Here is a 57671-nt window from a genome sequence, read left to right as displayed (position 1 = left end):
ATGATCGACTGGACAGAGATCTTCTCCCCGAATGCCACCTTTGCCGTGCACTTTAATGGCGTGAACGATGAGATCCGCAACAGCCAGTACGGTGCCCTGCGCGTTAAAGACGCCATTGTGGACTGCTTCACGCGTAAAAATAAGGAACGCCCAAACGTCGATCGTGAAAATCCCGATCTGCGGATCAACGTCTGGCTCAACGGCGACACCGCCAGTATCTCTCTGGATCTGAGCGGCGCGGGTCTGCACCTGCGTGGTTATCGCGATCGTACCGGTATGGCGCCCATCAAAGAGACTCTCGCCGCCGCCATCGTGATGCGTTCCGGCTGGCAGCCAGGCACACCGCTGCTCGACCCGATGTGTGGCTCCGGTACGCTGCTGATTGAGGCCGCTATGCTGGCCACCGACCGCGCACCGGGCCTGCACCGCGGCCATTGGGGCTTCAGCGGCTGGGCGCAGCACGATGAGGCGCTGTGGAAAGAGGTCAAAGACGAAGCGCAGACCCGTGCACGTAAAGGTCTGGCGGAGTACACCTCCCATTTCTACGGCTCTGACAGCGACTCACGCGTCATTGAGCGTGCGCGCAGCAACGCCCGCCGTGCCGGTATCGGCGAGCTGGTCACCTTCGAGGTGAAAGACGTCGCGAACCTGACCAATCCGCTGCCAAAAGGCCCATACGGTACCGTTATCAGCAACCCGCCTTACGGCGAGCGTCTTGATAGCGAACCGGCGCTGATTGCCCTGCACAGCCTGCTGGGCCGTAATATGAAAAATGACTTTGGCGGCTGGAACCTGTCGCTGTTTAGCGCCTCGCCAGAACTGCTGAGCTGTCTGCAACTGCGTGCCGAACGCCAGTTTAAGGCGAAAAACGGTCCGCTGGACTGCGTGCAGAAAAACTACCATCTGGCCGAGAAAGCGGCGGACAGTAAACCATCGGGTGTGGCGGAAGATTACGCTAACCGCCTGCGTAAGAATCTGAAGAAATTCGAAAAATGGGCGAAACAGGAAGGTATCGAATGTTATCGCCTGTATGATGCCGATCTGCCGGAGTACAACGTGGCGGTTGACCGTTACGCTGACTGGGTTGTGGTGCAGGAATATGCGCCGCCAAAAACGATTGATGCACAAAAAGCGCGTCAGCGTATGCTGGACGTGATTGCGGCAACAATTTCGGTGCTGGGCATTGCGCCTAACAAACTGGTGCTGAAAACCCGTGAGCGTCAGAAAGGCAAAAATCAGTATCAGAAAATGGGTGAGAAGGGTGACTTTATCGAGGTGGGCGAATACAACGCGCGCCTGTGGGTTAACCTGACCGATTATCTGGATACCGGTCTGTTCCTTGACCACCGTATCGCCCGCCGCATGCTGTGCCAGATGAGCAAGGGTAAAGACTTCCTGAACCTGTTCTCCTATACCGGCAGCGCCAGTGTGCATGCTGGCCTTGGCGGCGCGCGCAGTACCACCACGGTGGATATGTCCCGTACTTACCTGGAATGGGCAGAACGTAACCTGCGCCTGAACGGTCTCACCGGGCGTCAGCATCGTCTGATGCAGGCTGACGTGCTGGGCTGGCTACGCGAAACGGACGAACAATTTGATCTGATCTTCATCGATCCCCCAACGTTCTCTAACTCCAAGCGTATGGAAGATAGCTTTGACGTTCAACGCGATCACCTGCGCCTGATGACCGACCTGAAACGCCTGCTGCGTAAGGGCGGTACCATTATGTTCTCGAATAACAAACGCGGCTTCCGCATGGATCATGAGGGGCTGGCTGCTCTGGGACTGAAAGCACAAGAAATTAGCCAAAAAACGCTGTCCCAGGACTTTGCCCGTAATCGTCAGATCCATAACTGCTGGTTGATCTCCGCGGTCTGAAAGGAATAATACATGTCTTTAATTAGTATGCACGGCGCGTGGCTCTCTTTCAGCGACTCGCCGCTTCTCGACAATGCAGAACTGCACATCGAGGACAACGAGCGCGTCTGTCTGGTCGGCCGTAACGGCGCGGGTAAATCCACGCTGATGAAAATCCTCAACCGCGAACAGGGCCTGGACGACGGGCGTATTGTTTACGAGCAGGATCTTATCGTCTCTCGCCTGCAGCAGGATCCGCCGCGTCACGTGACCGGCAGCGTTTACGATTTTGTTGCCGAAGGTATCTCTGAGCAGGCTGAATACCTGAAGCGTTATCACGAGATTTCTCACCTGGTGATGACCGACCCGAGCGACAAGAATCTTAACGAACTGGCGAAAGTGCAGGAGATGCTCGATCACCACGGCCTGTGGCAGCTCGAAAACCGCATCAATGAAGTGCTGGCACAGCTCGGACTGGAACCGGACATGGAGCTGTCGGCGCTTTCTGGCGGCTGGCTGCGTAAGGCTGCGCTTGGCCGCGCGCTGGTCAGCGGGCCGAAAGTACTGCTGCTGGATGAACCGACGAACCACCTGGATATCGAAGCGATAGACTGGCTGGAAGGGTTCCTCAAAACCTTCAACGGGACCATTATCTTTATCTCCCACGACCGTTCGTTTATCCGCAATATGGCCACGCGTATTGTCGATCTCGATCGCGGCAAGCTGGTGACCTACCCTGGCGATTACGATACCTATCTGCTGGAGAAAGAAGAAAACCTGCGTGTGGAAGAGTTGCAGAACGCTGAATTCGACCGCAAGCTGGCGCAGGAAGAGGTCTGGATCCGTCAGGGCATCAAAGCCCGTCGTACCCGTAACGAAGGCCGCGTTCGCGCGCTGAAAGCGATGCGTCGTGAACGCAGCGAGCGCCGCGAAGTGATGGGCAGCGCCAGAATGCAGGTTGAAGAGGCTTCCCGTTCCGGCAAAATTGTCTTCGAAATGGAAAACGTCAACTATCAGGTTGATGGCAAAGTGCTGGTGAAAGACTTCTCCGCACAGGTTCAGCGTGGGGATAAAATCGCGCTGATCGGGCCGAATGGCTGTGGTAAAACCACGCTGTTGAAGCTGATGCTGGATCAGCTGAAGCCTGACAGCGGCCGCATTCACTGCGGTACTAAGCTCGAAGTGGCTTACTTCGACCAGCACCGTGCGGAGTTGGATCCGGACAGAACGGTGATGGATAACCTGGCGGAAGGTAAACAAGAGGTGATGGTTAACGGTAAGCCGCGTCATGTGCTGGGCTACCTGCAGGACTTCCTGTTCCATCCGAAACGCGCGCTGACGCCGGTACGCGCGTTGTCAGGCGGTGAGCGAAATCGTCTGCTGCTGGCACGTCTGTTCCTGAAGCCAAGTAACCTGCTGATCCTCGATGAACCAACAAACGACCTGGACGTGGAAACGCTCGAACTGCTGGAAGAGCTGATCGACGGCTATCAGGGAACCGTGATGCTGGTAAGCCACGACCGTCAGTTCGTCGATAACACCGTGACCGAGTGCTGGATCTTCGAAGGTGAAGGGCGAATCGGACAGTATGTGGGCGGCTATCACGATGCGAAAGGACAGCAGTCGCAGTCTCAGGCGCTAAAACAGGCTAAATCCAGAACCAGTTCCGAACCTGCTGTAACAAAAGCAGAAACTGTCAAGAAAACCTCGGTTAAACTAAGCTATAACCTGCAGCGCGAACTGGAAGGACTCCCTCAGCGTCTTGAAGAGCTGGAAGCCGCACTTGAAGATCTGCAGGCGCAGGTCGCTGATGCGTCATTCTTTACCCAATCGCATGACTATACTCAAAAAGTACTGGCAGAACTGTCCGCGGCTGAAAAAGCCCTGGAAGAAGCATTTGAGCGCTGGGAGTACCTTGAGTCTCTGAAGAACGGCGCATAAACAGGGATACAATATGTGTGACCAGCACCATGCCGACAGGCATATATTATGCTCTCAATGCGATATGCTCGTGGCGTTGCCAGAGCTTGGTCACGGACATAAAGCCCTGTGTCCCCGTTGCGGTACGACGTTGACAACCGAGTGGGACGCACCAAGGCAGCGTCCCACTGCTTATGCGCTGGCAGCGTTGTTCATGCTGCTGCTTTCCAATCTCTTCCCCTTCATTTATATGAAGGTGGGAGGGATGACCAGCCAGGTCGATTTGCTTGAAATTCCGGGGGTTATGTTCTCGGAAGACTATGCCAGCCTCGGCACCTTTTTCCTCCTGTTCGTACAGATCGTCCCGGCTTTTTGCCTGGTCGTCATTCTGTTGCTGGTGAACCGCGTCGCGATGCCCCTCGCGCTTAAAATCTGGCTCGCGCGTATCCTGTTCCAGTTAAAAAGCTGGGGTATGGCCGAAATCTTTCTGGCGGGAATCCTGGTCAGTTTCGTCAAACTGATGGCGTATGGCGATGTGGGTATCGGCAGCAGTTTTGTTCCCTGGTGTCTGTACTGCGTTCTGCAACTGCGCGCCTTCCAGTGTGTGGACAGACGTTGGGCGTGGGACGATATCGCGCCGGCACCGACGCTGGTGCAGACGGTAAAGGTGGGGGTGCCAGGCATTCGTCAGGGGCTTCGTTCTTGTCCATGCTGCACCGCTGTGCTGCCAGCCGATCTGGATGTGTGCCCGCGCTGCGAAACAAAAGGATATGTGCGACGTAAAAATAGCCTGCAGTGGACAATGGCGCTGCTGGTGACTTCCATCATGTTGTACCTGCCGGCCAATATCCTGCCGATTATGATCACCGATTTGCTCGGTGACAAAATGCCCTCGACAATCCTTGCCGGGGTAATACTGCTGTGGGGTGAAGGCTCCTATCCCGTTGCGGGGGTGATCTTTATTGCCAGTATTATGGTACCTACGTTAAAAATGATCGCCATTGCCTGGCTCTGCTGGGATGCGAAAGGCCATGGCAAACGCGACAGCGAACGCATGCACCTGATTTATGAAGTCGTCGAGTTTGTTGGACGCTGGTCAATGATTGATGTGTTTGTTATTGCCGTTCTCTCTGCACTGGTGCGGATGGGCGGATTGATGAGTATTTATCCCGCGATGGGGGCATTAATGTTTGCGCTGGTCGTTATTATGACCATGTTCGCGGCCATGACCTTCGACCCTCGTTTATCGTGGGATCGTGAGCCTGAATCAAGCCATGAGGAACAGTAAGAGCATGGAAAATAAGAGTGGAGAGGCGAAAGTGCAGAAGGTCAAAAACTGGTCGCCGGTGTGGATTTTCCCCATCGTGACCGCGCTGATCGGTGCATGGATCCTGTTTTATCATTACAGCCATCAGGGACCGGAAGTGACGCTCATCACCACCAATGCCGAGGGGATTGAGGGCGGTAAAACGACCATCAAAAGCCGTAGCGTCGATGTGGGCGTGGTTGAAAGCGCAACCCTGACCGACGATTTAACCCATGTGGAAATCAAGGCACGCCTGAACGCGGGCATGGAAAAACTGCTGCACGGTGATTCTGCTTTCTGGGTGGTCAAGCCGCAGGTAGGACGTGAAGGGATCAGCGGCTTAGGTACGCTGCTCTCCGGCGCCTACATTGAGCTACAGCCGGGTAAAAAAGGAAGCCAGCCGGCGCAATACCAGCTGCTTGACTCACCACCGCTTGCGCCGCCAGATGCGAAAGGCATCCGCGTGATCCTGGACAGTAAAAAAGCGGGCCAGTTAACGGCGGGCGATCCCGTGCTGTTCCGCGGTTATCGCGTGGGATCGGTTGAAACAAGTACCTTTGATCCGCAAAAGCGCACCATCAGCTATCAGCTGTTCATCAACGCGCCAAACGATCGGCTGGTCACCAGCAACGTCCGTTTCTGGAAGGACAGCGGGATCGCGGTTGATCTAACGTCAGCGGGAATGCGCGTGGAGATGGGCTCCCTGACCACGCTGTTTGGTGGCGGTGTAAGCTTTGATGTGCCGGAAGGGCAAGATTTGGGACAGCCGGTTGCAGAGAAAACGGCGTTCAGGCTCTTTGACGATCAACGCAGCATTCAGGACGCACTCTATACCGATCACATCGACTTCCTGATGTTCTTTAAAGATTCCGTCCGCGGCCTTCAGCCGGGCGCGCCTGTTGAATTCCGCGGCATTCGCCTGGGTACGGTGGGGCAAGTTCCGTTCTTTGTACCGGGTCTGCAGCAGGTACTGGATGACGATTACCGCATTCCGGTGCTGATTCGCATTGAGCCGGAACGTCTGCTCAACCAGATTGGCGAGAATCAGGATATTGGTACGCATATTACCGAACTGATGAACCGGGGTCTGCGTGGGTCGCTGAAGACGGGCAACCTGGTGACCGGTGCGCTGTATGTGGATATGGACTTCTATCCAAAAGCCCCGCCGATTACCGGTATCCGGGAGTTCGGTGGTTATAAGATCATCCCGACGGTGAGCAGCGGCCTGGCACAGATCCAGCAGCGTCTGATGGAGACACTGGATAAGATTAACAATCTGCCACTGAATCCGATGATTGAAGCCGCGACCAGTTCGCTCAGCGAAAGTCAGGCAACGATGCGTCGCCTGCAAACCACGCTGGATAACATCAACAAGATCACCGCAAGCCAGAGTATGCAGCAGCTGCCGCAGGATATGCAGAAAACGCTGCGTGAGCTTAACCGCAGTATGCAGGGCTTCCAGCCTGGCTCGGCGGCGTACAACAAGATGGTGGCAGATATGCAACGTCTTGATCAGGTCTTGCGTGAACTGCAGCCGGTTCTGAAAACGCTCAATGAGAAGAGCAACGCGCTGGTGTTCGAAGCGAAAGATAAAAAGGATCCTGAGCCTAAGAGGGCAAAAGAATGAATAAATGGCTATTAATGGTTGGCGCTCTGCTGTTAACGGCGTGCAGTTCAGGCGTGGAGAACAAGAGCTACTATCAGTTGCCTCTTGCAGCGCAAAACGGGGTACAAAGTACCGCCAGTCAGGGAAACCGTCTGCTGTGGGTTGAGCAGGTTGCCGTGCCGGATTATCTGGCAGGCAACGGCGTGGTCTACCAGACCAGCGACGTAAAATACGTGATTGCGACAAACAACCTGTGGGCCAGCCCGCTGGATCAGCAGCTGCGCAACACGCTGGTGGCCAATCTGGGCAGCCAGCTTCCGGGTTGGGTTGTCGCTTCGCAGCCGCTGGGTAACGACCAGGATACGCTGAACGTCACGGTTACGGGTTTCCATGGCCGTTATGACGGTGCGGTGGTGATTAGCGGAGAGTGGTTGCTGAACCATCAGGGCCAGATGATTAAGCGTCCTTTCCATCTTGAGCTGAAACAGCAGAAAGATGGCTACGATGAAATGGTGAAAGTGCTGGCCCAGGGGTGGGCGCAAGAGTCGGCCAGCATCGCCAGGGAGATTTCCCGGCTTCCATAAGTAAAATTCATCGGTAAAAACCGCAGTCGGCCTGTTGCTGATTGCGGTTTTTTTTTCAGTTTCTCTTCAGACCGTTACTTGTGCCGGGTCACAATTTTTGTACAAATGATCTTCCAGGTAGCTCACAAATATGACACCCGTATGAATTTTGAACATTGACGCTGCGACTAATTCGGGGTATTCGTTATCTGTGCCTGCGCAAGTTTGTGCAGACACTGTTTTCTTTCCACCAGACAAAAGAATGAGGGAAACGAGGCATGAAGAGACAGAAACGAGATCGCCTGGAACGGGCTCATCAACGTGGTTATCAGGCCGGCATCGCTGGACGATCTAAAGAAATGTGTCCTTATCAGACGATAAATCAAAGGTCACAATGGCTTGGAGGCTGGCGAGAAGCCATCGGCGACAGGGCACTCATAGCCTGATAACGTCTCTTTCAAAAAAAGAAACCTCCGCACTGCGGAGGTTTCGCCTTTATGGGGTCGCTCAACGCGAAATCAGAACGCGGAAGTGTCCTGGAACAGACCCACTTTCAGGTCGTTTGCGGTATAAATCTGACGACCGTCTACCAGCACTTCGCCATCTGCCAGGCCCATAATCAGGCGGCGGTTAACGATGCGTTTGAAGTGAATACGATAGGTCACTTTCTTCGCAGTAGGCAGAACCTGTCCGGTGAATTTCACTTCGCCCACACCCAGCGCACGGCCTTTACCTTCACCACCCAGCCAGCCCAGATAGAAGCCAACCAGCTGCCACATTGCATCCAGACCCAGACACCCAGGCATTACCGGATCGCCAATAAAGTGGCAACCGAAGAACCACAGGTCCGGGTTGATATCGAGTTCTGCTTCTACGTAACCCTTATCGAAGTTGCCGCCGGTTTCGGTCATTTTCACGACACGGTCCATCATCAGCATGTTCGGGGCCGGTAACTGTGGGCCGTTAGCGCCAAACAGTTCACCGCGACCAGAGGCAAGAAGGTCTTCTTTTGTATAGGATTCGCGTTTATCTACCATGTTCTCAGTAAGCCTTATTTTAGTGAAGGACGCAGGATAGCTAACACGTGTACGCTGAACAAGTCCGATCAGTTTGAACTAAACCAGCCTAACCAGCGTAACGGCCAGGGATAACGATGACGAGCATCCTGCTGCGTCGCCTGAGCAATGCGCTCCTGGATAGTCTGCATCAGGGTTGTTTGCCCTTCGCCGTCCCATACCAGGTTTGTCAGTAAGGGTAGTGCATCATCAATGCCTTCGATGGCCCAGATGGTGAATTGTTCCTGTTCCACGGCATCCAGAATGTCCTGGCTGAGGCTCAAATGGCGCGCGTTAGGGGCAGGAATAATCACCCCCTGTTTGCCGTTTAACCCACGCTGCTGACAAATCGAGAAGAAGCCTTCAATCTTTTCGTTCAGACCACCCACTGGCTGCGCACGACCAAACTGATCGACCGAGCCGGTGATCGCGATGTTCTGATTAACTGGCACTTCTGCCAGGGCGCTGATTAAGGCGCACAGCTCAGCCATAGAGGCGCTATCACCGTCGACTTCACTGTATGATTGCTCAAACGTCAGCGAGGCAGAGAAGGGGATTTGCTGCTCAAGCTGCAGCTCTGACATCAGGAACGCCTGCATGATCATCATGCCTTTAGCGTGAATGTTGCCGCCCAACTCGGCTTTACGTTCAATATCAGTGAACTCACCGTCACCGACATGCACAACGCAGCTGATACGGGAAGGCTCCCCGAAAGCGCGCGGGTGGCCGGGGAATTCAATCACCGACAGGGCATTGATCTGCCCGATACGTTCGCCTTCGGTCTCAACCAGAATTTGTTCCAGCAGAATTTCATCCTGCATACGGTCAGCAAGATAGCCTTCACGCCACTCACGCTGCGCCAGCATCTGGGTAAGCTGCTCACCGGTGAATGCGCCGTTACCGCTGACGACACCCACTTCACGTAACTGCTTGCCGATCCAGAGCGGGCAGAGCGGCAGCGTCTCCTGGTCACCGGTGTAGCGAACCGCTTCGCGGATCAAACCAGGCCAGGCGTCGGCGGCCGGCGTTGGCAGTGCGAAACGTTCCGCAACGCTCAACACCCACTGGCACCACTGTGCCATATCATCGGCATCGGTAATCTGGATGTTATCTTCGTATTCGCTGTAGACCGCCTGCTCAGCCAGTTCGGGCTCCATCTCCTGGAAGTCAGCCAGCGATTCACGATCACCCGTCAGCACCACGGTCAGCGACAGCGGCATTGAAGGAACTGAGACAGGCAGGGGACGAGACTCGTCGTAGCCAACCCAGTCAAAACGCTGCTGATTAACCACCGTTTTCAGGCGCATCCACAGCAGAGGTTGTGAGAGAAGGGTGCGCAACGAGATGATCAGTACGCCGCCATTCGCGCGGTGCACCAGCCCAGGTTGCAGCGAGAGCTCACCGTTAAACTGGCGCAGACAACCAAAGAGTTGTTCAGCCTCGACCCAGTTAGCGGTAATCACTTCACCCCTGGCAGCAAAGCGGTCGTCGGGCTGCTCTGCCGGTTCGAATGTGACATCATGTCCCGCGATACGATATTGGCCGCCAAAGACGGCGTTCGCTTGCGGTCGCAACTGGCGCATGGCATCACCCAGAAGCGTCAGATATTCCGCTTCTTCCGGGGCCTTGAGCATCATGAAGGGTGATGTTGCCCAGGGGCTTAACACCTGCTCCAGCGCATAATGCAAACGGGGTTGCGTATCGCTAAGGATGAATTCGTGTTCTTTTGCGAGATCGGGTTGTGCAAACAGTTCCTGATAGCTCTCGGTATCCGGAACGAGGTCACGCCATGCAAGTTTCGTAATGGTCAAAGTTGATGTTTTTTAGTTAGATGTAAAAGCGTGGAGTATACCGTAAGCGGGGGGCTCTACCCAAGCAGGATTGGGCATTTCGGCAGGGTGATTGGCTGCATTCACTCACAGGATATGATTTCTTTTCAGCAGATTGCCAAAAAACTGATATTCTGAACAGAGTTACGTGGTAACACTGAGATCGCAATGAAATATCAACAACTGGAAAATCTCGAAAGCGGCTGGAAATGGAAGTACCTGGTCAAAAAGCACCGTGAAGGGGAGCTGATCACCTGCTACATCGAAGCCAGCGCAGCGCAAGAAGCCGTGGATATTTTGCTGACCCTCGAAAATGAACCGGTACAGGTTAACGGCTGGATTGAGAAACACATTAATCCTGCGTTGTTAAACCGGATGAAGCAAACTATTCGTGCGCGTCGCAAGCGGCATTTTAATGCGGAGCATCAGCACACTCGCAAAAAATCCATCGACCTGGAGTTTATGGTCTGGCAACGTCTGGCAGGGCTTGCGCAACGGCGTGGGAAAACGCTGTCAGAAACGATAGTGCAGTTGATTGAAGATGCCGAGCATAAAGAGAAGTACGCCAACCAGATGTCGACGCTGAAGAATGATCTTCAGGCTCTGTTGGGTAAGAAATAGATTTTTGTTTTCTTCAGATTCAGATAATAAAAAACCCCGCAATGCGGGGTTTTTTTATAAGACGATAACTTATGCCGCTGGCTGAGTTACAACGTCTTTGATGCCTTTAACTTCGATCTCTACGCGACGATCTGGAGCCAGGCAGTCGATCAGTGCAGCGCGAGCTTTAACGTTGTCACAGGTGTTGCCAGTAACTGGGTTAGCTTCGCCCATACCACGTGGGGAGATCTTGTTAGCTGGGATACCTTTAGAGATCAGGTAATCAACAACAGACTGAGCACGTTTCTCAGACAGTTTCTGGTTGTAAGCGTCAGAACCGATACGGTCGGTGAAGCCCAGAACCACTACAGAACCGTCTTTAGGATCCAGGTTGCTCAGCTGGGTGTACAGCTGATCCAGTGCCTGCTGACCTTCTGGTTTCAGGGTAGCTTTGTTGAAGTTGAACAGAACGTCAGACTTCAGAGTGAAGTGCTTGGTCTGTACTTCTGGAGCTGGAGCCGGCGCTGGAGCAACGATTGGCGCTGCATCTTCCTGCTGGCCGAAACGGTAGGAAACACCTACGCTCAGCATGCCGTTGTCCGGACGAACACCAACGGTGTTGCCGTCGCCGATGTTGTTAACCCACTGGTATTCCAGACGGGTAGCGATATCACGGGTCATAGCCCACTCAACGCCACCAGCGAATACTGGGGAAACACCGGTGTCATGGTCGTCGCCAGCGATGCTGTTGCTGGAGTCAGCGCGCCATACCATGCCGCCCAGACGAGTGTACACGTCCAGATCGTCAGTTACTGGGTAACCCAGTTTAGCGGTCAGCTGTACGCCCTGAGCTTTAAAAGCGCCGTTTACGTTGTCGCCTTTGTATGGCATACGACCTAACCAGTCGTAACCCATTTCAAAACCAACATACGGGTTAACCTGATAGCCACCGAACGCACCTGCACCAAGCTGGCTCTCGTGAGTAGGGCCATCGTTGTTCAGGCTGCTGTTGTACCAGCCGGTGTCATGGAACTGAGACCAGCCCAGTTTACCACCTGCATACCAGGTATTATCTTTCGGAGCGGCCTGCGCTACGGTAGCGAAGCCAGCCAGTGCCACTGCAATCGCGATAGCTGTCTTTTTCATTTTTTGCGCCTCGTTATCATCCAAAATTCGCCATGAAGGTCTCAATAGAGATTCACGGTTAAATCCTTCACCGGGGGGCGTGGTCAAATATAAATCTACCGATATCTTCGGCTTAGGCCGAGCACCCCTGGCGATGTAAAGTCTACAACGTAGCTGAAAACTTACAAGTGTGAAGTCCGTCAGGCATATGAAAAAAAAAGTTCCGTATACCGATTATTTAACATTTTTCGAACGAGTTTTGTGCAATAAAATTAAGGAGAACCGCACCAGACAAGCCTTGCCGCAGTTTTGGCGCCTGGAACTAAAATCGCATCTTGTGGTCAAAAAAAATTCCAGGAATAATCTTAATTTTCCTCAATGATACAAATTTGAGTGAATTTTTAGGCCAGAAAGTTGTCCTCTGCGATAAGAATCTGGTCGAACCGGGCGCATGATCAACCCGATCGCACTACCTTCTTCAGCCGCTTCCGTCAGCCGAAAATGATCCTCATCGGTCAATTCGTCGGATAACCATCCAATCACCACGCTGTAATTCCCCGTACGTAACGCCCGGATCATCGATTCCACGGTATCGCAGGGAGAGAGCTGGTTAATTTGCATGACCTTTGTCAGCGGCAGGCCCGCGGACTGCACCCATTCACGGCTCAGTTTTTGTTGAGGCGTCAGCCAAAGCTGCCAGCGCGACTGCTGACCAAGCTGTTGTAATAACGGCAACAGCAGAAGTTGAGTGAGCAGGGGCTGGTCTTCACGATAAACCACTTCACTGATAAGCCCTGTCGAAACACGCCCGGTGGAATTCTGCGTGACATTGCCAGCGGAAGAAGAGAGAGAGGTTGAGCGATTTGCATAGCCTGAAGTGTACATATTCATTCCAGCCCTGTAGTTACTGTATGGATATACAGTAACCCCTGTATGCATAAAGATCAACCTCATTTTCGGAAAGCGACTCGCAAAATTCATTCATTATTGATGTGCCTGGAAAAATCATCTTGCTCAACGACGATAAGTTGCCTATTTTCCTGCTAACGGATCCGCTAGTAAGAAATTTCGTTGTTACTTTATGATTTTGAAGGGAAATATCATGAAAAAGATATCTTATGAACGGATTTATAAATCCCAAGAATACCTTTCACCCTTAGGTGAAATCCACCATCGTGCGCTGTTCGGTGGGTATACCCTGGCCGTAGATGATGCCGTCTTCGCTATGGTCTCCGACGGGGAGCTGTATCTCCGGGCCTGTGAGGAAAGTGCAAAATACTGTGTAAAAAATGCCTCATCATTCTTAACCCTGATGAAACGGGGTCGCCCAGTGCTGCTCAATTATTATCGTGTCGATGACGGACTGTGGCAGGACAGAGAACGGCTGCTTCAGCTCTCCTCGTTCGCGCTCAATGCGGCACGAAAAGAGCGTTCGCAGCGTGATCGGCGAAACCGCCTCAAGGACTTGCCCAATCTCACCTTTCAGCTTGAAGTGCTGCTCTTTGAAGCCGGAATCACTGATGAAGAGACGCTGCGGGAGCTGGGTGCCCGTGCGAGCTGGCTAAAGATGCGGGCGAAAAATAAAGCGCTCAGCATTAAAGTGCTCTTCGCACTGGAAGGGGCCATCGCCGGACTTCATGAAGCGGCACTCCCGGCGGGAATTCGCCGGGAGTTAACGGAGTGGTTTAATGCGCTGCCTGAGCCACAGGAGAATCACTCCTCCAGGTAGCGATCTGCAGTTGCAGTCGGCAAATTTCTGGCAGCAGAGCGATAAGGAGGCCAATCTGCTGAAGAACCAGCGGTGCTTTGCTGTCGCTTCCCGGGTCAATATGCGTTATACGCTGAGCCAGTTCATCCAGCGCGTGTTGAACGCGAGGCTCATCGGCTGGTCGGTGATGAAGCGCGTCATCGACATAGCATACGGCATCATCCAGCAGGGCGAGGATGGCCGGGTGAGTCAATTTCTCACGGTGGGCACCCAGCGTCGAAATATAGCTGGTGAAGGTATGGTTCAGGCAGAGCAGGCGGAAAGCCGTTTCCCGAATTTCTGCCGTGGCGCGAGGCTCCGTGGACATGTTAGAGACCACCGAAGCCAGTTCAGCATCACAGTTATGCGCATCGCGACGCGCGATACGATAAGCCAGACGGTTATCGCGACCCTGATGATACTGCTCAAGGATGGCATCAAGGTATCGACAGTTCGCATTCATCGCCCTGTCTACCACACGCGGTAAATTACGGAACCGCCAGTCCGGCCAGATAAAACTGACCGCCGCCCAGGCGATAGCGCAGCCAATCAGCGTATCTATCACGCGGGGCAGGGCCACTTCAAATCCTTCACCCAGCAGGTTAAAGCAGAGTAGCACCAGCAGCGTGATGAACATTGTGGCATGCGCATACTGCACATTACGAAAGGCGAAGAACAATACACCGGTGATCACGATCAGGATCAGCTGGCCTTCGACAGAGGGCACGAAATAGAGCACCGGCAGCCCAATAGCGACGCCCACCAGCGTACCAATAATACGTAGCGCAAGGCGGTGGCGGGTGGCGTTATAGTTTGGCTGGCAAACAAACAGGCTGGTCAGCAGGATCCAGTAACCGTGATGTAAGCCGGTTATCTGAATGATGGCATAACCCACGCACAGCACCAGTGACATCCTCACCGCATGGCGAAACAGTGCCGATTCCGGCGTAAAGTTGCGGCTCAGTCGCAGCCACATATCGCTGAAGCTATGCACGCTGTCATCAGCAAGCTGATTCTCCACATCTTTATCGGGGAGCGCCATCGCCTGCTCGGATTCAATGGTAGCCAGCTGAGCATCTATCGCCCGCAGGTTATTCAGCAAAAATCCCAGTGCTTTAATATGTTCCGGCGATGTTCCACTGGCCTGAACGCGATCGAGCGCCGCATCAAGATGGCTAAATACGCGTTCGAAGCGCGGGTCATGTTGATAGGGCGTACGCAGCAAAATGGAGCGTGCCAGCTGCTGGCACGCCTGAGACTGCATCGACAGCAGGCGCTGGAAGCGGAACATCACGTCGCTGTAGCGGAACTTCTCGCGCAGGGCAGCATACTGAACGTGCGAGGAGCTGGCACGCTCATGAATATCCTGCGCCGCGAAATAGTAGTGCAAGGTTCTTCGCGTTCCGCGCTGACCGCGATCGCCCCGCAGACGGGTAAGCAGTGAGGCTTTCGTCTGGTTAAGCGTGGCGACCAGTTGACCGTTGGCCAGAGCCAAATCGTAAAGCGGAGACTGGCTCTCCTCCTCGATATCCGGATCGAAGAGCCGGGATTTTAGCTCAAGATAGTGGGCCAGTTGCTCAAAGCTGCGGGCAAGATTGTCCTGAAGAGGGCGAACCGGAAAAATAAGATGCCCGGTTAACGTCAGCAGGTTATACCAGATGGCCCCCAGCAACAGCAGTATGGGCTGCTGGTACCATTGTTCGTAAAGGGAAACACCCAGCATGGTGTAAATGGCGATCAGCAGGGCACCAAAGGCGATAGTGGCATAGCGCTGCCCAAGGCCGCCAAGCAAAATAAACCCGCTGGTAGAGAGCGTAAGGCCAATGGCAAACAGCCAGGGCCAGGGGAAGAGCAGCTCCACGGAGGCTGACGCGATAAAAAAACAGACCAGCGTAATCACAAGATTACGCAGGCGCCCGGCAAGGCGATCGTCCAGATCCGCCAGCGCCCCCGCAACCACTCCCAGCGTGAGCGGGATGGTGAGTTTTACGTCATTCAGCCACCACGGCAGGGCAACCGTGCCGCACAGTGCGATAAATATTCTGACGTTATAAAGCCAGATGCTGTTCCAGGTATAACGGCGAAGCAGTGGGCTTAGCATAAGCACGGCCAGTCCTTATTTACTGAAAACGACGACGCGCGTTTGCTTCACGTGCCGCCTGTGCCACTTCTACCGAAACGACCCTGCGCCCGACTGGCCAAAGCGCGATGGCGGCAATCTTAAAGTTCGCGATCCCCACCGGAATACCAATAATGGATATGCACTGGGCAATACCGGCAAAGATATGCATCACACACAGCCACCAGCCGAAGAAAACCAGCCACAGAATATTGAGAACCGTGCCTCCCGTGTTCAGCAGTGCGTTTTTGCTTTCCGGGTTCAGTTCGTCAACGTGGACGGCTTCATTCCCGTACGGGATGAAAGAGAGTTTGGTGATTTCCCAGCAGGAGCGGGTCAGGGGGAGCGTAAAAATAAGGACGATGCTCACCAGCGTGGCAAAAAGCCAGGCAAGAGTGGTGGCAAAACCGCCTAACACAAAATTCAAAACATTCAGAACAGTACGCATAAACCCTCAGTTCCTTTCGATATGATTAACGCCCAGTGATTGTAACGTTTTTTTAGGCTGGAGCACCTTAAAACTGGCAGTTAAACTGTCAGGTAAATTATCTCTTCGTGGATTCGGCTGGACATGGAACTGAAAGCAACATCATTAGGCAAACGCCTGGCGCAACACCCCTACGACAGGGTTGTCCTCCTTAATGCCGGAGTGAAAGTCTCCGGAGAACGCCACGAATACCTCATTCCGTTTAATCAACTGCTGGCTATCCACTGTAAACGCGGGTTGGTCTGGGGCGAACTGGAGTTTGTCCTGCCTGACGATAAAGTCGTGCGCCTTCACGGTACCGAGTGGGCTGAGACCCAGCGCTTCCATCATCACCTGAATATGCTCTGGCAGCAGTGGAGCCAGGATATGAGCGTGATTGCCGCTCAGGTACTGCAGCAGGTACTGGATGATATTGCACAAAGTAACGAGCAACAAACGTGGCTCACCCGCCAGCAGACGGCCGGGTTGCAGCAAAAGATCAGGCAGGCGCTGGCGGCACTGCCGTTATCCGTGACGCGTCTTGACGAGTTCGACAATTGCCGTGACGCCTGGCGTCAGTGTCAGGCCTGGCTTGGCGATACAGACAAGAGCCGGCTGGCGCACAACCAGGCGTGGACAGATGCCATGCTGACCCGTTATGCCGACTTTTTCAGCACGGTTGAATCTTCACCGCTTAACCCTGCACAGGCGCGCGCTGTGGTTAACGGCGAGCAGTCCCTGCTGGTGCTGGCGGGTGCCGGAAGCGGCAAAACGTCGGTGCTGGTGGCCCGTGCGGGTTGGCTACTGACAACGGGTGAGGCTGTTGCCGACCAGATACTGTTGCTGGCGTTTGGCCGTAAGGCGGCCGAGGAGATGGACGAACGCATACAGGAACGCCTGCATACCCGGGATATTACCGCCAGAACCTTCCATGCCCTGGCGCTGCATATTATTCAGCAGGGCAGTAAAAAAGTGCCTGCCATCAGCAAGCTGGAAAACGACACGCAGGCGCGTCAGGCGCTGTTCATCAAGACGTGGCGTCAGCAGTGCAGTGAGAAAAAGGCGCAGGCTAAAGGGTGGCGTCAGTGGCTGGAAGAAGAACTCAACTGGGACGTACCGGAAGGCAATTTCTGGCAGGATGAAAAACTGGCTCGTCGCCTGGGCTCTCGCCTCGACCGCTGGGTTAGCCTGATGCGGATGCACGGCGGATCGCAAGCCGAGATGATTGAAAGCGCGCCGGAGACGATCCGCGCCCTGTTTTCGAAGCGGGTTAAGCTGATGGCCCCGATGCTGAAAGCCTGGAAAACCGCGCTGAAAGAGGAAAATGCCGTCGATTTCTCCGGTTTGATCCATCAGGCCATTATCATTCTTGAGAAGGGCCGTTTTGTCAGCCCGTGGAAGCATATCCTGGTGGATGAATTCCAGGATATCTCGCCGCAACGTGCCGCGCTGCTCTCGGCGTTAAGGGCGCAAAATAAACATACCTCGCTGTTTGCGGTGGGCGATGACTGGCAGGCTATCTATCGCTTCAGCGGGGCACAGCTCTCCCTGACGACTGCATTCCATCACTATTTTGGCGAAGGCGATCGCAGCGATCTGGATACCACCTACCGCTTCAATTCCCGGATTGGTGAAGTTGCCAACCGCTTTATCCAGCAGAACCCGCATCAGCTGGCAAAACCCCTAAATAGCCTCCGGGCCGGGGACAAAAAAGCCGTTACCCTGCTGGCGGACGATCAGCTGGAGCCGCTGCTGGACAAACTGAGCGGCTATGCGAAGCCGGATGAACGTATTCTGGTGCTGGCACGCTATCACCATCTTAAGCCTGCGGCGCTGGAAAAAGCCGCGACCCGCTGGCCGAAGCTGCAGCTCGATTTTATGACCATCCACGCCAGCAAAGGACAGCAGGCCGACTATGTGATAGTGATGGGGCTCAAAGAGGGGAGCGATGGTTTCCCTGCTCCGGCACGAGAGTCGGTAATGGAACAGGCGTTACTGCCGGTCCCGGAAGATTTTCCGGACGCCGAAGAGCGGCGTTTGCTGTACGTGGCGATGACCCGCGCGCGTCATCGCGTGTGGCTACTGTTCAACAAAGAGGAGCCGTCGGTGTTTGTCGATATTCTGAAGAGTATTGATGTGCCAGTGGCGAGGAAGCCTTAACGGGATAGCGGAGCGGTAATATTGCAGGCCCGGTAAGCGTGTCGCCACCGGGCAAAAAACTACTTCAGTCTTTCAGAAAGATAGCGCTGATAATCCGGGATCAGGATCTCAACCGGTGAGTTGAAGTGCGGGGATTCAATGATGAAATCTGCCGTCGACAGGTTCGTCGCCACCGGAATATTCCATACCGTTGCCAGACGCAGCAGGGCTTTGACATCCGGGTCGTGCGGAACCGCATTCAGCGGATCCCAGAAGAAAATCAGTACATCAATTTTCCCTTCAGAAATCTGAGCGCCGACCTGCTGGTCGCCGCCCATCGGGCCGCTCAGCATGGCATTGACCTCCAGACCCGTTTCGCGGTGGATCAGGTTACCGGTTGTCCCGGTCGCTGAGAGAGCATGCTTTTCCAGCAATGGCTGATGGCGGCGAACCCAGTTAAGCAGCATTTGTTTACAGTGATCGTGCGCAACCAGAGCAATGTGTTTGCGTTCCGGTAGCGTGCGTGTTGTCAGTTCCATAATCTTATCCATCAGGTTAACTGACTACACGATGACGGGAACCGCCTGACGCTGCAAGAGAAAGGCGAAAAAAATGTGGCTTATGATGAAGGTTGTTGCTTCACCCACTGTAAAAAACGGGCCCGGGTCTCAGGATCGGCCTGCTGGAACCAGAATTTAAGACGCTGTTCCGTTAACGTCTGGGACTGTGGTGGAATAACATCCAGCTCTGAGACACCGGACAGCAGCGTACTGTCGTCGGCCATCCTGGTGGCAAACTGTGGAAGGGAAGCGCGTTTGCCCGCCTTGTTATAGATTTCGGTCGCGGCCTCGTAATCGGTGCCTTTCGGGGACGAGGTTAACGCCAGAATATCGAGTTTTACCGGAATCGGCATTGAATCCCCGTCCAGCAGTTCAAGGCGCGGAGAGGCGTCAAAGGCCGCCGACTCTTTTTCGGTTTCAAGACGCGGGAGGGTAATGTTCACCTGACTGACTTGCTGGGTATTAAAACTGACAATCAGCGGCGCAGAGATATACATGCGTTGTTCATGATTAGCGAGGCCGATGGTTTTTTCTACCCGCAATACCAGCTGGTGTGGCCCATTATCAAGTTCGATGCTGTCCGCACCGCGCAACAAGGAACTGGACACTTTTTTTCCGTCCAGCACCAGCAGATCAATATCCGTTGAAAGCCGTAGCGTGGTCGCAAAGACGCAAACTGGCATCACTAACGCAATCACAGCAGTGGCAATGCCGGTTTTCATAGAGGGCTCCTGTTGAAATGACTCGGCCGCGGTAATGTATCCAAATATTTCGATAATCACGTTTACTAACATATAGACATATTCTGCCGTTTTGCCCTCATGCATCTGCATGGGATGCATGGTTGAGATGTGCGCTTTGACGTACACTCATAAAAAAGCCTGGAGGAAAACCATGAAAGAGAACGAAATTGCCGAGATTCTGACATCGACGCGCACGATTGCACTGGTAGGGGCAAGCGATAAACCGGATCGCCCAAGCTACCGGGTGATGAAGTACCTTCTCGATCAGGGCTATCACGTCATCCCTGTGTCGCCGAAAGTGGCCGGTAAAACCTTACTCGGTCAGCAGGGATACGCCACGCTGAACGAGGTACCTGAAAAAGTCGACATGGTGGATGTTTTCCGCAATTCCGAGGCGGCGTGGGGAGTGGCACAAGAGGCCATCGCCATCGGCGCGAAAACGCTGTGGATGCAGTTGGGTGTCATTAACGAGCAGGCGGCGGTGCTGGCGCGAGAAGCCGGTCTGACGGTGGTAATGGACCGATGTCCGGCGATTGAGATTCCCCGTCTGGGGCTGGCGAAGTCATAAAAAAAAGCCCGTTTATCGGGCTTTTTTTACACGCTTAGTTCCGCAGGCGCGGGGCCTGTAACTGTTTGCGGATAGTCTGAGCAAGTTCATCCATCGTGGGTTGCTCTGGATGCTCATCCTGCAGTTCGCTACTCAGCTGCGCTTCAGCAAGGTAGGTGTGAACGGGTTGTCCATCATCTCCCTCCATCACCACATGATACCAGGGCGCGGCGCGAAGCTCTGCGTTAACCGCCAGCTCATCCGCTGACGGTTCATCAAGGGAATACTCCGGGTCGATATCCACGACCACACCCAAATACCCTAGCAAAGTGTGGCGGACCTGCTGGCCGATACCGAATTTGCTGGCAATCATAGTCACCTCCCGGGAAACACTACTTACACGTTATGTGCGGGCAATATTTCTCTTTTCAAGTTACATGACGCGACAGGCAAACCCTTTCAGATACAGCCCTTCCGGGTAGGTAGCGATCACCGGGTGATCGGCTGCCTGACGGAACTGTTCTATAAATTGTACATCACGACCAGCATCTATTGCGGCATCAGCGATGATTTTCTGAAATAAATCTGTGGTCATCAGGCCGGAGCAGGAGAAGGTGAGAAGCACTCCACCCGGGTTCAGCAGCTGGATGGCCAGCATGTTGATATCCTTATAGCCGCGGCAGGCACCCATCAACTGACTTTTGTTCTCCACAAACTTCGGTGGATCCATCACGATGACGTCGAATTTCTCGCCCTGATCGCGATACTTACGCAGCAGCTTGAAGACGTCATCGCGAACAAACTCGGCTTTGCTCAGATCCAGCTTGTTCAACTCGACGTTTTGTTTCGCCACGTCCAGCGCTTCCTGAGAGGTATCAACGCTGACAACCTGGGCACAGCCGCCCATCAGCGCCGAGACGGCGAAACCGCCGGTATAGGAGAAGCAGTTCAGCACGCGTTTGTCGGCAACATACTGGCGAGTGGCCAGGCGGCTGTCACGCTGGTCCAGGTAGTAACCCGTTTTATGGCCGCCCTGGATATCCACCAACAGCTTCATACCGTGCTCTTCGATTGGTAACAGGGCAGGCGGCAGTTCACCGGTGACCGGACCTTGCGTCAGCTCCATGCCCTCTTTTTTGCGCACTGCCACATCGCTGCGGTCATAAATGGCGCATTCCGGGAAAACCGATTGCAACGCGCTGATCAGCGCGGCACGTTGATATTCAGCTCCTGCGCTTAACAGTTGCAGTACCAGAAAGTTACCGAAGCGGTCGATCGTCACGCCAGGCAGACCGTCGGACTCACCGGCAATAACACGGTAGCTGTCCAGACCGTCACGCTTTGCCAGCCACTCACGCCACTGCTGCGCCTGCTGTAAACGACGAACGAAGAAATCAATATCGATCGTTTCATCTTTATCAAAGGTCCAGACGCGAGCGCGGATTTGGGACGCTGGCGAATATGCGCCTCGCGCTAACCATTTCCCCTGATGGTCAACGATATCGATGGTCTCTCCGAGGCTGGCTTTGCCTTCCATACGGGCTACTGCACCGGAAAAGACCCAGGGATGGCGGCGCAATAATGACTTCTCGCGCCCTTTGGCTAACACTAAACGTACACTCATAATTTGCTATTCTGTCGATTCCAGGGAAATGGCGCGTAGAGTAGCACATTCAGCAAGTCGCAATCATCTGCGGATGCCTTTGAGCGTTTCGGCACAAAATCAAATCGCTTAGGCACAGTGCTGCACTGCAGTGGGCTTTACAGTAGGGTTTCCGGTACAGCAAAGGGAAACACAAATGAAAAAGCGCCGTGCGATAGCAGTAACCACCCTGGCGGTGGTCAGTTTTCATGTTTTAGCGGCATCGTCGTTCACCATCAGCAGTCAGGATCTGGCCAGTGAACGCCCGTTGTCGCAACAGCAGGTGTTTGATGGGTTTGGGTGCCACGGTGGGAATCACTCTCCACAACTGGCGTGGAAAAATCCGCCTGTCGGGACGAAAAGTTTTGCAGTCACGGTATTTGACCCTGATGCCCCTACCGGAAGTGGATGGTGGCACTGGACGGTGGTCAATATTCCCCTCCAGACGCTGACGCTTCCCGCCGATGCCGGAAACCAGAAGGGTGAGACATTACCGGCCGGGGTTGTGCAGGGGCGTAATGATTTCGGTTATTCTGGTTTCGGCGGCGCATGTCCGCCCAAAGGGGATAAGCCGCACCGTTATCAGTTTACCGTCTGGGCGCTGGATGTGGATAAATTGCCTGTCGACAGGAATGCCAGCGGCGCGCTGGTGGGTTTTATGCTTAACAGTCACGTCCTGGCAAAGGCCAGCTTAACCGTTACCTACAGCAGATAAGGATGGCATGGTGCAGGGAGTCCAGTTTCAACATAAACATTTGACGGCTGGTGAAGTGAGTGCCAGTAAAATGCATCACCTGCACCAGGTTAAACTCTTTCTTCCTGCCATTTGCCATATCACTCACGGCAGTAAAGTGATTGTTCAGGACGATAACCGCCTGGTGGCGACGAAAGCGTCGCTGATCATTATTCCCGCCAATACGCCGCTGGAGATCATAAATCAACCCGCGAATGGTCTCTTTCGCTCTGACTTATTGATGTTGTCACCGGAGCTTCTGGCGGAGTTTAAAACGCATTACCTGAAATCCTGGCCGCGCACAGAATTACATTCCCTCTGTGCTCCCCTGAGTGAGGGGCTGGCATTTATGTGGAGTAACCTGCTGCATGCCGTGCGTCAGGATTTACCGGAGGCGTTACAAAAGCATCAGGCTTTCGGCCTTTTGCTGGCATTGCTTCATGACGGCGTCGCAGGGCCGTTGCTTATAGCGCGTAATAGCCACCTGTCCGAGCAGGTGCGGCAGTTCATCATGCTGTCGCCCGCCAGGGCCTGGACTGCACAGGATGTTGCCAGCCGCCTGGCATTGAGCGTGCCGACGCTACGCAGACGGTTACGCGAAGAGTCGCAGAGTTTTCGCCAGATTGTTGAGGAGGTGAGGATGGCCGTTGCGCTGTCACACTTACAGTCAACCCGGTTACCTATTGGCGAAATCGCATTACAATGTGGTTATCTTTCCAGCTCTCGTTTTACTGCCCGTTTCCGGCAACATTATGGCTGTTTGCCGAAAACGCTACGTTAAGGAGTAGAAAAATGTCAAAAATCTGCACAATCGCCTGGGTACACGGCATGGTTCAGGGCGTCGGATTCCGTTACAGCACGCAGCGCGAAGCTATGCAGCTGGGGCTCACGGGATACGCGCGAAACCGGGATGATGGCAGCGTTGAGGTGGTTGCCTGTGGTGATGCGGAGCAGGTTGAAAAGCTGGTGGCGTGGCTGAAAGCAGGTGGGCCGCGCAGCGCGCGGGTTGATAAGGTTTTAACCGAACCCCATCAACCCGGCCGGGAATACGTTAACTTCGGTATTCGCTACTAAATGCATTTCACCGGTTTTGGCAGGCCGGCAATTTTGGTGGCCTGTTTTGCCGGGCCTTTCGGGAACAGGCGATACAGGTAACGGCTGTTGCCTTTCTCTTCACCGAATTTATTGGCCATTGCCTTGACCAGCATGCGGATCGCCGGGGAGGTGTTGAATTCGAGATAGAATTCGCGCACAAAACGCACCACTTCCCAGTGTTCCGGGGAGAGGGCGATACCTTCGTTTTCGGCGATTTTTTCCGCCAGCGGCTCGCTCCACTGGCTGCTCTCTTTCAGATAACCGTCGTTATCAGTTTCAATCTCTTTACCTTCAAAACTCAACATAGTCATTCACGCGTCAGTCAAAAACCGCAGCAGTGTACCAAAAAACAAAGCCCCGCATAAGCGGGGCTCTGGTTCACAGCATTGTTGATTAATCGCGGCTGGCGAAGCCCAGGATGCTCAACAGGCTGACAAAGATGTTGTACAGCGATACATACAGGCTCACGGTGGCGCGGATGTAGTTCGTCTCACCACCGTGAATGATGTTGCTGGTTTCATACAGGATTGCGCCAGATGAAATCAGAATAAACACGGCGCTGATCGCCAGGTGCAGGGCAGGCAGCTGCAGGAAGATGTTTGCCACCATACCTACCAGCACCACCACGATACCTGCCATCAGCATACCGCCGAGGAAGGACATGTCCTTACGGGTGGTCAGCACGTAGGCCGAACAGCAGAAGAACACCAGCGCGGTACCGCCCAGCGCCATGCCAATCACGTCGCCCATACCGGCGGACAGATAGGCGTTAAGGATGGGCCCCAGGATATAGCCCAGGAAACCCGTAAAGGCGAACGCGGACAGAATACCCACCGGTTTATCAGCAGTTTTGTAGGTCAGGAACATTAGACCATACATCCCCACCAGCGTCAGGATCAGACCCGGTGACGGCAGCATCAGCACGGTGCTGGCCGTTGCGGTCATCGCCGAGAATGCCAACGTCAGGCTGAGCATGAAATAGGTATTGCGCAGCACCTTGTGGGTACTGAGTAGCGATGTGCGGTCGCGTGAAGAAGTAATTATACGATCCATGAGTCACTCTCTTATGACAGATGTAATTAGCGGAAAGAATAGGAAACGGCGCGCCAGTCTCAAAGTGGTTTTACCCATCTTTACTCAGGACGTTAGCGTTACTGCTGGTTGTTTATTCTTCAGAAAACCTTTTCAGCAGAATGAACAACGCTTTGCTTCATTTATTCAGATCAAGCTCTTATAGGTTACTGAAAAATATTGCGTTATTACACTTTGAGCGCTAAGTGTTATTTCCGGATCGTCAAAAAACAGACAATAAGGCGAAGGAAATGAAACCACAAGCACGCACGCGCTTTACACTCTCTTTGTTAACGGCAGGGATCCTGTGCGCCAGCACGGCGACCTGGGCGGCTAACGTGCCAGCAGGAACACAGCTGGCCGATAAACAGGAACTGGTCAGAAACAACGGTAATGAACCGGCCTCACTTGACCCGCATAAAGTCGAAAGCGATGTCGAATTCAATATTATCAGCGATATCTTCGAAGGGCTGGTTAGCGTTTCTCCAACTGGTGAAATACAGCCACGGCTGGCAGAAAAATGGGAGAACAAAGACAACACCGTCTGGACTTTTCATCTGCGTCCAGGCATCACATGGAGTGACGGCACCGCGATTACCGCGCAGGATGTGGTCTGGAGCTGGCAGCGTCTGACAGACCCCAAAACCGCCTCGCCGTATGCCAGCTATCCGGGCAACATGCATATTGTTAACGCCGCTGATATCGCTCAGGGGAAAAAAGCACCGGATACGCTGGGTGTAAAAGCCATTAACGATACCACGCTTGAGGTCACGCTGACTCAACCTAATGCCGCATTCCTTGCCATGCTGGCCCACCCGTCGCTGGTGCCGGTGGATAAGGTGCTCATTGGTCGGTTTGGTGATAAGTGGACCAAACCGGAGCATATCGTCACCAGCGGAGCGTATAAACTGTCGCAGTGGGTGGTTAACGAGCGCATCGTGGCGGAGCGTAACCCGCGCTACTGGGATAACGAACATACCGTTATCAATAAGGTGACCTATCTTCCGATCACATCCGAGGCCTCGGATGTAAACCGTTTTAAAGCAGGTGAAATCGATATTGTTTATACGGTGCCGATCAACCAGTTTGCCCAGCTCAAGAAAACCCTGGGTAGCCAGCTGGATGTCTCCCCGCAGCTTGCCACCTATTACTATGAATTCAACACCACCCGGCCGCCGTTCAACGACGCGCGTGTACGTAAGGCGCTGAACATGGCGCTGGATAAAGAGATCATTGCCGGGAAAGTATTAGGGCAGGGGCAGCGTCCGGCGTGGCTTATCAGCCAGCCAGATATTGGCGGTCTGACGCTCCAGAACCCGGACTATGCCAGCTGGCCGATGGATAAACGAATCGAAGAAGCGAAAAAGCTGCTGGCCGAAGCCGGCTTTAACGCCAGCCATCCGCTGCGTTTTAACCTGCTCTATAACACCTCTGAATCGCACCAGCGCATCGCGATTGCCGCCAGCTCGATGTGGAAGAAAAACCTCGGGGTGGAGGCGAAGCTGCAAAATCAGGAGTGGAAAACGATGCTCGATACGATGCATACCCATGACTTTGACGCAGTGCGCTACGCCTGGATTGCCGATTACGACGATGCTGCCACTTTCCTGAACAACTTCCGTACCGGTGACAGCGAAAACACCAGCCAGTACAGCAATCCGGAGTATGACCAGGCGCTGGTGAACGCCGCGAAAGCCAAAACACCGGCAGAGCGCGGTAAGTTCTATCAGCAGGCGGAAGATTTGCTGGCGCGTGATGTGCCTGCCATTTCGGTTTATCACTATGTCCGCACGCACCTGGTCAAACCGTGGGTGGGAGGATTCACGCCGGACAAGCTGGGGTACTATTTCACCAGGGACATGTATATCAAAAAACACTGAGTATGAACGCTGAATTTTGTGCTGATAAAATGGCCGATACGTTGTCTATTCAACCGATTAAACGCGTTTTGGCTATTTTTAAAGCGAACGAATGCGGTCACTCTTTACAGCATGCGGAGAGGTGTTTATAGTTCGCCTCACTTAGGAAGTGTGGCCGAGCGGTTGAAGGCACCGGTCTTGAAAACCGGCGACCCGAAAGGGTTCCAGAGTTCGAATCTCTGCGCTTCCGCCAGACATAAAAGCCCTGCGATAGTCATATCGCGGGGCTTTTTGCTTTTAAGGGACATGGACAGCACCCGCAGAAAAAAATAGAAAAATTCCTGCTTTACAAGGCGCTAATAGATGTTTATAGTGCGCCTCACTTTGGAAGCGTGGCCGAGCGGTTGAAGGCACCGGTCTTGAAAACCGGCGACCCGAAAGGGTTCTAGAGTTCGAATCTCTACGCTTCCGCCAAATTTGAAACCCAGGTCGTTATGCGACCTGGGTTTTTTGTTTTTGTCGGTTTTCAGTATGCCATTGCCGTCTGGCTTGTGTCGGTGGGGCTAAGAATCCATTGGACGGATTAGTAACCGGCATCTGTTACATCTTGCTCCTGGTGTTCCAGGATAATGCCAGCGATGATGTCATTGGGGTTATCCACCCGCTCTGGTCGTTTAATGACGTGAGTCGTTCCCTTCTCAAAATAGTTAATAGCAAACATCTCATCTTCATCACGATTGCAATGCCTGTTTTCATCAGTGAGAGCATTCAGTCGTCTGGTTACATTTTCATGGTTATCGGATGTAGCCACGCGATCTAAGGGAATCAGCTTCACAGGTACGCCCTTATGCATATAACTTACGGAACGATCGACACCCTTCCGAATTTTTTCAAGCTACACAGCAAAGGTTGTTGTTCAGGGTCGTACCCACTCCTCGAACGATACCTGAGATGTACATATCACGAGTACTGGGGCGAGACATGCAAAAATCCCCTGTGATATTTTTTTTTCTGATGAAAATAATAAGACCCATTTAAATAAATAATAAAAATGGTGAAGGCCAGTAAATGTCGCCAATTTTTCACACAGGCAGGCACGTTCTGCCTTTCATTTTTTGATAAAAGTACAAAATCAGATATTTCATGTGATTGATGAGATTTTATACAAAGTTGTCCCTAAATTAAATTGATCACTTACTGTACACCCTTATTTCATAAGGGTTAAAGGGGTATGCAAGAAAATTCTTATAAATCAGAAAGATGATCTTTGGCTGTCAGGATTTCTATTGGAAACATTTTGTTACATTTTTTGATTTCCGATCGGGTGGGGAACGTTCCTACACTCCGGCCATTGGGTCTTATCCGAAATTTTTTCATTTCAGACAAATACTCAAAAATACAATGTCGATATGCTGGTGAATGGAATGTGCCCGCTTTTAATTCCGGGGTTTTGATTTTCGTCCGATGACGTGAGCCTGGAAGTTGTTCTGGCTGGGTTTGCCTTTCTTATTAATTTCTCACTGGCATTGACCGTTTTTATAACTCCATAAAACAGGGATAGCCATGTCTAACTCTTCTTTTCAGTCCGAAATACCCAAGGCACGTATTAATTTAAAGCTTGATTTGCATACGGGCGGAGCGAGCAAGAAAACTGAGCTCCCCCTGAAATTACTGGTGGCGGGAGACTTCAGTAATGGTCAGGAGACTGCACCACTATCGGAGCGCAAAAAAGTTAATCTGAATAAAAACAACTTTGACTCTGTACTTTCCGAATATTCCCCAATCGTAAATATTACCGTTAAAAACACGCTTGCTGGTGATGGCAGTGAAGACAACATCAATCTGACATTCCAGAGTATTAATGATTTCTCTCCGGAGCAGGTTTCGCGGCAAATACCTCAGCTGAAGGCCATGCTCTCCATGCGCAATTTGCTTCGCGATTTAAAAGCAAACCTGCTTGATAACCAGGCTTTCCGAAAAGAGCTGGAAAAAATTCTTCTCGACCCTGCATTAAGTACAGAACTCAGAGCCGAACTCTCAGCCCTGGCTCCGAAACAGCCATAACGGCCATATGCTTTTAACGGATTAATAAGGAATATGTTGATGTCTGTAAAAAATGAGAATGCCGCGGGTAACGAGAGTGTAGTGCTTGAACGTCCTGCAGCAGGCGGGGTATATGCGTCCCTGTTTGAAAAAATCAATCTTAACCCTGTCTCTGAGCTAAGTGCGCTTGATATCTGGCAGGATGTACAGGCGATGTCGGATGCAACAGCAGACGAACGTTTAACTGCCGGCATGAAGGTGTTCCTGGAATGTCTGACAAAAGCGGGCTCAAAAGTTGAGAAACTCGACAAAAACCTGATTGACCACCATATCGCGGAACTGGATTACCAGATCAGCCGTCAGCTTGATGCTGTTATGCATCATGAAGACTTTCAGGCGGTAGAAAGTCTGTGGCGCGGTGTGAAATCTCTTGTCGACAAAACCGATTTTCGCCAGAACGTGAAAGTTGAACTCCTGGATATGTCTAAAGAAGACCTGCGTCAGGACTTTGAAGACTGCCCGGAAATCGTCCAAAGTGGGCTGTATAAACATACATATATTGATGAGTATGATACCCCGGGTGGAGAGCCGATTGCTGCGCTGATTTCCGCTTACGAATTTGATGCGTCTGCGCAGGATGTAGCCCTGCTGCGCAACATCTCTAAAGTGTCTGCGGCTGCACATATGCCGTTTATCGGTTCTGCCGGCCCGAAATTCTTCCTGAAAGACAATATGGAGGACGTGGCGGCCATTAAAGATATCGGTAATTACTTTGACCGCGCTGAGTACATCAAGTGGAAATCCTTCCGCGAGACGGATGATTCCCGCTATATCGGTCTGGTCATGCCGCGTGTACTGGGGCGCCTGCCTTATGGTCCGGATACCGTACCTGTGCGTAGCTTCAACTACGTCGAAGAAGTGAAAGGTCCGGATCATGACAAATACCTGTGGACCAACGCTTCGTTTGCCTTTGCATCCAACATGGTACGCAGCTTCATTAACAACGGCTGGTGTGTACAAATTCGTGGCCCACAAGCTGGTGGTGCCGTTCAGGACCTGCCTATCCATCTGTATGACCTCGGTACCGGCAACCAGGTGAAGATCCCGTCCGAAGTGATGATCCCGGAAACCCGTGAGTTTGAGTTCGCGAATCTGGGCTTCATTCCACTTTCCTACTACAAGAATCGCGATTACAGCTGTTTCTTCTCGGCGAACTCCACGCAGAAGCCGGCCACGTATGACACCGCTGATGCTACTGCCAACAGCCGCATCAACGCCCGTCTGCCTTACATCTTCCTGCTGTCGCGTATCGCGCACTACCTGAAGCTCATTCAGCGCGAAAACATCGGCACCACTAAGGATCGTCGTCTTCTGGAGCTGGAGCTGAACACCTGGGTTCGCGGTCTGGTGACGGAAATGACCGATCCCGGCGATGAGCTGCAGGCGTCCCACCCACTGCGCGATGCGAAAGTGGTGGTGGAAGATATCGAAGATAACCCGGGCTTCTTCCGCGTGAAGCTGTACGCCGTGCCGCACTTCCAGGTAGAAGGGATGGACGTCAATCTGTCACTGGTATCCCAGATGCCGAAAGCCAAAGCATAGGGCAGGAGCAGGGATGAAAATATATCGTCCACTGTGGAACGAGGGGGCTTTACTGTCCCCTCAACAGTTCCAGCAGCAGGCTGAATGGGAGTCTTTTCGCGGTGCCGGTGCATCAGCGCTAGCATCCCCATTCCCCTGGGGGGTAGAAAAGATTGAGTTTAATGACAGCCTTCTTTCGTCTGGTCTGATCCAGATTACGCAGCTACGCCTCTGGCTGGACGATGGATCGCTGATTGATGCTCAAAGGAGCGATCTGCCTCCACGTCCACGGGAGTTAGATGCCAGCCAGCTGGCAGGTCTCGATTCCGTAACCGTTGTCATCGCACTGCCTCACATGCAGCCGGGTATTGCCAACGTAGAACAGGAAGGTGTTACCGCAGACCGCCCGCTCCGCTATCGCGAGGAATGGGTGACGTTGCAGGATGCCTTCGGGTCCGAAGAAGAATCCATAGCCGTTGCCCGGTATAATTTCACCATCCGGTTTGCCCATGAAAGCAATGATTCCTGGAAAGTGTGCCCGGTGGCCAGACTGATCCGTGATGGACAAAATGCATGGCGACTGGATCCGTCCTTTATTCCGCCCGTTGCGTCTTTTGCGGCAAGCCCTGTCCTTCGCGAACGTCTGGTGCTACTCAATCGTCAGTTACGCTCCCGGCGCCAGCGTCTGATGACGATGCGTCGTGAAAGCAACGAAAGGCTCGCCGATTTTGCCGTCGCCGATGTTTCCCTTTTCTGGTTGCTGAATGCACTGAATTCTCACGCCAGAGTGCTGACAGAATACGAACGTTTTCCTTCCCGGCCACCTGAACAGGTGTGGGCGGAGCTTGCACGTCTGGCAGGCAGTATGCTGACCTTTTCCCTGAACCATGATCTTGACGCCATTCCGGGTTATGACCACGAGGAACCGGCCAATGCGTTTCCTCCGCTGTTTGACCTGATCACGGGTTTGCTGGAGGCCAGTCTGCCATCCCGGGTCATTGCCCTGGAAATGTCACGCCCGGACGGACAGACATGGAAAGCCAACCTCCACGATATCCGCCTGCGTGAAGAGGCCGACCTCTGGCTCTCTGTGCGCTCCGATATCCCTGCCTGGCAGGTCGCCGAGAAATTCCCTGCACTCTGTCAGGCAGGTTCACCTGATGATGTCAGCGAGATCTATGGCGCGGCACTTAAGGGTATCCCGTTGATCCCGGTGAGCAGGGTCCCGGCAGCGTTGCCTGTACGTATGGAAAACCAGTACTTCGCACTCGATATGGAAAGCCCCGCTGCGCATGAAATGCAGGAGCAGGGTGTGTGCATGTTCTATGTGCCTGAGTTGCTTGGTGCTCTTGAACTTGAACTGTTCGCGGTATTGCGCTCATGAGACAGGATATCGACATCGACCAGCTGATGACGGAGACCTGGCTCACCGTCACTATGCTTAAAAAAGGTGCCGTTACGCTTAATGGCACTGCGCTTTACAACAAATGCGTTAAACAGGTTGAAAGTGTGCGGGAAGCGCTGGAGCGTGCCGGGTATGACGAAGCCAGTGTGGAGCATATTTCCTACGCACAATGTGCCTTGCTGGACGAAACGGTGATGAGCCGTAAGTCTGAAAAAGGCGAGGAAGGAGAGGAGCCGAAAGTTGATGAAGGCCAGGTGGCCTGGCGTAAAGCGCCGCTTCAGGCCCGTTTTTTTGGCTCATTCCGGGCAGGCGAAGCGTTGTGGGATCGGATTGCAGAGGTTCTGCGTCAGCCCTCACCTAATCCGGCCGTTTTAACCTGCTATCACCGGGTGATAGCGCTGGGTTTTCAGGGGTTATACAGCCTGAAAGCGGTCAGCCAGTCGGAGCGTGATGAGGTAGTGAAAGCCCTTTCTGAACGGGTTTCTCCGCCTGATGCAGACCTGTCTCTGGTTGTTCATCGGATGGGGAAACATCGCTGGAGTCTGATGCGCTCAGTCTGGTTCTGGATAGCGCTCGCCGTCATTCTTACCGGCGTTATCTGGTGGGGTGGTCACCTCTGGCTCCAGTCACTGTTGTCGGCACAAATACCGGAGCTGCATGGCTAATGCGTAGAACAGTCATCATTCCGGTCGTCCTCCACGCCCTGGTAGCCGTTGCCACGTTGCTGTGGTTGCTGTGGTATTTCATCCCGACAGGCACCGTTTTTAAAGGCCTGGCCACTCTGCTGATCCTCCTTCTGGCAGGCTGGACTGTTTTTAAAAACTGTCTGAGTGAAGAGCACACATCTGACGTTACCCTCCCGGCTGCTGAACTGCCATTACTCGACACCCAGAGCCCCGTTGTACTGGTGTGTGGTGACATGCTGGAAGCGTTGTTCCAGGGAGGCCCTCTGCGTAAAACAGCCCAGGGATGGTGGCTTCGGGCCGGTGACGTCAGCCGGTTAACTGACGTTGTCCGCAGCATACAGAAACAATTCCCTCGGCAGGTTGGTCAGCTTTCGGTGATGTATCGCTGCCTGCCAGATGAACATCAGGATGAAGCGGTACTGCGCTCCACACTGAAAACGCTCCGCCAGCAGTGTAAACAAATTAAATCCCTGACGGGTTTCACACTGCCGGTGGTGGTGAATGCCGAATTTTCCGGGCCCGAAACGCCGTGGATCATCGTTCGCGGTGACAAGCCGATAGTCTGTCCGGTTAATGATTCGCCTCAGGCGTTTATTGACTGGCAGCAGGCGGAAGACAATATCCTGCTACTGCCAACTGTCAGCCAGGCATTTTCCTTTATCCGTAATACGCTGACTGATGAGCTGGAGAAACCGGACCGGCTAACGCCGCCTGTACGTGTTTTTTCCGTGGCCATGCGCCTCGGCGTGGTCAATCCTGAGGCTCAGTCAGTCTGGTCCACCTGGCTTTGTGCCCGGACCTGCTTGCAGTTTTCCCTCCAGTCCGGTCAGTCAGTTCTGGCAACCCTTTTCCCGGATGCCGTTCTGCCACTTCTGGCACCTTTTGCATCAACCGTTCAGGGGGGGCAGCGTACCCGCCGCCTGGTGCTGCTGATGTGGCTGTGCGCGCTGACCGCATTGGGTATTTCCGCGCTCAATAATCGTGACCTCATCCGTCAGGTGAGTGCCGATTTACAGCGCTGGAACGCGATCCCGATGAATCACTACCGTCCTAAAGCGGACTCGCTGGCTGCTCTGAAACAGGATGCACTCCTGCTTGAACGCTGGCAACGGCAGGGAGAGCCTTTACGTTACAGCCTGGGCTATTACCCGGGACAACGCCTGTGGCTGGCCTTGCAGCAGGCCATAGATACCTGGACACCTCCACCTGCCCCTGAACCAAAACCGGTCCCGAAAATAGTTCGTCTCGATAGCATGTCGCTTTTCGATTCCGGCAAATCAGCGCTCAAAGAGGGGTCAACCAAAATACTCGTCAACGCGCTGGTGGGGATCAAAGCCAAACCGGGCTGGCTGATCGTGGTCAGCGGCCACACAGACAATACCGGTAGCATACAGCTCAATCAGACCTTGTCTTTACAACGCGCTGAAGCCGTCCGTAACTGGATGCGTGATACCGGGGACGTCCCGGAGAGTTGCTTTGCCGTTCAGGGCTACGGCAACAGCCGACCGATTGCTTCAAACGATACGCCTGATGGCCGTGCGCATAACCGGCGTGTCGAGATCAGTCTGGTACCGCAGGCTGACGCCTGTCGTCTGCCAGGCTCAAAACATGCGTCACAGGATGTACGTGACGTTTCAACTCAAGAAATGGAGAAGTAAACATGGCAATCCCAGTTTATCTGTGGCTGAAAGACGATGGCGGCGCTGACATTAAGGGCTCTGTAGATGTGAAAGATCGCGAAGGAAGCATCGAAGTTGTTGCTCAGGAACACACACTGTATATCCCGACTGATAACAACACTGGAAAGCTGACCGGAACCCGCATTCACACGCCATTCCTGTTTACCAAGGAAATCGACTCTTCCAGCCCGTATCTGTACAAAGCCGTGACCACGGGCCAGACCCTGAAGTCTGCTGAGTTCAAGTGGTACAAGATCAACGATGCCGGTCAGGAAGTTGAGTATTTCAACACCAAACTGGAAAACGTCAAGCTGGTGAAAGTTGCACCAAAAATGCACGACATCAAGGATGCTTCCTTCGAGAAGCATAACCACCTTGAGCAGATCGAGCTGCGCTACGAAAAAATCACCTGGACCTACAAAGACGGCAACATCATTCATTCCGATTCCTGGAACGAAAGAACCACCGCGTAAAAACCAGGCGGACAGTTTCCCTCTGTCCGCCTTTTATTTTGTTCCGCACAGCGCCTGCCAGACGGACGCTTTGCAGAGCAGTTTCACCATTTATCGGCATGAACCTTATGGGCATCGGTTGACGGCCAGGGGCGGTAGCGTGCCTGAACACGAGGGAACGACATGGAACATCATTCAGCAGTCCTGTTACGACGACTTAACCCTTACTGCGCCAGAGCGCTGGAAGGTGCAGCCTCTTTATGCCAGACCCGTGCGCATGCAGAAATCACACCTGAGCACTGGTTGTTAAAATTACTGGAGCAGGGCGAAGGTGATCTGACCGTTCTCGCCCGCCGTTATGAATGGGATATGGATACCGTCTGGCAGTCACTCCTGAGCTGGCTGGATGCACAGCCACGTTCTGTCCGCACCCGACCGGAGCTCTCAGTGTCTCTCCAGACCCTGCTGAAACAGGCCTGGCTTGCCGCCACGCTTGCCGGAGATGAGCAGATCCGCAGCGTACATTTGCTCGCGGCCATGGTTGAAACGTCCGGGCTGACACGCTGTGATGGCCTCTGGCCTTTGATGACGCTGACCACCAGCCAGCTGGAAAGGTTACGTCCCTTGCTGGAAGCCCAGTCGGATGAGCGGCATGACGTTGCGCTCAGTGAGAAGCCTTGCAATGTCAGCATTATTGGGCGGGCCGCACCGTTACAGCATGAAGCACAACACCAGGCTGAAGGAGGAAGTGCGCAGCCTGCCGTTTCACAGGAAGAGTCCGTTCTTAATCGCTTTACGGTCGATGTGACCGCCCGTGCCCGGGAAGGAAAGATTGACCCGGTCTTTGGACGCGATAACGAAATCCGTCAGATGGTGGACATTCTCTCCAGACGCCGTAAGAACAACCCGATCCTGGTCGGTGAACCCGGCGTGGGTAAAACGGCCCTGGTTGAAGGACTGGCGCTGCGTATCGCTGAAGGTAATGTGCCCGAAAGTCTTAAGCCTGTCATCGTCAGGACCCTGGATCTGGGCTTGCTTCAGGCGGGAGCAGGTGTAAAGGGTGAATTTGAGCAGCGACTGAAGAATATCATCGACGCCGTCCAGCACTCCCCGGTGCCGGTGCTGCTCTTTATCGATGAAGCACACACCATCATTGGTGCCGGTAATCAGGCGGGCGGGGCAGATGCAGCCAACCTGCTGAAACCGGCTCTGGCTCGCGGCGAACTGCGAACCATTGCGGCCACCACCTGGAGTGAGTACAAGCAGTATTTCGAACGTGACGCAGCCCTGGAGCGCCGCTTCCAGATGGTCAAGGTTGATGAGCCCGATGATGACACCGCCTGCCTGATGCTGCGTGGCCTGAAATCACGCTATGCCGAACACCACGGTGTACATATTACCGGCGATGCCGTCCGCGCAGCGGTGACGTTGTCCCGTCGTTATCTGACCGGACGCCAGTTGCCAGATAAAGCAGTGGACCTGCTGGATACCGCAGCGGCCCGGGTGCGGATGAGCCTGGACACGCTGCCGGAACAGCTTACCCGGTTGCAGGCTGAACTGACTGCGCTTGGCATGGAGCAGCAGGAGTTACTGGAAGATATTTCGCTGGGTAACAGTGTTGATGCCAGTCGTCTGCCGCAGATTGAACAACGGACCCAGGCGCTCAGTCAGCAAAAAATGGCCCTTCAGTCACAGTATGAGACCGAGAAGCAGCTCACCGACTCGCTGAAAGCCTGCCGTGAAGACATTAGCCGCCAGGAGGAACTCTCCGCCCTTCAGCACGAGCTTTCTCAGATTCAGAATAACAGTCCACTGCTGGGTCTGGATGTTGATGTCCGCACCGTCGCGACCGTGATCGCCGACTGGACAGGGGTTCCTCTCTCGTCGCTGATGAAGGACGAGCAAACCGAATTACTGACGCTTGAAGAACAGCTGGCAACCCGTGTAGTTGGCCAGAGTCCTGCACTGAATGCCATTGCCCAGCGCCTGAGAGCGTCAAAAACCGGACTGACGCCGGAAAACGGTCCGCAGGGTGTGTTTTTACTGGTGGGTCCAAGCGGAGTGGGTAAAACAGAAACCGCACTGGCGCTGGCTGACGTTATGTATGGCGGTGAAAAATCGCTCATTACTATCAACCTGTCGGAATACCAGGAGTCGCACACCGTTTCGCAACTGAAAGGCTCTCCACCGGGGTATGTAGGATACGGCCAGGGCGGCATTCTCACCGAGGCTGTGCGTAAGCGGCCCTACAGCGTGGTGCTGCTGGATGAAGTGGAGAAAGCACACCGGGATGTGATGAACCTGTTCTATCAGGTGTTTGACCGGGGCTTTATGCGCGACGGGGAAGGGCGTGAAATTGATTTCCGCAATACCGTGATCCTGATGACGTCCAATCTGGGCAGTGACCCGCTGATGCAGTTGCTGGAAGAACAACCAGAAGCCACTGAGAGCGATCTGCACGAGTTGTTACGTCCGATCCTGCGCGATCACTTCCAGCCAGCGCTGCTGGCTCGCTTCCAGACGGTGATATACCGCCCGCTGGCAACGGATGCCATGCGTACCATCGTCGGTATGAAGCTGGCACAGGTGAGCACACGCCTGCAACGCCACTACGGTATTTCCACTCACATTGATGAAAGCCTCATCGACACGCTGACAACCGCCTGTCTGCTACCGGATACCGGGGCCCGCAACGTGGACAGCCTGCTTAATCAGCAGATTCTGCCGGTTCTGAGCCAGCAGTTACTAAGCCATATGGCAGCAAAACAAAAGCCTTTCTCGCTACAGCTGACCTGGGATGATGAAGAGGGCATTGTGCTGGCCTTCGATGAAAATACAGAAGTGGTGGCGTCATGACCGATTCTTTAATAAGCAAGGCAAACAGCCAGATACAACAACTGCTGGGCCAGTCACGCTACCGCGTTGACGTGCATGGCTGCACTGAGTTTCTGGATGTGGTGTGCTTCAGTGCGGTGGAGTCACTCAGCCAGCCCTGGCGGTATGACGTGGCGGTGACCTGCACCTCTGCGGATATCGCCTGCGACACGTTACTGCTGAAACCGGCGTCATTTACTTTCCAGACACCCGTGTTTGACGGGACACCAGCGCTGCCGGTCCGGACGATATTCGGCGTGGTTAAGTCATTTCGGCGCGTGTCCACCTCGAATGATGAGACCCGTTACGCACTGACGATCGTTCCCCGTATCGCCCTTCTGGACTATACGAAAGGGAGCGAAATCTACCTCAATCAGTCAGTTACAGAAGTGGTTGAACGGGTATTGCGTAAGCACGGACTTGAAGGTCCTGATTTTGAGTTCCATCTGTCTCGTGACTATCCGGCCCGCGAACTCATTACCCAGTGGCGGGAAACCGATCTGGCATTTATCCAGCGCCTGCTGGCGGAGGTGGGCATTTACTGGCGCTATGAAATGGACAGCCGTCTTGAGCAGGATGTGGTGATTTTTCAGGACAGCCAGCAGCAGTATGAATTTGGTGTCACGCTGCCATTACGCAACCAGGCCGGGATGAGTGACAGCGGGCAGGAGAGCATTTGGGATATTCAGACCGCATATAACGTGGTAAGCGGAAGTGTGGCCACCCGTGACTACAACTACCGTGATGCACTGACGCCTCAGGACAGCACCGAAAGTATTTTCAGCAAAGAGGGGATCACCACCGGGGAAACGTATCATTATGCGGAGCCTTTCCTGACAGCAGGTGACGCTGAAAGTACAGAGACCGGGGCATACTTCGCCCGTCTGCGTCACGAACGCATTCTGAACGCGCAGTATCACGTCAAAGGTCATTCCTCTAGCCCTCATCTAGCACCGGGTCAGGTACTGGAAACGGACGGCTCATTACCCGATGCCGTAAAAGGCGGTATCGTCATCACCACGGTACGCACCAGCGGTTCACGCAAAAGTAGCTTTACGCTGACGTTTGAGGGCATCCCCTACAGCGAAACCGTCTGCTGGCGTCCGGCATTACTTAAACGCCCGGTCATATCCGGCTCGCTTCCGGCCCGGGTGGAAAGCACTCAGAAAGGCGATACCTACTCCTGGCTCGACCCGGAAGGGCGCTACCGGGTGAAACTGGACTTCGACCGCAACAGTCCGGAACAGGGCTATGCCTATTTGTGGCTTCGGCTGGCAAAACCCTATGCCGGTGATACCTACGGATTCCACTCCCCTCTTATCGACGGAACGGAAGTGGCAATCGTATTTGACGGCGGAGACCCGGATCGTCCCTACATCGCTTATGCCCTGCATGATTCAGAACATCCGGACCATGTCACCAGTGACAATCATACGCGGAACGTCTGGCGCACTCCGGCGAACAATAAGCTGCGGATGGAGGATAAGCGCCAGGAAGAGCATATCAAGCTCGCGACGGAATATGGCAAAACGCAGCTTAACATGGGACACCTGGTCAACAGCCAGCGTGAAAAGCGCGGGGCCGGTTTTGAACTGCGAACGGATGAACATGGCGCTGTACGTGCGGCAAAAGGGCTGTTCCTGACGGCGGATGCCCAGGCCAAAGCCCAGGGACCGGTACTGGAAATGGCGCCTGCGATTAACCAGATTAGCCAGGCCAACAGCCAGATGCAGGCCCTGAACAGCGCCGCTGAAGCAGCCGGTGCCCTGGTATCCGACATCAGCACCCAGATTAGCCTCGTAACCGACAAAATCAAAGACCTCCAGTCTGCGGTCCTGCTGGGGAGTGCTCCACAGGGCGTGGCATTTACCTCAGGTGAACACCTTCAGCTCAGCAGTACCCGCAATACCATGATCAATGCAGGGCAGCATCTTGATGTCGGGGCCATGGGGAATCTGTCCGTGACGGTAGAAAAAGCGCTGGGGATGTTTGTGCATAAAGACGGGGCGAAGCTGGTTGCCAACCAGGGTGACATCGAGATTCAGGCTCAGCACAACACGATGGCCCTGTTTTCTGAAAAGCAGCTGACGGTGACCAGTAGTGAAGACGAAATTATTATCAGCACGCCTGAAACACTGACGCTTAACGGTGGTGGGTCTTACCTGAGGCTGAGTAAGAACGGTATTGAACACGGCTCCTCTGGTGAGTTCATTATGAAAACGTCTAACTATCTGGTGCCAGGTGCAGGCGCAAATCTTCCCAACGAAACACCTAATTTCAGCCTGACGGATATCACTCAGGAAAGCAAAATTAGCAGTAAATCTTTTAATGATTGAGTGTCGAAAATGGAATCATTAACTCATAAACACCGCATTGCATTTGTTTTCCTATTTTCGCTTTCATTTTCAAATGTTTCACTGGCTGATGAATCAAAAAGCCCCGAGAGTATAGTCCATGATTTTTATTCTGCATATCTTCAGGATAAATCAGGTGGTAACGAAGCATTAGTCAAAATATATTTATCTGATGATTTAGCAAAAAGCATAAATGACTCCGCCATGTGTAATTATGATTCTGATGATTCGATTTCCGAATCAGAATTAGCCAAGAAATGTGCGCAGAAACACGAGTGTAAACAGGATAAAGGTAATTATATCTGCGATTGGTATGGGATTTGGGTTGAGACTGATGTCAACTATTTCACAAAATCACAAGATATGTTTTTATCGTGGAGAACAAATATAAACACTTTTGATGTTACACAAAAAAGGAAGCGATTCATTGGTTGGCGTTATTTTGGGTGATGGCTCTGAACCTAAAGCAAGGTTTAAAGTGTCGCTTAAAAAAGATAATGGCAACTGGAAAATTATCAGCGTAACGGAATGATATTAAGGTTGTATGAGGTGATATTTAACCATTCGGTTAGATTAACCGGAGCATTGAGTTAAGCATTTTTGAAGAGGTGTTTATGTTGAAGGGAATGTTTCTCGCTTGTCATTTACTTTGTGTGCCTTATATTGCTTTGGCCTCAGGTGAGAGGACTTTGTCACCTGACGAAGTTGTAAGTACGTTCTACCATGATTACCTGGTCGCAGAAGAGATGTCTGACATGGAATCAGCTAATGATCTCTCCCTGAAAGCAATTGCTAAATATACAACTGCACATCTTAGAAATTTACGAGATAATGATGATTCAGGTGCAGATTATTTTGTCGATGCTCAAGATATATGTGAGGAATGGAAAAACAACATTAGTACCAAAACAGTGTCAGCCAATGACCATATTGCACTGGTGAATCTTAAATTAGGTTATGGGAAAGGTACGTCTCTGTATGCTGTTAGTTTAGTAAAAGCCGGGGGCAAATGGATGCTCGATTCTGTTAAGCCTACATTCAAAGGCAGTATTTATTGCCCCCAAAAGGCTGAAGGAGATAACTAAATGCTTAATAAGGATATTGCAGTTGGCGTTCTGAACACACAGGCGCTCGCGAGAGCTAAAATTAACGCTGAGAACTTTAAGAAAGGGATTGATAAAAAGCTTAAATACGGCGAGTCGAAATGTGCCCGTTATGTTAAAAAAGCATTGATTGCTGGTGGAGCGTCTGTAAAAAACTCTGCGATTGAGTCAGCTAAAAACTATGGTCCATGGCTGATTGAAAATAACTTTAAAGTTGTAGATAACACCACAACAGTTAGTAGTGGCGGTGTATTCACAATTTCTGGTCAGCAAACGGGTGATGTAGTTGTCATTCAGGCGGCACCACATCATGTACATGGTCATATGGCGATGTTTAATGGTAAGCACTGGGTATCTGATTTTGTTCAGGAAAAAGGATTTTATCCTGCTCAGATATATCGCGATAATAAGATTGCTTATACGCTTTATCGCTACGCATCATCAATTAATGAAAAGAAAAACGCAACCACTCTTTCGAAAGGAAAAATAAAAATAGTCTGGCCGATCCCCTCAAACAGCCGGGGAAGCGAGTTCAGCAATCAGGAAAGTATCCTCTCTCATTTAGCAGGCGAGTCTACCGGGCAGTACACGATTGGTCGCAGCGGAATGTGGCATGGCGGGATCCATATCACCGAAGCCACAACGCCATGGTGTGCTCTGAGTGGTAAAGCTCCGCTGGAGGCGATGGATTTCCCGGTACCCTTTAAAGGCGAACAAGCGATACGCTGTATGGCAGATGGTGAAGTTATTGCCTATCGTGTCTGCAAGGATTACCTGACGCTGGGGTGGGAATCCGGTCCACTGAGTTTTTCGGGCTCATTCGTTCTGGTGAAGCACTATATTCAGCCGGGTGAGAAAGAAACCAGTGGGCTGCATTTCTACACCCTGTATATGCACCTTGCGCCTTACTCAGCTTATGAGGCCAACGCAGAAAATCAGTGGGTCACTCAGGATACACTAAGAGCATATTCTGAAATGGACTGGCTGACGGCAAAACTGACTTCAGATAAAACTTCTCCACAAATTGCAGGGCACATGCCTAAAGGGGCTAGAGTGGAGTGGGACCCAGCAGACAGCAATCTTAACGCCACAGGAAATAACAAGCGACAATATGGCCTTGTAACACTGAAAGGATTACCAGAAGAAACCAGCAGTACCCTCACACCTGGTCAGCGCTATTGGGTTGTTGTGGATAACAACAATATTAAGCCAGCGCCGGGGGCCGGTCCAGGCTGGTGGCGGCATTTGCTTCCTCCCGCAAAGGAAGTCATGGTATTCGATAAGACAGTAAGCCTCAGTTCTCCATTTGCTATTAAGGCCGGTGACCCGATTGGCCACATGGGCTACTATCAGGCACCAAAAGACGGTGGTTATGAGGCACGATACCAGGTACATATCGAATGCACGAGCATGGATGATAATCTGGAGAAGTTCCTGACCAACCCGGAAAAAGTGGGGGAGAAAAACCCGCTCTGGTTGAAGTATTCTCCTGGCCTTGCTCTTTTCACAAAAGATGTTGCGAATGGCACCTTCGCAAAGGGCTCGGCGTCGACAACTCGGACAGGCATTCTACCGTTGAGTAAGGTCACAACTGAAACTGATAACTCAACAAAGCAAGAATATTGGCAGCTGCGGCAGGAAAATGCCTATGTGCCCAAAGGCCAGGCGGAGCCTCAACTTCTGTCACAGTATGATCTGGCGAAGCTAGGCTTCAGAACTGAAACCTCAGAGCCTACCAGTTTTGATTACCTGGATGGGAAAAACCAGCCTACTGGATTCTTCCGTAACCTCATCGATTCGCTCTACCAGGCCGCGATAGATGATACGCGAACCAGTCATGCTCTTGTGAAGCATAATTATCAGCGTCTGCTGGATAAAATTGACAGCGGAAGTGACCGATATTCGCCAATGGAGTACTGGAGAGCACTTCACAATCCCGACTATCGTGACGTTATTCAGAAAACAATCGTAAAACATCCAAGCGACTGGTACTTCAAAAAAGGTGATGCTATCTGGCAACCTTTCCTCAATGCGCTGAAAAAAGAAGCCCCAGAATGGAAGAAATATAGCGAAGATTTTCTTGATAAAATGGCCTGGATGCAGGATGTTACATCCGAAAAACTAGGCCCTTCATTATGGCATATGCATCCGATTGCCTTTCTTGGTGCATTAATAAAGAAAAATACTGGCTGGGCACATAGCAAGTTTGCAAACCTTTTAGGAAGTGTCGAGTCAAAAAATGATTATTCGGCATACAATGTTACAAAGACAGGTAAATCCGTCCCGCACTATAATTCTAACCTCACAAAAATGACAATATCTGAAGTAATTGATGCCCAAAGAGAACGAAATATGTTCGCCACAGGTCGATTCCAGATAATCCCAGAGACGCTTAAAAGTGCAGTAAAAGCACTTAGTCTTGATACTTCGAAACTATACGATGCTGCGATGCAGGATCAAATATTTGAGCAGTTTTTGATTAAATTGAAGCGGCCAGCATTTATTAATTATCTTGAGGGTAACGGAAGCGCTGAAGATGCGATTTATGCGTGGGCGAAAGAATTTGCATCAGCTGGTGTACGTAAAGGAAAGAGTATAAGCCCCAAAAAAGAACCAGTGTTGGATGCAAACGGATTACCAGTGTATGAAAATGGTAAAAAGAAATACAAATTAGTACCAAGGGTGGCAGAAGTAGAGGGTGAGTCGTACTATGCTGGCGATGGATTGAATAAAGCTCACCTATTACCAGACACGATGATTAAAGCTCTTGAGGATTCTAAAAATGGGATGCAATAAAAAATCAAACAAATTTTTGCTTTTTGTGTCATGTATGCTCTTGTCTTTTGGAGCGTACTCACAAGACAGTTCTAATCCTCAGTTTACTGACTACCTGGTTCCCGTAAGCAACGGTCCATTTGAACAAAATATTCACTTTAATAAAGAGCAGAAAAAGTACTCGCCACACTGGAAAAATACAGTCCAAGAGCAACTAAAAAAACCTGTTAACTTTGCAGGGCACTTTAGAATCTATACAGCCTTTGGAGGTCATGGTAAAGAATGCCTTCGTGATAATTGGGTATGTGGCTGGGTTATTGATAAACTATCAGGGGAAGTTGTAGCAACACTACCATCAGATAATAATGGTAGTTATAATTATGCAGATATTTCTGATAATGGTACCCCTGTTGGTCTTCCATTTGAGATGGATGCTTATAAAAATAGTTCTATGATTGCAATAACCGGTCAATCTATCTCAATCAACAAGAGTGATAGTCCTGTATGCAAAACGGCCTTATTTAATTTTAATAATGGTAGATATGTGAAATTAATAGAATCATTGGAAGGGTGTAACAACCAATGAGCCTCTCATAAAGCTCCGGCATAACGAGAAAGCGACAGTAGTAAAATTCGGATACGGCATGCATCAGAGGACGACCAGGGTTGAGTTAATAAACTCAACCCTAACTCAGTAATAAATGTTAATTTAGGCTAGTCAAATGAACTTTAGACCAACACAATTATTGCTCTGTATTTTATTTGCATTCTTCACATTTAATAGTCTTGCTATTGCAGATGAAACACCAAGGATAAACACGTCTTCAGAAAATAATACAGGTAGCATAAAAATTAATGACGAACTTGTTGATAGTTACAAGTGTGAGTTTTATCGCGCACCATCAGTATGGTCGCATTCATATTTGTACGAAGCCAGCAAACAAATAATAGTATTTATTGATAGTCCAATGGGGAATGCATGTGATGGAGGCCCATTACATGTGTTTAGCAAAACGGATGATGAGAAATTCAAACATCTGAAGACAATTGACTTCTGTGGCGGGCATTACCCATCAATAACCAATGGCCCAGAAACATTCATAATAAAAGCCCCTTCAATCTCTATTGACGGCACGGATAAAAAGATCCCAACTGAGACATGGGAATTAAAGAATGATGAATTAGTTAAGAGACAAGGAAGAGGAATTTAATAATGCTCCAGATTATCCGTAAAGGCGATAAAACCACTCACGGCGGCTCGGTCCTGACCGCTTCCGATACGATGAAATTCGGTGGTATCGGTGTTGCCCGTAAAGGCGACAAAGTGTCCTGCCCGGTTCCGGGGCATGGCCCTACAACCATCGTAGAAGGAAACCCTGATTACCTTGATCATGGTATCCCGGTAGCCTTTCACGGTCACAAATGTGCCTGTGGTTGCACATTGATTAGTTCATTTGCCGCTGCCAAGATTGCCTGATTATGCCCGTCTGGCTGGATGCCATCCCTGAACAGGCCCCTAAGGTAGCTCGCCCCGGCACTCTTCGCTGGGTACTGTTCCTGGCATTTCTCATGCTGGGGGGCATAGCACTCACGCTATGGTGCTGGACGTCAGAAAGAACAGGATTTGTCTTCTGGTTCACCGCGATGGGGCTTCCGTTTTGCACCTGGGGGCTTCTTTTCGGTTTACGCCGGTTTGCCTATAAAGCCGAACAGGTGGGAGCCGAGTCCCGTAATGTTGAGCGAGAAGCGCTTATTGACAGTGAAATTCTGCGCGGTCAGCGCTGCGGCTGGATCCTCGGTACGCACATCCAGGCTCCGGCCGGAAACAAAACCGACGATCTGCTGGAAGTAATGAAACTCGCCGCTCCCGCTATCGATTTCTCGCACCCAAGAGGATGTGACAAACCGGTCAGGTACGCGGCCTTAACAGAATATCAAACGGATTTATCGAAAGCGCTCAAAGCAGCAGTCACTAAGCTGACCACGCGTGTGGATGTAATCGTTCAGCCACTTCCACCAGAGCTGCCATGCTGGCTGATGCTGGACTGTGACAGTGACCTGCATCCCCTGGTTGAAGAGCAGCTAAAAGCCGATCTCTCACTCAAGACGGGCAGGATTTTTCGCCTGATGCCTGGAAAAGGGCTGGGGGCGTTTGATGCCTGGCTGGACAAGCGATGGGACAACCCAGGCATTCTGGTTGCCATCACGCTGTCGTTACCGGCGTCTCCCCGGGAAGAAGATGCTGATGCTGTCTCAATGGTGGTATTAAGCAACCGCAAAGCCCATGCCTGGCCGGATGCGCTTCGCCTTCATCGCCCCGAAAGGGGAACAGAAACAACACTCACAAAGACGCTCAACCGGGCGCTGCTCTGGGCGAAGACCCTGCCCAATGAACTCAAAGGAAGCTGGATCTCCGGTCCCACATTGACGTCGGGCAGCGGCTGGAATAATGCCTGCGAAGAGAGCGGTGTTGAATTTAGCCTTTCAGAAGACAATTCCAGTATCGATCCCGTGCTGGGCTATACCGGCCATGGTGCCCCATGGGTCGCCATCACGCTTGCTGATGCAGCCTTTGAACAGCGCGGAGTGCAGGTTATCGCTGCACAACCCGCCGCTGACAAAGACGACATCTGGGTAGCGGTCATCACCAAAGAAGAAGTTCGCAAGGGAACGCCCAAAAATGTCTAAGGTAAAAGTAAAAACACTCATCGGCTCCGTTGTGACTGTCGCCTTTTTTCTGACGGTCATCGTGGCATTTCTCTTTTATGCCTTTCCGGAAAATGTCGCCTCGGCCACGGGGTTTGGGCCGTATGACGGGCAACGGATCCTCACGTTCAGTGCCATCCTGGTTGCCGCGATGCTTTTATTCGGCTGGCTGATTGAGAAGGCCTTCGACTTCGCAGGTAAATCGGGGCTGTATTTCCACTGGGGTCAGAAAAAGGCTCAGATGGTCGCCCCGGCAACAGGCACCATTGCGAGCGAAGATGATGAAGAAGAGCCTGTCTTCAGCGAGGATGCCGTATCTGAGCACCTCCGTTTCCGTTATGGCCGTCGCTGGCAGCGTAAAGTGCGAATCCTGCTGGTGATGGGTAATCCGGACGACGTCCAGAAAGCGGCCCCGGGCCTGTCTTATGACCTCTGGCAGGAAGGCGACGGCAACGTGCTGATTTATGGCGGTGATGCGCAGTCACTCCCGGATGAGATCTTCCTTTCAAAACTGAAGCGCCTGCGATCTGGCCAGCCGGTTGATGGCATTATTCAGGTGATGAGTACTTCAGCTCTCCCGACGGATAGCGAACGGGATGCTTTCTTGCGTTGCCGCCAGAAAGCCGATCATCAGTTGGGCTGGCAGGCTCCTGTCTGGCTGTGGCTGACTGACAAAGCCAAAGGTGCTCAGCAGGACGCGGAAACGGCTGCGAAAGGGGTGATATTCGGACCAGAAGGCACTGTAAAAGAGGCGGATAAGGCATTGACTACGCTGTCTCAGCGCCTGCAAAAAGCCGGTATAACACAGATACTGAATAATCCGGCACATAACGGCCTGCTTCAGTTATCTTCCCGTCTTCAACACGAATTGAAAGCCAGTCTGGCTGTTTTACTCAGCGGGCTGATGCAGGGATCTGCGGCCTGGCATTTACGTGGTGTCATGTTCAGCCCCGAACTGGCCGTTGCCGGAACGGTACCAAATACACGCCTCGACACACCGACCTGGAAAGCCGTCATTGATGACTGTGATGCCGTCAGCGGCAGAAAGCTGGGCTTCGACTGGCTGAAGATGCTGCGGTTAATTCTGCTTTCCCTGATTGTTCTGTGGGGGGCCGGTACACTGCTGTCCCTGATCGTTAACCGTACCCAGATTTATCAGGCACAGGAAACGGCGAGTCAGGCAGCGGATACCACAAAACCCCTGGCAGAACGCCTGCACAACCAGCTCGTACTCCAGCAAGCCATTGCCCGTCTGCAACACCGTGAGGCGACCGGCGCTCCATGGTATACCCGATTTGGTCTTAATCAGGACAGCGACACGCTGGCCGCACTCTGGCCGCTGTATGCGAAAAATAACGCACAGCTGATAAGGGATGTCACCGCAGATAGTCTCAGGCAGCAGCTGAATGCCTTTGTGCAACTTCCTCCTGCCAGTGATGCCCGAATGCAGGGTACACAGCATACCTACGACGTGCTCAAAAGTTATCTGATGCTGGCCCGTCCGGACAAAGCGGACGCAGGCTGGCTGGCAAAAAACGTGCTGAAAGCCTTACCGAAACGCCAGAATGTGCTGGATGGCATATGGCAGGACATCGCACCGAAACTGCTGGGCTTTTATGCGCAAAACCTCCCGGCTCATCCGGAATGGAAAATTAAGCCTGACACTGAATTAATCAGTACGGTCCGTCAGATCCTGCTTAAGCAGGTAGGTCAGCGTAACGCTGAATCTGGCTTGTATCAGGACATGCTTAAGCGCGTGGCCAGCAACTGGCCTGATTTAACGCTTGCCGATATGACAGGCGACACCGATGCCTCAACGGTATTCAGCACTGACGAAGTCGTCCCAGGTATGTTTACGCGTCAGGCCTGGGAAGAGCAGGTTCAGGATGCGATTAACGAGGTCGTCAAGACACGCCGTGATGAAATTGACTGGGTACTGACGGATAAGACGCACCAGACAGGGAGCGATATCTCCCCGGAGGCGCTGAAGGCCCGCCTGACTGAACGCTATTTTACCGATTTTGGCAATGCCTGGCTGAACATGGTCAACAGCATTCAGTGGCAGGAAGCCACGTCACTTTCTGAGGCGATTGCCCAGCTCAACCTGATCGGCGATGTCCGTCAGTCGCCGCTGGTGGCACTGATGAACACGCTGGCCTGGCAGGGCAAAACAGGGCAAAAGGGCGAGGCACTGGCCGATTCGATTGTCGATTCGGCGAAAAAGCTGATCGGTCAGAAAAAAAATGGCAGACAGTTTATTGAACAGGCACAGGGCCCAAAAGGGCCGCTCGATGAGGTGTTTGGACCGCTGATGGGGCTGATGGAAGGTAAAGAGGGCACCGGTGCCAACGGTAACCTCAGTTTCCAGTCCTGGCTTGCCCGCGTCACGCAGGTACGCCTGAAACTCCAGCAGGTTACCAGCGCCCCGGATCCGCAGGCCATGTCGCAGATGCTGGCCCAGACAGTATTCCAGGGCAAAGCCATCGATCTGACCGATACCCGCGACTATGGCAGTCTGGTTGCGGCGAGTCTGGGGCAGGAGTGGAATGGATTTGGCCAGTCGTTATTTGTGCAACCGCTTGATCTGGCCTGGCGGCAGGTACTTGCCCCGGCTGCGGGAAGCCTCAATGCCCGCTGGCAGTCGACTATTGTCGAACAGTGGAATAAGGCCTTTGCGGGACGCTATCCGTTTAAAGCCACCGGCAGCGATGCCTCGTTGCCGTTGCTGGCTCAGTTCCTGCGTAGCGACTCGGGTCGAATCACGACCTTCCTGAAAACGAATCTTGGCGGGATCCTCCACCAGGAGGGAAATCGCTGGGTCGTTGACCTTTCCGCAAGTCAGGGGATGGTTGTCAGCCCGGATTTCCTCCGGGCGATTAATCAGCTGGCGGAACTGTCAGATATCGTGTTTTCGCAGGGCGATGCGGGTGTTCACTTCGAACTGATGGCGCGTCCTTCACGGGATGTTGCCAGAGTGCAGCTTACCCTCGATGAGCAGAACCTGGATTACTTCAATCAGATGGAAAGCTGGCAAAGCTTCACCTGGCCTGGAAACACTTACTATCCTGGCGTGTCGCTCAGCTGGCGTAGTGTGAACAGCGGCATGCAGCTGTATGCCAGTAACCAGGGCAACTGGGGTTTCATTCGCCTGCTGGACAAGGCTCTCATCACTCCGCTTGACGCCAGCCGTACACAACTGGTGTGGATCACCGCTGATAGCAACCCGCTGAAGTTTGTGATGCGTAGCGAGATCGGTACAGGTCCCCTGGCATTGCTGAAACTTCAGGGATTCACGCTGCCCGACACTATCTTTAGCGTCGCAGCTGGCGGAGAAGAGCGCCAGTAATGATGGGCGGGAAAATTTACCCGGCACTGGCTTTCGCAAAACAGGTTGAAGGCTGGTCTCAGGGTATTTGCAGCAAAGTGAACCGATGGCACGAAACTGAATCCTCATCCCCATGCCAGTTTATGACCTTTCGGCAGTGTCGCGCATGGCTCAGCGACTGGCAGAAGCATAATCCAGCGCCAGGTACACGAGGGGACAGCGCCTCCGCGCCCCATCGGCGCCTTCGTCCCCATGTCAGAAAAGCCCCCTTGTGAAGCTACTGGAAGGCCAAACCCACTCAGGGGGAGGAGAAAAGTATGCTGCTGAAATGGAAGCTACCGCAAATCGTCAATGGTCAGGACGACGATTCTCTGGACGCGGTCGTGAGGTTTATAAAAGAGACAAACAAACGGGAAAAAGAATGAGCTCACCGGAAGAACTGTTAACCGCCTGCGCCACCAGGCAGGAAGAAAGGCAGCGCCTCATCTCGCGGGCAAATGATGCCCTGTCGCTCTGGGATAACTGGCTGCACCCGTTCACCTGCGGGGCAGAAACCGGGGACGATCCCGCATATGATGATAATTTTCAGCTGATGCGTGAGGAGATCAACAAGCTTTCAGGTACCGATTCAGCGTTATTGTGTGAGCTGGCCCAGAAGTGTCTTTGCGAATGCGCCAAAGACATTCGTGTCGTGACCTGGTACGTGCAGGCCCGACTCAGCCGCGACGGTGAAAAAGGGTTATCCGAAGGCTTACTGCTGCTTGTCGCGATGCTGATCCGCTACGGGCAGGCATGCCATCCCCGGCGTCCCGTAGCCCGAAAAGCTGCGCTGGAGTGGCTGAACAGTGCAAAAGTGATTGATGCACTGCTGTTATGGCCCGAGGTGGACAGCAATGATGCCGGTCTGACGGCTGGCGTCATCAGCCTGCTTGAATCCACAGTGGCTGACTGGCCGGAAGCCGAGAAACCGTCTTTTGCAGGCCTTTGTACCGCTCTTGAAAACCGTCTGGCACGTTCGGGTGGCATGGAAGCACTGGTCCCCCAGAACAGCAGTGCCCATGAGCACGGGCGTGAACCTGCCCATTCTGATTCACCGCAGCTGTCAGCCGTGAAATCTGGCCGCGATTTACTCGACCAGGCAAAGTTACTTTCCCGCTGGCTGAGCGAGCAGCCGCAGGGCTGGCTGGCTTCTCATCGACTGATAAAGACCGTGCGGTGGGATACGGTCGATCAGATTCCTCCGCTGGACAGTAGCGGGCGCACCCGCCTGGTACCGCCTAAACCCGAGTATCGAGCTCAGTTGAAGCGCCTTTACCTTAAGAAAAACTGGGTCGAGCTGGTTGAGCAGGCCAGCCAGATGTATTGCGAAGGTGTGAATCATTTCTGGCTCGATCTCCAGTGGTATCTCTGGCAGGGGCTCAGCCATGCGGGTCAGCCCTGGGATACCTGGTCAGACTCCGTCCTCTTCGATCTGCGGTTGCTGCTTAAACGCCTCCCGGGCCTTGAAGGGCTGGCATGGAATGACGGCACTCCCTTTGCCGACGAAGTCACTACTGCCTGGATTGCTGAAAAAGTGAATGAAGAGGGCCTGATGTACGGCGATGAACCCGCTACCGTCGTTAATGGTCAGGCGGACGATGTGCTGCTTCTTGAGTCCGAAGCCATGGAAAAGGGAGACACTGAAGGGCCTGAAGCAGCGCTTGCCTGGCTCCAGTCCCGACCGGGGATGGATACCCCGCGCCATCGCTGGCTGATACGCCTGCTCATGGCCCGGGTGGCAGAGCAGTATGGCCGAAACGATATGGCGCTTCATCTACTTGGTGAACTCACTACCCTTGCGCCACTGCTGACGCTGGAAGACTGGGAGCCCGCTCTGTTGTTTGAAGTCCAGGCCCGACGCCTGAAGCTGCTACGCATGAAAGCCGGTCGCAGCGAATCTGATAAAGCCCGTCTGATGCCTGAGATGGATACGCTACTGGCGGGTCTGATCGCCATTGACCCGGCCCGTGCTATGGTACTTTGCCAGTAATATTGAATGGATACAAATAAGGAATATTATGCGTTTTCGCTTTATTGCCCTGGCTTTATGCCTTCTTTCTGGTAGCAACGTTGCAGTATCTGCGGGATTTGATTGTTCCCTTGTAAATTTATCACAGACAGAAAAAACGATATGTAGCAATGAGTATTTATCAGGGCTTGACAGTGCTCTAAACAATTTTTTCAAAAAGACCTATGACAGTTCTTTAAGCCATGGAAGCCTGTCTGAACGTCAAAATGAATGGCTAAAAGAGAGAAACAATTGCAAGAGTGATGTAACCTGTATTACCAACAGCTATTTAATACGCAATAGAAATCTGTCAGGAAGCAACAACCTCCAGAATGTCAATGATATTTTTAATCGCGATGGCGACAAACTGGACGAAGCATTGGATGCCCCAATTAAGACCAAATCCGGATTTACAATAACTGACTCTCCATGGCATGTAAAAGAAATATTTTCTTCTGAAAGCTTCGAGGGTGGAATTAATCTTGAGAGCAAGAATGTATCGTCAATACTAACATACCAGATAATTAAGAATGATTTATACATTTACATTTCTGTTAGCGGGCGGTACCAGGATAAAAACACTACACTGCTCGTAGAGCTTAAGGACGATACTAACCCTCGCATCATTCAACAATATGACGGTAATATAAATTTAATATCCCGTGCCAGAGATGCACAAGGAAACGCTTTAGCCTATTTTTCTATTGGCGATGATACTCATAAAGACTATCATTATTTATTTATATCTCCGAGGGGCGAAAAAGGCATTTCTGATATATCCCCAGAGCAAGCTGATTCCTTAACAAAAAAAACCACACCATGGACTGGGTATTGTGGCAGTTCAGAGTGCAATGCTTCATTAATATCACCTGATGGCAAATGGCGACTTACTTCAAGTGATGGTAACGTTAAAGATCCAGATGAAGGTATGTACGTATTTCCGGTCAATCGTCCGGACCTGGGTTTGAATGTTTTTGCAGACAAAGCGGATAACTCTATCACTGACGATATATTTGGATATACACGGCAATATGTCTGGGGAGATGACAGCAATTCATTTTATTTTGATAATAGCGGCGCTTTAGGTTGCATCTGGAAAACCGATATTGGCAATAAAACAACAAAGCGGATTATTCCCGTAGAAGGTATTTTAGATCCATTTTATATAAAGTATGACGGAGAAGATCTGATTCTTTCTGTTTATTCATATTCTTATCAAGATGATTTTAAGTCAGAAATATACATAGCAAAAGAACCTAATTAAATAAAATCAATCTATCGGGATTTATAATTTATATGGATGATTTAACCCTGCGCTATTACGAAGCAGAGATGCGCTACCTGCGAGAAGCCGGTAAAGAGTTTGCCCGGGCTCATCCGGATCGTGCTGCGATGCTTAATCTGGATAAACCCGGCGCCCGCGACCCTTATGTGGAACGCCTGTTCGAGGGCTTTGCCTTCCTGATGGGCCGTCTGCGTGAAAAGCTTGATGACGACCTGCCAGAGCTGACCGAAGGTCTGGTGAGCCTGCTGTGGCCACACTATATGCGGACCATCCCGTCGCTGGCCATCGTCGAGTTCTCGCCTGACTGGCGTAGTCTGCGTCAGGCCGAAATGCTGGCTGAAGGCTTCTCCGTTCTGTCTCGTCCTGTCGGGCCGCACAAAACCGCCTGTCAGTACCGGACGACTCGCGATGTGCCGCTACAACCGCTGCACCTTGCAGATGCCCGCCTCCATACTGAAACCGATGGCCGCTCTGCTATCCGTCTGCGCTTCGAATGCCCTGAAAAAGTGGACTGGAGTAAAGCCGGGATCGACAAAGTCGCCATCTTCCTCAATGCAGAAAGTCCAGTTAGCTATGCGCTGCATCTGGCAATGACCCGTCGTGTTCACGCCATGTATGCCCGTCACGCCGGGACCTACATCGAACGCCATCAGTTCGATGGCTGGTGCAAACCCATGGGCTTTGATGACAATGATGGACTGTGGAAGAAAGCCGATACCGCCTTTAGCGGTTACCAGCTGCTGCTTGAGTATTTCAGCTTCCGTCCGAAGTTTATGTTTGTTGAGTTACGTGGACTCGACAGCATTGGGCTTTCTGCCACAAGCACCTGGTTTGAAATCGACATTGTGCTCAGTGAAGCCTGGTCATCCGATCTGCCTTTTGAGACAGAAAACTTCCGTCTGCACTGTGCACCGGTCATTAATCTCTTCACTCTGGAAGCCGACCCGCTGACCCTGGATCCGCTGGATAATGAATATCTGCTCAGGCCGCTGCGTCTTCAGGATGGCCACACCGAGATTTACAGCGTCGATAACATCCACGGTGCGGTGAAGAATGGCAAACACCCCTATGTACCGTTCACCAGTTTCCGCCACCGGGGCGGCATGATGCGCCACGATGCCCCTGAGCGTTACTTCCATACCCGCGTGAAACGCGGCCCCTCTGGTCTGTATGACACATGGTTAATTCTCGGGGGCCGCGCGTTCGAGCTCGAGCAGTTGTCCGATAAACCAGAATCTCTTTCGATGCGAATAACCGGTACCAACGGGCAGCTTCCGCGTAAGGCACTGGAAAGCACACTACTGGACAGGGCCGTGAAAGCAGGCAAAGTGCCCGTCAGGGTGCTGAACCTCTCGGCCCCCACCATGCCACTGTATCCCCCGGCAAACGACCGTTTCCACTGGCGGGTGATGAGTCACCTCGGATCAAACTTCCTCAGTATGATGGATAACCCTGAAGTCCTGCGGGGGACGCTGGCGCTCTATGACTGGACCGACGATGAAATGAACCGCCGTCGGCTTGAAGCAATCGTCTCCGTGAAGCACACCCTGATCCGCCGTTTTGAGAAGGGCTTTATGCTCCGGGGCGTGGACATTGAGGTCACGCTGAATATGGATAATTTTGCAGGCGAGGGTGATGTGAATCTCTTCGGGGAGATGCTGCACCGGTTCTTCGCGCTCTATGCCGATATTCACCTTTTTAATCAGCTCACGCTGGTGCTGCAACCGACAGGGAAACGACTGAGATGGCGCGAGAATCACAGCCAGCACGTACCGGGCTGACGCTGGCCCTTAACAAAGATATCTGGCGGGCCAATTTCTATCGTTTCTGCCAACTGCTGGAGCAGGAAAATCCGGACGCCCCGAAACTGGGTACCACCAGCCATCCGGGCGACGATCCGGTGCGTTTCAGGCCCTGGCCTGGTATGGGTTTTCCGGTCAGTACCCTGAAAGCGGTGGAGAACGACGAAGACCAACCGACATTGCCACCGACCGTCCGCACCACATTCCTCGGCATGTATGGCGTGGATTCGCCTCTGCCGACGACCTACCTGGACGACATTGCGCAGCGCCGTGAAGGACACGAGGCGATCACCTCATTTCTGGATATTTTCAGTCACCGGATCACCACACAATATTACCGGATCTGGCGAAAATATGCCTATCCGGCGACCTTCGAGGCAGGTGGCCGCGATGCCATATCACAGTGTCTGCTGGGGCTGGTCGGCCTTGGTATACCGGGCACGGCTGAGCAGGTGGCAACGCCGGTTTCACGCTTCCTGGCCCTGCTGGGCACCATGCGATTACCCACCCGCAATGCTGAAGGCCTCCGGGCCCTGGTGAGCCTGCTGGCACCGAATACCCGGACAATTATCACCGAACCCGATCCGGTTAAGGTGCATATCGATAACCGTAGCGGGCTGGGTATCGGGAGCCAGATCCGTCTTTCGCAGCGAGCCACGCTGGGTAAAACCGCAAAAGAAGCATGCAGCCGGGTCCTGGTGTCACTGGAGACAGCGGATCCTGACGAGGCGGAAGGCTGGTTACCCGGTGGTGTCCTTCATACCGATTTGATGGTCCTGCTGCGTGTCTACCTCGGCTACCGCAGTGACGCCCGAGTGCGCCTCACCGTGCCTGTGCGATTGCTCCCTGAGCCTCGTCTGGGCAACGGCAGGCGTATACAGCTGGGCAGAACCGGTTTACTGGGTCTGAAGGAAGGCAAACTCAATACGCCACGGGAAAGTCTGACCGTCAACCTGGGTTGCTATGAAGGGCTTCACTATTCTGTACTGCAACCCGCAGAAGACGGACATTACCGCTTCGACTAATCACGTATTCCCTCTCTCAATAAAGGAACTTTTGAATGGCAACAGTAACCCGCTGGTGGGCGCTGACGCTTATTGCCTGCGGTCTGCTCGCAGGCTGCGGTCTGACGCAGACCGTCACGGACGGTACGGTCAGCATCACGAAATCCATCTTCTATAAGAAAATTAAAACGCTGCATCTGGATTTTACCCCACGCACGGCCATTAACGCCGATGCCGCACAGACGCCGCTGGCAACAATGGTGCGGGTTTATCTCCTCAGGGATCGGAAAGCGGTTGATGCCGCCGATTACCAGACGTTGCTGCGCAATGCCGATACGGTACTTAAGGACGATGTACTGGCATCAAAAGAGCTGCTGGTGATGCCCAACGGCAGCGTTTCTCTGAATATGCCCATGGATGAAGAAGCACAGTTCGTGGCGGTGGTGGGATTGTTCAATCGTCCCGATCAGAAAAACAACCGCTGGCGTCTGGTACTGACCCGTGACGACCTCGATCCGGACAAACCCCGGACCATCGAGCTGGGTGACGGCTGGCTCAGCCTCGTGCCGGTAAAGGAGTGACATAATGGATAACTGGCTGGCGCTTTTTGACGGGCAGACTCGCTATTTTCTGGATATCAACAACAGCCAGGTAAAACCGGATGTTCTGCGATTTCGGGGCAGGGAAGCACTGAGCGAACCGTTCAAATGGGATATTGAGTTCACGACCCAACAGGCGAATATCCCCCCTGAACAGGTCCTGATGAAATATGCCTCTTTCCGGATGCGGAGCGGTAAAAATGTCCACGGTATTATTACCCGCCTGGAATGGCTTTCCACCTCAAAGGATCAGTCCCACTACCGTCTTACGCTCAGTTCCCGCCTGTCGCTCCTGGGATACACCCGGCAGTGTGCGGTATATCAGAACCAGTCAGTTCCTGATGTGGTGGAGCAGGTGCTGCGCAAACACGGGCTGGAGGGACCTGATTTTGAGTTCAGACTGGAGCGCACGTACCCGCCGCGTGAAATTATCACCCAGTGGCGTGAAACGGACCTTGAGTTTATCCAGCGCATTCTGTCTGAAGTGGGGATTTACTGGCGTACAGTGATGGACGACGTGCGCGGTCTGGATACGTACATACTGGCCGACAGCCAGCTTAACTACCAGTTTGATGTGCGCCTGCCCTACAGCGAGCCGTCGGGTCTGTTTGACGGTGCGGCAGAGTCGGTCTGGGATGTACGAACCTGGCACACCCTTGCCACCGGCACGGTCGCCACGCGGGATTATAACTACCGGACAGCCTCCACACCGATGGATGCGACGGTCAGCGTGCGTAACGACGCGGTCACCACCGGAGAGCATTACCGCTACGCAGCGCCTTATCGTGACGCAGGTGATGACACCAGCCCGGAGCCGGAGACCGAATCCGGCGCGTTCTGGGCCCGGCTTCATCATGAGCGGGAGCTGAACAGAACGGCCCGCATTCATCTGTTCAGCAATGCTGCCCACCTTGCGCCGGGACAGGTGCTGGAGCCGCAGGGCGATGTCATAACTGCCCTGAAAGAGGGCGTTATCCTCACCCTGGTGACTTACCGGGGGGCCCGTGATTCCCGTCTGCATGTGTCGGTGTGGGGAATGCCTTACACCGAGCGTTACTGTTTCCGCCCAACTGAAATCCCGCGCCCTGAAATCCACGGCACACTTCCGGCCCGCGTCGAGAACCGGGAGAAAAATGATATCTACGCGCACCTGGATGAGCAGGGTCGCTACCGGGTAAAGCCGGACTTCGACCGCGAAGGTACAAAGCAGGGCTTTGGGTATCTGTGGCTGCGGATGGCGAAACCTTATGCCGGTGAAACACTGGGCTGGCATACGCCGCTCACCGACGGGACCGAAGTGGCCATTGCCTACAGCAACGGCGATATTGACCTGCCGTACATCGCGTATGCACTACACGACTCGGAACAC

At 52.8% G+C, this 57671-nt stretch carries 49 protein-coding genes and 2 tRNA genes (1 of these 51 running past the window's edge); 38 read left to right on the top strand and 13 right to left on the bottom strand.

Features of this window, described 5'->3' with window-relative positions; all coding sequences use genetic code 11:
* From rlmKL to rmf, 6 genes are all read left to right on the top strand, one after another.
* Window positions 1-1878, top strand: partial view of a bifunctional 23S rRNA (guanine(2069)-N(7))-methyltransferase RlmK/23S rRNA (guanine(2445)-N(2))-methyltransferase RlmL gene (rlmKL, locus tag BJ887_RS14385; protein WP_121340033.1) — the 3' portion only. Its footprint begins 231 nt before the window's first position; only the last 1878 of its 2109 coding nucleotides appear in the window; the start codon falls outside the window, past its left edge; the stop codon is at window positions 1876-1878.
* Window positions 1879-1890: 12 nt separating this feature from the next.
* Window positions 1891-3798 carry an ABC transporter ATP-binding protein gene (locus BJ887_RS14380; protein ID WP_014169423.1) on the top strand — a complete coding sequence of 636 codons (1908 nt, stop codon included), beginning with the start codon at window positions 1891-1893 and terminating at the stop codon, window positions 3796-3798.
* A 13-nt stretch (window positions 3799-3811) separates the two neighbouring features.
* Window positions 3812-5065, top strand: a complete 1254-nt coding sequence (gene pqiA, locus BJ887_RS14375; protein WP_020884797.1) for a membrane integrity-associated transporter subunit PqiA — start codon at window positions 3812-3814, stop codon at window positions 5063-5065.
* A gap of 4 nt (window positions 5066-5069) precedes the next feature.
* Window positions 5070-6710: an intermembrane transport protein PqiB gene (pqiB, locus tag BJ887_RS14370; RefSeq protein WP_020884796.1), complete on the top strand. Its 1641-nt coding sequence runs from the start codon at window positions 5070-5072 to the stop codon at window positions 6708-6710.
* Window positions 6707-7273 carry a membrane integrity-associated transporter subunit PqiC gene (pqiC, locus tag BJ887_RS14365; RefSeq protein ID WP_025204538.1) on the top strand — a complete coding sequence of 189 codons (567 nt, stop codon included), beginning with the start codon at window positions 6707-6709 and terminating at the stop codon, window positions 7271-7273. The genes pqiB and pqiC overlap by 4 nt, the downstream gene beginning before the upstream one ends.
* Window positions 7274-7530: 257 nt before the next feature.
* Window positions 7531-7698, top strand: a complete 168-nt coding sequence (gene rmf, locus BJ887_RS14360; protein ID WP_013097261.1) for a ribosome modulation factor — start codon at window positions 7531-7533, stop codon at window positions 7696-7698.
* Between the two features lie 72 nt (window positions 7699-7770).
* Here rmf and fabA read toward each other — a convergent pair whose 3' ends face one another.
* Together fabA and BJ887_RS14350 are read right to left on the bottom strand one after the other, a co-directional pair.
* A complete protein-coding gene (gene fabA / locus BJ887_RS14355; RefSeq protein ID WP_014169427.1) occupies window positions 7771-8289 on the bottom strand; it encodes a bifunctional 3-hydroxydecanoyl-ACP dehydratase/trans-2-decenoyl-ACP isomerase in 519 nt (172 codons plus the stop codon).
* A gap of 68 nt (window positions 8290-8357) precedes the next feature.
* Window positions 8358-10118, bottom strand: coding sequence for a Lon protease family protein (locus BJ887_RS14350; protein ID WP_121340032.1), 1761 nt, complete (start codon window positions 10116-10118; stop codon window positions 8358-8360).
* Between the two features lie 186 nt (window positions 10119-10304).
* On the opposite strand from BJ887_RS14350, the gene matP reads away from it, so the two are divergent.
* The gene (gene matP, locus BJ887_RS14345; RefSeq protein WP_014169429.1) at window positions 10305-10757 is read left to right on the top strand and encodes a macrodomain Ter protein MatP; all 453 of its coding nucleotides are present in this window, start codon (window positions 10305-10307) and stop codon (window positions 10755-10757) included.
* Window positions 10758-10826: 69 nt separating this feature from the next.
* Here the strand turns inward: matP and ompA are convergent, their stop codons facing one another.
* Both ompA and sulA read right to left on the bottom strand, forming a co-directional pair.
* Window positions 10827-11882, bottom strand: a complete 1056-nt coding sequence (ompA, locus tag BJ887_RS14340) for a porin OmpA (RefSeq protein ID WP_020884794.1) — start codon at window positions 11880-11882, stop codon at window positions 10827-10829.
* 354 nt (window positions 11883-12236) lie between these two features.
* Window positions 12237-12746, bottom strand: a complete 510-nt coding sequence (gene sulA, locus BJ887_RS14335) for an SOS-induced cell division inhibitor SulA (RefSeq protein ID WP_025204536.1) — start codon at window positions 12744-12746, stop codon at window positions 12237-12239.
* A 217-nt stretch (window positions 12747-12963) separates the two neighbouring features.
* Between sulA and BJ887_RS14330 the strand changes: the two genes are divergently transcribed.
* On the top strand, window positions 12964-13590 hold the full coding sequence (locus tag BJ887_RS14330; protein WP_020884792.1) for a TfoX/Sxy family DNA transformation protein: 627 nt from the start codon (window positions 12964-12966) through the stop codon (window positions 13588-13590).
* Here the strand turns inward: BJ887_RS14330 and yccS are convergent.
* Together yccS and BJ887_RS14320 are read right to left on the bottom strand one after the other, a co-directional pair.
* Entirely contained in the window at window positions 13547-15709 is a 2163-nt protein-coding gene (yccS, locus tag BJ887_RS14325; RefSeq protein ID WP_121340031.1) for a YccS family putative transporter, read from the bottom strand. The two genes, BJ887_RS14330 and yccS, sit on opposite strands and share 44 nt — an antisense overlap.
* 19 nt (window positions 15710-15728) lie before the next feature.
* Window positions 15729-16175: a YccF domain-containing protein gene (locus BJ887_RS14320; protein ID WP_121340030.1), complete on the bottom strand. Its 447-nt coding sequence runs from the start codon at window positions 16173-16175 to the stop codon at window positions 15729-15731.
* A gap of 123 nt (window positions 16176-16298) precedes the next feature.
* Here BJ887_RS14320 and helD point away from each other — a divergent pair, with 123 nt between their 5' ends.
* Window positions 16299-18353, top strand: a complete 2055-nt coding sequence (helD, locus tag BJ887_RS14315) for a DNA helicase IV (protein ID WP_047357173.1) — start codon at window positions 16299-16301, stop codon at window positions 18351-18353.
* 59 nt (window positions 18354-18412) lie between these two features.
* On the opposite strand, the gene mgsA is transcribed toward helD, so the two are convergent.
* On the bottom strand, window positions 18413-18871 hold the full coding sequence (gene mgsA / locus BJ887_RS14310; protein ID WP_020884788.1) for a methylglyoxal synthase: 459 nt from the start codon (window positions 18869-18871) through the stop codon (window positions 18413-18415).
* Window positions 18872-18951: 80 nt separating this feature from the next.
* Window positions 18952-19614: a DUF2057 family protein gene (locus tag BJ887_RS14305; RefSeq protein ID WP_047742551.1), complete on the bottom strand. Its 663-nt coding sequence runs from the start codon at window positions 19612-19614 to the stop codon at window positions 18952-18954.
* A 172-nt stretch (window positions 19615-19786) separates the two neighbouring features.
* Between BJ887_RS14305 and BJ887_RS14300 the strand changes: the two genes are divergently transcribed.
* Window positions 19787-20203, top strand: a complete 417-nt coding sequence (locus BJ887_RS14300; RefSeq protein WP_025204532.1) for a CoA-binding protein — start codon at window positions 19787-19789, stop codon at window positions 20201-20203.
* A gap of 34 nt (window positions 20204-20237) precedes the next feature.
* Here the strand turns inward: BJ887_RS14300 and hspQ are convergent, their stop codons facing one another.
* Window positions 20238-20555, bottom strand: a complete 318-nt coding sequence (hspQ, locus tag BJ887_RS14295; protein WP_013097248.1) for a heat shock protein HspQ — start codon at window positions 20553-20555, stop codon at window positions 20238-20240.
* 60 nt (window positions 20556-20615) lie between these two features.
* Window positions 20616-21806 (bottom strand): 23S rRNA (cytosine(1962)-C(5))-methyltransferase RlmI, encoded by a 1191-nt coding sequence (rlmI, locus tag BJ887_RS14290; RefSeq protein ID WP_032677819.1) that lies wholly within the window; start codon window positions 21804-21806, stop codon window positions 20616-20618.
* A gap of 175 nt (window positions 21807-21981) precedes the next feature.
* Between rlmI and BJ887_RS14285 the strand changes: the two genes are divergently transcribed.
* The 3 genes from BJ887_RS14285 to yccX are packed head-to-tail and all read left to right on the top strand — an operon-like array spanning window position 21982 to window position 23631.
* Complete coding sequence (locus BJ887_RS14285) at window positions 21982-22539, top strand: kinase inhibitor (protein ID WP_047742507.1); 558 nt, start codon at window positions 21982-21984, stop codon at window positions 22537-22539.
* 7 nt (window positions 22540-22546) lie between these two features.
* Entirely contained in the window at window positions 22547-23338 is a 792-nt protein-coding gene (locus tag BJ887_RS14280) for an AraC family transcriptional regulator (protein ID WP_047742509.1), read from the top strand.
* Between the two features lie 11 nt (window positions 23339-23349).
* The gene (gene yccX, locus BJ887_RS14275) at window positions 23350-23631 is read left to right on the top strand and encodes an acylphosphatase (RefSeq protein WP_020884783.1); all 282 of its coding nucleotides are present in this window, start codon (window positions 23350-23352) and stop codon (window positions 23629-23631) included.
* Here yccX and tusE read toward each other — a convergent pair.
* A complete protein-coding gene (gene tusE / locus BJ887_RS14270; RefSeq protein WP_020884782.1) occupies window positions 23628-23957 on the bottom strand; it encodes a sulfurtransferase TusE in 330 nt (109 codons plus the stop codon). The two genes, yccX and tusE, sit on opposite strands and share 4 nt — an antisense overlap.
* Window positions 23958-24045: 88 nt before the next feature.
* Window positions 24046-24705: an FtsH protease modulator YccA gene (gene yccA / locus BJ887_RS14265; RefSeq protein WP_014169445.1), complete on the bottom strand. Its 660-nt coding sequence runs from the start codon at window positions 24703-24705 to the stop codon at window positions 24046-24048.
* Between the two features lie 269 nt (window positions 24706-24974).
* Here yccA and BJ887_RS14255 point away from each other — a divergent pair, with 269 nt between their 5' ends.
* The 3 genes from BJ887_RS14255 to BJ887_RS14245 all read left to right on the top strand — a co-directional run bounded on the left by BJ887_RS14255 (window position 24975) and on the right by BJ887_RS14245 (window position 27056).
* The gene (locus BJ887_RS14255; RefSeq protein WP_121340029.1) at window positions 24975-26603 is read left to right on the top strand and encodes an ABC transporter substrate-binding protein; all 1629 of its coding nucleotides are present in this window, start codon (window positions 24975-24977) and stop codon (window positions 26601-26603) included.
* A gap of 144 nt (window positions 26604-26747) precedes the next feature.
* A tRNA-Ser gene (locus BJ887_RS14250) sits at window positions 26748-26835 on the top strand.
* A gap of 133 nt (window positions 26836-26968) precedes the next feature.
* Window positions 26969-27056 (top strand) — tRNA-Ser (locus tag BJ887_RS14245).
* A gap of 109 nt (window positions 27057-27165) precedes the next feature.
* On the opposite strand, the gene BJ887_RS14240 is transcribed toward BJ887_RS14245, so the two are convergent.
* Window positions 27166-27417: a DUF4942 domain-containing protein gene (locus tag BJ887_RS14240; RefSeq protein ID WP_309487394.1), complete on the bottom strand. Its 252-nt coding sequence runs from the start codon at window positions 27415-27417 to the stop codon at window positions 27166-27168.
* Between the two features lie 728 nt (window positions 27418-28145).
* Here BJ887_RS14240 and tssB point away from each other — a divergent pair.
* From tssB to BJ887_RS14130, 22 genes are all read left to right on the top strand, one after another.
* Window positions 28146-28646: a type VI secretion system contractile sheath small subunit gene (gene tssB, locus BJ887_RS14235; protein WP_121340028.1), complete on the top strand. Its 501-nt coding sequence runs from the start codon at window positions 28146-28148 to the stop codon at window positions 28644-28646.
* A 33-nt stretch (window positions 28647-28679) separates the two neighbouring features.
* Window positions 28680-30227 (top strand): type VI secretion system contractile sheath large subunit, encoded by a 1548-nt coding sequence (tssC, locus tag BJ887_RS14230; RefSeq protein ID WP_121340027.1) that lies wholly within the window; start codon window positions 28680-28682, stop codon window positions 30225-30227.
* 13 nt (window positions 30228-30240) lie between these two features.
* The gene (gene tssK / locus BJ887_RS14225; RefSeq protein WP_050736591.1) at window positions 30241-31590 is read left to right on the top strand and encodes a type VI secretion system baseplate subunit TssK; all 1350 of its coding nucleotides are present in this window, start codon (window positions 30241-30243) and stop codon (window positions 31588-31590) included.
* Entirely contained in the window at window positions 31587-32276 is a 690-nt protein-coding gene (gene tssL, locus BJ887_RS14220) for a type VI secretion system protein TssL, short form (RefSeq protein WP_121340026.1), read from the top strand. Before tssK ends, tssL begins: the two co-directional genes overlap by 4 nt.
* Window positions 32276-33955, top strand: coding sequence for an OmpA family protein (locus BJ887_RS14215; protein WP_121340025.1), 1680 nt, complete (start codon window positions 32276-32278; stop codon window positions 33953-33955). The genes tssL and BJ887_RS14215 overlap by 1 nt, the downstream gene beginning before the upstream one ends.
* A gap of 2 nt (window positions 33956-33957) precedes the next feature.
* Entirely contained in the window at window positions 33958-34449 is a 492-nt protein-coding gene (locus tag BJ887_RS14210) for an Hcp family type VI secretion system effector (RefSeq protein ID WP_001007312.1), read from the top strand.
* Between the two features lie 162 nt (window positions 34450-34611).
* Window positions 34612-37284 carry a type VI secretion system ATPase TssH gene (tssH, locus tag BJ887_RS14205; protein ID WP_121340024.1) on the top strand — a complete coding sequence of 891 codons (2673 nt, stop codon included), beginning with the start codon at window positions 34612-34614 and terminating at the stop codon, window positions 37282-37284.
* Window positions 37281-39638, top strand: coding sequence for a type VI secretion system Vgr family protein (locus BJ887_RS14200; protein ID WP_121340023.1), 2358 nt, complete (start codon window positions 37281-37283; stop codon window positions 39636-39638). Before tssH ends, BJ887_RS14200 begins: the two co-directional genes overlap by 4 nt.
* Window positions 39639-39647: 9 nt before the next feature.
* Window positions 39648-40106, top strand: a complete 459-nt coding sequence (locus BJ887_RS14195; protein ID WP_229216849.1) for a hypothetical protein — start codon at window positions 39648-39650, stop codon at window positions 40104-40106.
* A 164-nt stretch (window positions 40107-40270) separates the two neighbouring features.
* Window positions 40271-40741: a DUF3828 domain-containing protein gene (locus tag BJ887_RS14190; protein WP_052955251.1), complete on the top strand. Its 471-nt coding sequence runs from the start codon at window positions 40271-40273 to the stop codon at window positions 40739-40741.
* Window positions 40742-43555, top strand: a complete 2814-nt coding sequence (locus BJ887_RS23180) for a hypothetical protein (protein ID WP_229216848.1) — start codon at window positions 40742-40744, stop codon at window positions 43553-43555.
* Complete coding sequence (locus tag BJ887_RS14180; RefSeq protein ID WP_121340022.1) at window positions 43542-44120, top strand: hypothetical protein; 579 nt, start codon at window positions 43542-43544, stop codon at window positions 44118-44120. Before BJ887_RS23180 ends, BJ887_RS14180 begins: the two co-directional genes overlap by 14 nt.
* 136 nt (window positions 44121-44256) lie before the next feature.
* On the top strand, window positions 44257-44745 hold the full coding sequence (locus BJ887_RS23175; protein WP_229216847.1) for a hypothetical protein: 489 nt from the start codon (window positions 44257-44259) through the stop codon (window positions 44743-44745).
* 2 nt (window positions 44746-44747) lie between these two features.
* Entirely contained in the window at window positions 44748-45011 is a 264-nt protein-coding gene (locus BJ887_RS14170) for a PAAR domain-containing protein (protein ID WP_121340020.1), read from the top strand.
* Window positions 45012-45013: 2 nt separating this feature from the next.
* Window positions 45014-46222 carry a hypothetical protein gene (locus BJ887_RS14165; protein ID WP_050736598.1) on the top strand — a complete coding sequence of 403 codons (1209 nt, stop codon included), beginning with the start codon at window positions 45014-45016 and terminating at the stop codon, window positions 46220-46222.
* Window positions 46215-49586, top strand: coding sequence for an ImcF-related family protein (locus BJ887_RS14160; RefSeq protein ID WP_121340019.1), 3372 nt, complete (start codon window positions 46215-46217; stop codon window positions 49584-49586). The genes BJ887_RS14165 and BJ887_RS14160 overlap by 8 nt, the downstream gene beginning before the upstream one ends.
* Window positions 49587-49986: 400 nt before the next feature.
* The gene (gene tssA / locus BJ887_RS14155; protein WP_121340018.1) at window positions 49987-51594 is read left to right on the top strand and encodes a type VI secretion system protein TssA; all 1608 of its coding nucleotides are present in this window, start codon (window positions 49987-49989) and stop codon (window positions 51592-51594) included.
* 28 nt (window positions 51595-51622) lie between these two features.
* Window positions 51623-52876, top strand: coding sequence for a hypothetical protein (locus tag BJ887_RS23170; protein ID WP_229216846.1), 1254 nt, complete (start codon window positions 51623-51625; stop codon window positions 52874-52876).
* Between the two features lie 32 nt (window positions 52877-52908).
* Window positions 52909-54678 carry a type VI secretion system baseplate subunit TssF gene (gene tssF, locus BJ887_RS14145; protein ID WP_121340017.1) on the top strand — a complete coding sequence of 590 codons (1770 nt, stop codon included), beginning with the start codon at window positions 52909-52911 and terminating at the stop codon, window positions 54676-54678.
* The gene (tssG, locus tag BJ887_RS14140) at window positions 54642-55724 is read left to right on the top strand and encodes a type VI secretion system baseplate subunit TssG (RefSeq protein ID WP_121340016.1); all 1083 of its coding nucleotides are present in this window, start codon (window positions 54642-54644) and stop codon (window positions 55722-55724) included. The genes tssF and tssG overlap by 37 nt, the downstream gene beginning before the upstream one ends.
* 35 nt (window positions 55725-55759) lie before the next feature.
* The gene (gene tssJ, locus BJ887_RS14135) at window positions 55760-56284 is read left to right on the top strand and encodes a type VI secretion system lipoprotein TssJ (RefSeq protein ID WP_121340015.1); all 525 of its coding nucleotides are present in this window, start codon (window positions 55760-55762) and stop codon (window positions 56282-56284) included.
* Between the two features lie 4 nt (window positions 56285-56288).
* A partial coding sequence (locus BJ887_RS14130; protein ID WP_121340014.1) for a type VI secretion system tip protein VgrG occupies window positions 56289-57671 on the top strand: 1383 nt, incomplete at its 3' end.

Source organism: Enterobacter sp. WPR_3_1 (assembly GCF_003635055.1).
Classification (GTDB): Bacteria; Pseudomonadota; Gammaproteobacteria; order Enterobacterales; family Enterobacteriaceae; genus Enterobacter; species Enterobacter ludwigii.
The sequence above is the reverse complement of the archived record's forward strand: the minus strand, read 5'-3'. Positions and strand labels throughout refer to the sequence as shown.

Bases quoted from the DNA above. Each gene is read 5' to 3' on its own strand.
- BJ887_RS14380 (WP_014169423.1), top strand. From the start codon at position 1,891: ATGTCTTTAATTAGTATGCACGGCGCGTGGCTCTCTTTCAGCGACTCG.
- pqiA (WP_020884797.1), top strand. From the start codon at position 3,812: ATGTGTGACCAGCACCATGCCGACAGGCATATATTATGCTCTCAATGC.
- pqiB (WP_020884796.1), top strand. From the start codon at position 5,070: ATGGAAAATAAGAGTGGAGAGGCGAAAGTGCAGAAGGTCAAAAACTGG.
- pqiC (WP_025204538.1), top strand. From the start codon at position 6,707: ATGAATAAATGGCTATTAATGGTTGGCGCTCTGCTGTTAACGGCGTGC.
- rmf (WP_013097261.1), top strand. From the start codon at position 7,531: ATGAAGAGACAGAAACGAGATCGCCTGGAACGGGCTCATCAACGTGGT.
- fabA (WP_014169427.1), bottom strand. From the start codon at position 8,289: ATGGTAGATAAACGCGAATCCTATACAAAAGAAGACCTTCTTGCCTCT.
- matP (WP_014169429.1), top strand. From the start codon at position 10,305: ATGAAATATCAACAACTGGAAAATCTCGAAAGCGGCTGGAAATGGAAG.
- ompA (WP_020884794.1), bottom strand. From the start codon at position 11,882: ATGAAAAAGACAGCTATCGCGATTGCAGTGGCACTGGCTGGCTTCGCT.
- sulA (WP_025204536.1), bottom strand. From the start codon at position 12,746: ATGTACACTTCAGGCTATGCAAATCGCTCAACCTCTCTCTCTTCTTCC.
- BJ887_RS14330 (WP_020884792.1), top strand. From the start codon at position 12,964: ATGAAAAAGATATCTTATGAACGGATTTATAAATCCCAAGAATACCTT.
- yccS (WP_121340031.1), bottom strand. From the start codon at position 15,709: ATGCTAAGCCCACTGCTTCGCCGTTATACCTGGAACAGCATCTGGCTT.
- BJ887_RS14320 (WP_121340030.1), bottom strand. From the start codon at position 16,175: ATGCGTACTGTTCTGAATGTTTTGAATTTTGTGTTAGGCGGTTTTGCC.
- helD (WP_047357173.1), top strand. From the start codon at position 16,299: ATGGAACTGAAAGCAACATCATTAGGCAAACGCCTGGCGCAACACCCC.
- mgsA (WP_020884788.1), bottom strand. From the start codon at position 18,871: ATGGAACTGACAACACGCACGCTACCGGAACGCAAACACATTGCTCTG.
- BJ887_RS14305 (WP_047742551.1), bottom strand. From the start codon at position 19,614: ATGAAAACCGGCATTGCCACTGCTGTGATTGCGTTAGTGATGCCAGTT.
- BJ887_RS14300 (WP_025204532.1), top strand. From the start codon at position 19,787: ATGAAAGAGAACGAAATTGCCGAGATTCTGACATCGACGCGCACGATT.
- hspQ (WP_013097248.1), bottom strand. From the start codon at position 20,555: ATGATTGCCAGCAAATTCGGTATCGGCCAGCAGGTCCGCCACACTTTG.
- rlmI (WP_032677819.1), bottom strand. From the start codon at position 21,806: ATGAGTGTACGTTTAGTGTTAGCCAAAGGGCGCGAGAAGTCATTATTG.
- BJ887_RS14285 (WP_047742507.1), top strand. From the start codon at position 21,982: ATGAAAAAGCGCCGTGCGATAGCAGTAACCACCCTGGCGGTGGTCAGT.
- BJ887_RS14280 (WP_047742509.1), top strand. From the start codon at position 22,547: ATGGTGCAGGGAGTCCAGTTTCAACATAAACATTTGACGGCTGGTGAA.
- yccX (WP_020884783.1), top strand. From the start codon at position 23,350: ATGTCAAAAATCTGCACAATCGCCTGGGTACACGGCATGGTTCAGGGC.
- tusE (WP_020884782.1), bottom strand. From the start codon at position 23,957: ATGTTGAGTTTTGAAGGTAAAGAGATTGAAACTGATAACGACGGTTAT.
- yccA (WP_014169445.1), bottom strand. From the start codon at position 24,705: ATGGATCGTATAATTACTTCTTCACGCGACCGCACATCGCTACTCAGT.
- BJ887_RS14255 (WP_121340029.1), top strand. From the start codon at position 24,975: ATGAAACCACAAGCACGCACGCGCTTTACACTCTCTTTGTTAACGGCA.
- tssB (WP_121340028.1), top strand. From the start codon at position 28,146: ATGTCTAACTCTTCTTTTCAGTCCGAAATACCCAAGGCACGTATTAAT.
- tssC (WP_121340027.1), top strand. From the start codon at position 28,680: ATGTTGATGTCTGTAAAAAATGAGAATGCCGCGGGTAACGAGAGTGTA.
- tssK (WP_050736591.1), top strand. From the start codon at position 30,241: ATGAAAATATATCGTCCACTGTGGAACGAGGGGGCTTTACTGTCCCCT.
- tssL (WP_121340026.1), top strand. From the start codon at position 31,587: ATGAGACAGGATATCGACATCGACCAGCTGATGACGGAGACCTGGCTC.
- BJ887_RS14215 (WP_121340025.1), top strand. From the start codon at position 32,276: ATGCGTAGAACAGTCATCATTCCGGTCGTCCTCCACGCCCTGGTAGCC.
- BJ887_RS14210 (WP_001007312.1), top strand. From the start codon at position 33,958: ATGGCAATCCCAGTTTATCTGTGGCTGAAAGACGATGGCGGCGCTGAC.
- tssH (WP_121340024.1), top strand. From the start codon at position 34,612: ATGGAACATCATTCAGCAGTCCTGTTACGACGACTTAACCCTTACTGC.
- BJ887_RS14200 (WP_121340023.1), top strand. From the start codon at position 37,281: ATGACCGATTCTTTAATAAGCAAGGCAAACAGCCAGATACAACAACTG.
- BJ887_RS14195 (WP_229216849.1), top strand. From the start codon at position 39,648: ATGGAATCATTAACTCATAAACACCGCATTGCATTTGTTTTCCTATTT.
- BJ887_RS14190 (WP_052955251.1), top strand. From the start codon at position 40,271: ATGTTGAAGGGAATGTTTCTCGCTTGTCATTTACTTTGTGTGCCTTAT.
- BJ887_RS23180 (WP_229216848.1), top strand. From the start codon at position 40,742: ATGCTTAATAAGGATATTGCAGTTGGCGTTCTGAACACACAGGCGCTC.
- BJ887_RS14180 (WP_121340022.1), top strand. From the start codon at position 43,542: ATGGGATGCAATAAAAAATCAAACAAATTTTTGCTTTTTGTGTCATGT.
- BJ887_RS23175 (WP_229216847.1), top strand. From the start codon at position 44,257: ATGAACTTTAGACCAACACAATTATTGCTCTGTATTTTATTTGCATTC.
- BJ887_RS14170 (WP_121340020.1), top strand. From the start codon at position 44,748: ATGCTCCAGATTATCCGTAAAGGCGATAAAACCACTCACGGCGGCTCG.
- BJ887_RS14165 (WP_050736598.1), top strand. From the start codon at position 45,014: ATGCCCGTCTGGCTGGATGCCATCCCTGAACAGGCCCCTAAGGTAGCT.
- BJ887_RS14160 (WP_121340019.1), top strand. From the start codon at position 46,215: ATGTCTAAGGTAAAAGTAAAAACACTCATCGGCTCCGTTGTGACTGTC.
- tssA (WP_121340018.1), top strand. From the start codon at position 49,987: ATGAGCTCACCGGAAGAACTGTTAACCGCCTGCGCCACCAGGCAGGAA.
- BJ887_RS23170 (WP_229216846.1), top strand. From the start codon at position 51,623: ATGCGTTTTCGCTTTATTGCCCTGGCTTTATGCCTTCTTTCTGGTAGC.
- tssF (WP_121340017.1), top strand. From the start codon at position 52,909: ATGGATGATTTAACCCTGCGCTATTACGAAGCAGAGATGCGCTACCTG.
- tssG (WP_121340016.1), top strand. From the start codon at position 54,642: ATGGCGCGAGAATCACAGCCAGCACGTACCGGGCTGACGCTGGCCCTT.
- tssJ (WP_121340015.1), top strand. From the start codon at position 55,760: ATGGCAACAGTAACCCGCTGGTGGGCGCTGACGCTTATTGCCTGCGGT.